The following is a 57,671-nucleotide window of genomic DNA, read 5'->3' on the forward strand; positions in this document are numbered from 1 at the left end:
CGGGGTTGGTCCTAGCGGCCACGTTCGCGGTCCTCGCCTCACTTCCGCTGGTGATGCTGATCGAGGTCGGGTTCCTGGTCGCCTTCGGCGTGCTGCTCGACGCCTTACTGGTGCGGTCGGTCCTGGTGCCCGCCCTCACGCTGCTGATCGGCCGGCGGATGTGGTGGCCGAGCCGGTTGTCCCGACCGGTGGAGCTGCCGGACGATCAACGGCCGCTCGTGGAGGGAACCGCGCCGCAACGGTGAGCGCGGCGGCACAGTCGAGATCCGGGGCGGGCTTCTGCCCGTCCCGGATCTTTGTCATGGACCGGCGGCCGTCACCGTGTCCGCCCCTGCGGTGAGCTGCGTGAGCCGAGCGGGCGGGGCTGCGGCCGGAAGGATGATCCGCAGGAGCGCGCCACCGCGTGCGGACCGGGTGACGGTGACCTGGCCGGCGTGGGCGTCGACGACCCGCTGCACGATCGACAGCCCCAGACCCGATCCCGGCAGCGCCCGGGCGCTCTCGGCACGGTAGAACCGGTCGAACACCCGCGGTACGTCGGCGGCGTCGATGCCCGGCCCGGCGTCGTCGACCTCGAGGACCGCCGACGCGCCCTCGGCACGGAGCCGGACCTGGACCGGCTGTTCAGCGGGAGACCACTTGCTGGCGTTGTCGATGAGGTTGAGCACCGCCCGCTGGAGCGCAGCGGGACGCCCGCTCACCCACACGGTGGTCACGTCGAGCGCGACCTCGATGTCGGGTACGCGGGAACGAGCCCGGGTCGCGGCGGCCACCACCACGTCGGCGACATCGAGCAGCTCGGTGCTCTCGTCGCTGACGTCGCCGCGCGCCAGGTCGGTCAGCTCGGCGGCAAGGGTGCTCAACTCGGCCACCTGGGCACCGAGATCGTTGAGCAGTCGGGTCCGGCTGTCCGCCGGCAGTGCGCTGTCCAGCGTGCCGCGTCGATCGAGCCGGATCAGCAGCTCAACGTTGAGGCGCAGGCTGGTGAGCGGGGTCTTGAGTTCGTGGGCGGCGTCCTCGGCGAGTAGCCGCTGGGCCCGCCGGGAGTCCCGGAGCGCGGCGAGCATGTCGTTGATCGACTGGATCAGCCGCCGGATCTCCCCGCCGCCCTCGTCCGGGATATCGGCGTCGATGTCCCGGGTCTGCGCGACACGAACCGCGGCGGCAGTCAGCCGGTCGATCGGTGCCAGCCCGGTCCGCGCCACGGTCCGCCCGACAAGGGCGCCCCCGGCCACGCAGAGCAGACCGATCAGCAGCATGCCCAACCCGAACTGGTTGACCGGGCTGTCGTCGCTGTTGCGGGCCACCTGGACCGCGCCGTCGCCCACCCGCAGCGTGTAGATGAGGTAGCCGTCGTCGTCGCTGTCGTTCGACTCCATCAGGTCGGCCGACGCGCCCTGCGCCACGCGCCACGCGTGCCCGCTGACGGGCGGCAGCGCCGGTTGGCCGGCCGGCGTCCGGGTCGAACCATCGGGCAGGATGACCCGCACCAGCCGACCGGATCCGGGATACGGCGGTAGCTGGACCTGCGCCAGACCGGTGCGCTCCACTGTCGTCGCCAGGACGCGGGAGTCCGCGCGTAGCTGATTCTCGGCGTTGTCCCGCAGCTCCGAGTCCAGCAGTTCGCTGGCCACCTGAAAAGCCAGGAACACGCTGACCGCGATGGCCGTGGCCGCGATCACCGTCAGCCTGGTTCGCAGGGACCGCTGGCGCCACCATCGGGTCAGCCGACGCGGTACCCAACCGGCGGACCTGCTCACGGAGGAGTCTCCCGCAGCGTGTACCCCAAGCCGCGCAGCGTGTAAATCAATCGCGGCTCACCCGCGGCCTCCATCTTGCGGCGCAGGTAGCTCACGTACACCTGAAGGTTGTTGGCGGTGGTGCTCATGTCGAAGCCCCAGATCGCCTCGAACAGCGCGTCGCGGGTCAACACCCGGGTCGCGTTGCGCACGAGGACCTGTAGCAGGGAGAACTCGGTTCGGGTCAGATACAGCGGTCGCCCACCTCGCCACGCCTCGAACCTGTCGGGATCGAGCCGGACGTCGGCGAACGACAGGATCTGCGACTCGTCGTCGCCCGGCGCGTGGCGGCGCAGCAGAGCCCTCACCCGGGCCAGCAACTCCTCGGTGGCGAACGGCTTGGGTAGGTAGTCGTCGGCGCCCGCGTCCAGCCCCGCGACCCGGTCGGAGACCTGATCCCGAGCGGTCAGCATCAGAACCGGCAGATCCCTACCCGCCGCCCGCAACCGCCGGCAGGTCTCCAACCCGCCGAGGCGGGGCATCATCACGTCGAGGATCAGCAGATCCGGCGCGTCTGCGCCGACCCCGTCGAGCACGGCGAGACCGTTGGCGGCGGTGCTGGTGCCGTAACCCTCGACCTGGAGCACCCGCTCCAGCGACTCACGGATGGCCGCCTCGTCATCGGCGATCATGATCTGCACGCCAGCCCGCCCCCTCCAGTTGATGCTTTTGCGCTCATCCTCCCCGATCAACCTGAGGGCAGGATTAATGCTCCAACGGCAGTAGGCGAACCCAGTTCTGTTCGCGTTCGTTGGTCCGCCTGCGACGGACCGTTGAGCGGCAGTCCGGTACGGAACTCGCCGACATGCTGTTCAAGCTGCAACTGGGCGCCGCCGGCAAACCCCAGCTCCATCCGGGTGGGCACCTCGCCGTTCACCGTCGACTTTCCCGGCCGGCGGGGCTGAGCCGGGACGGGCACCGGCGCCGCCCGCGCACCCCGGTCCGGGCCGGGTCAGCGTTCATTGCCGACTTCCGCCAAGCGAGTGCGCAGGTCGGCAGGCTGGGAGAACGTGTAGCCGCAGGCAGGGGCGGATGCAGCTGAGTGGGCCGGGGCCTGGGAGTCCAGCCGCAGCTGCTACCGGGCTTCTGTGGACATGCTTCTTCTTTGCACGGGGCCGGGAGGTCAACCAGTCCGGCGCGGGATTGCCGGTCGGTCGAAGTGCCTGGCATGATCCGGGCATGATCGAAAGAATCGAGTCCTCCGTCCGCCGGTGAGCGTGACACCCGAGCCAGGCCTGCTCGGACCCCACTTGTCGTTATTTGATCACGCGATGCGGATCCATCGCGAGGATCCAGACGCGCCTCTTTTCCGTGGCGGTGAGCCGTATCCAGATGACAGGCAGCACCGAGGTCGGAAGTCCCGTCCTCGAGAGCCGGAGGATCGGCGCCGCAGCGGTGCTGATGTCGCCGCCGTTCTGGACGCGCACTTCGCCGATCGGTCCGCCGTTCCGGGCGACCTTGCCGGGGCGTTCCATGACATCGATGTTCCGATCCATCCCAATGAACACATCATGGCTGCGGCCTGTCGGGTGGACGCCGAACGTGTTCGAGCGACCGGTCGATGGCTTGTCCAGCACGCGACCGATCGCTGCGCTGCGACTGTTGGTCTGGCGTTGCTGACCACCCTCTGGGATGACGACGACATCGAGTTGATCAAAACGATCGGATTGCTGTCGGGCCGCTTCGGCCCACTGGCTGCCCGTGCGCTCGAACGGCGGTCGTGGTGCGGTGGCTCGGACGCATTGCTGTGGCTGGCCGAGCGGGTCACGGGCTGGGGACGGGTCTATGTCGTGGAGTCCCTGTGCACGATCGGCAGCACCGCAGCGCGGCCGTGGATGCTTCGACGCGCCTGTGATGGCGACTACCTCAACCGTTACTTCGCCGGATTGGTCGCCACTACGGCGCATCTGCAAGAGGCGATCACCGCGGCGAATCCTGACAGTGAGTTGGTCGATCACACTGGCCTGCTGCTGACCATCATGGCTGACAGCGGCGGCACGGGCATCACGCTCGAGCACTACCCGCCCGCCTCCGCAGTTCTAGAGGCCCACTGCGAACACGCCGGCCGCCTAGAGCCGTCGGTAGAGCGTTTCGTCATCGCCGCGCAACTGGCTGAGCATTTACATCACCCAGCGGCGGACCGAATAGCTTGGCCCGAGGGCGGACGCGAGCGCGTACTGAGCGGCTACCTTTCCCTGCTCGATCGCGACGACTGGTGCACGGTCGCTCGCGCCGGCCTGGCCGCTGGTGATCACCGTGTTACCTGGCTTGCCGAAGCGCTGGCACCAGACCTCGGGCTTCGAGCGTTCACCGTGAACGACGAGTAGCGTCCGGAGGGAAGGTCGGCGGGGAGCATGTCTGCGGTTTCCTGCCGACCTGCGGCCGGTCGTCTTCTTGATGGTCTTGTGGTAGTCCGCCTTCGAAAAGACCTAAGCCCGGCGAATCAGCTACACCCTTCGCGGTGGTCTCTTAGGCTGCCTGGGCGGGCCACCGGTTCGACGCAGGCGTCGCGTTGGCGCTGTACGACGGTCGAGACGTTCCCCTCGGCGACCTGGCTCTACCAGCATGTCGATCGGCACCGGAGCTGTCGCGACGGCGCGTGACGCCCCCGGTTTTCGCCGTCGCCGGCTGTGCCCGGCTACCGGTGAGGAGCAGCGGTGACCCACAGCGAACGGCATCGCCCGGAAATAGTCGTGGGACTGGTGGCAACCCCACCGGACCAGCCGGCCCGGGTGGCTGGGTGGCTCACTGCGGAGTTGGTCAGCGGGCTCACCGAGCGGGTGAGCGCGGACGTGCGGTGGACCGTCCGGCAAGGCTGGGGGGAGGTGGCGCCGCGTCGCGATGGCGGCGCGGAGGCGCTGCTTGACGATCTTGCGAGGCGGCGTACGGACGATCGGTGGGACGTCGCCATCTGCCTGACCGACCTGCCACTGCATGTCGGGCGGGCGCCCCTGGTCGCGCAGACCTCCGGCCGACGCCAAGTCGGGATGATTTCCCTGCCCGCGCTGGGACTGCGGCAAATGCGCTCGGTCCGCACAGCCGTCCCGGATCTGGTGAACCAGCTGCTGGCCGACGCCTCCGACCACCGGGTGCCGCCGGCCGACAGGGCACCAGCCGAGACGACACGGCACCTTCCCGCCGTCCGTCGGGTGGTCGACGGGGCCGACGCTGGTGAGCGGCGCTACCTCGCCTCGGGGCTGATCGGCCGGGCGCGCCTGTTGACCGGCATGGTTCGCGCCAACCGTCCGGGACGGGCACTGCTGGGCCTGTCCAAGCTGTTGGTCGGCGCGTTCGGCACGGCCGCGTTCGCGCTCACCACGGACACCATCTGGCAGATGGGCGATGCCCTCGGCGGACTCCGGCTCGCTGTGATCATGGTGCTCGGGTTGAGCGCGTTGGTGGCCTGGTTGATCGTTGCGCACGACCTGTGGGAGAAGCCGAGCCGCGAGACGCCGGCTGAGCTGGCACGGCTGTTCAACCTGGGTACGATCCTCACTCTCAGTCTGGCCACGGCGGTGTCCTACGTGGTGCTGTTCGTGGGAACGGTGCTCGTCGGGGCGCTGCTGATCGACACATCCGTGTTCGAGCAGATTCTGCAGCGGCAGGTGAATGCCAGCGATTATCTGAGGCTCGCCTGGATCACCAGCTCACTGGCCACTGTTGGCGGTGCGATTGGCTCAGGGCTGGAGAACGAGGAAACAGTCCGGGCTGCCGCCTACGGCTACCATCCCCAACCCGGCGGCTGGCGGGACGAGAAGGGCAGGGAGCGGTCCAGCGGCGCGAGCTGAGCGGTCAGGCGCAGGTCACTGCATCCGTTCTCGCGGGTGTGTTCCGGGCTGGACGATCGGGGAGTGGCCCAACCATGTCCTGCCTCAGCACGCAGGCCAGCGCGACGTGAGCGGGCGTCGCTCCGTGGTAGCCGGACGCGAGTCCTCAAGCAATGTTCAGGGCTGATACTGACTACGGGTGCGGGGCAGCCACTGCGGATGGTGGTTGCGCAGGTAGCAGATCAGCCCCTCGCGCAGGTCGCAGCGCAGGTCCCAGGCGCTCGCGCCGTCGGCGGCCGAAGCCTGCACCTGGATGACCACCGTCTGCGGCGTGGAATCGACCATTTGGAGCACCCACTGGTCGCGATCCCACAGCGATGAGGACTCGACCAGCCGACGCGTCTCCCGGCGCAGGTCGTCCAGGTCGGCGGTGTGGTCGACATGAATCTGGATCTTGCCGATTACCCGGGACTCGTTTCGGGTCCAGTTCTGGAACGGCCGCTCAGTGAAGTACGTCGTTGGCAGGATGAGCATCCGCTCGTCCCAGAGCCGGATCACCACGTTGGTCAGCTTCACCTCCTCGACTCGGCCCCACTCACCGTCCACCACCAGCACGTCGCCGACATGCAGCCCGTCGGCGAAGGCGACCTGGACACCGGCGAAAGCGTTGCCAAGCGCGGTACGGGCAGACAGGCCGATCAATGCCCCGACGACCCCCGCTGACGTCAACACGGAGACACCGAAGAGGCGTACCGGCCGAAAGGTGATCAGTATCAGGCCGATGGCGACGATCGTGACGACGGCGACGGTGAGCCGCCGCACGGGACGGATCTGCGTCCGAGCCCGCCGGACCCGCCGGCTGGCGACCGCGTCACCCGGCAGCCGGTTGAACGCGACGGCCTCGGCGACGTGCAGCGCCCTGATCACCAACCAAGCCCCGGACAGAACCAGGGCCACCAGGACGGCGTGCCGCAGATGACGCTGCCACCCGACCGGTTCCAACGGCAACGCGTAGTACAGCGCCCCCACCAGCAGTACCGCCGCCGCCGGACGCCGGCAGGTATGCCGCAACGGCTCCAACAACCACCGGTAACGGCCACGGTCTACCCGGCGAACCAGCACGCCGGAGATCAGGTCCACGACCACCGCCGCCACCAGCGCCGCTACTACGATCAAAGCGGTACGCATCAGAGGCCGTTCACCGTGATCCCGATGCCACCCTCCCCCGGCTCGCTGCCCAATCCACGTGCCAGCGTCCCATCTTGAGCAGCAGTAGGCGGCCAACATCGGCGAACAACGACCACCTACGTCAGCCGTCCGACGGTCCGGGTTGGTGTCCTTCCCGCTATCTACCCGCTCACCTCTGCGGAGGGCATCCTCGCCACAACAGCAAATCCCCGCCCAATGGGACGGGGATCGCTCGAAACGCGAGGAGACATCACGCTTCGTGGGGAAACAATGTGTCCGAGACTCATTGCCCTACCGTTGATGACGCTAGGGCGTCCCAGATAACGGCCACGCCTTGTCAGCCGCGGATCCGGATGTCCTCGTCAGGTGCACCCGTCGCCCACCCGGAGCTGGAGCGGAGCACCGCCACCGCCGCCCGGGCTGCCTCCGGGCTGGGGGCGGCAAGGGCCGCCTCGGCGATCTGGCGGCACTCGTCCAGGGTGTGCGCGGCCAGGGACTCGCGCACCGCCGGGATGCTGCGGGGAGCCATGGACAGGCTGGTGATGCCCAGGCCTGCCAGCACCAGAGCGAAATCGGGGTCCGCTGCGGACTCTCCACACACGCCAACTGGCTTGCCCGCCTCGACGCCGGCCGCCGCGCAGGTGGCGAGGAGGGCGATCAGCGCGGGCTGCCACGGGTCGAGCAGGTCGGCGAGGTCGCCGCACATGCGGTCAGCGGCGAACGTGTACTGGCTGAGGTCGTTGGTGCCGACGCTGAGGAAATCCACGTGGCGCAGCACCTGGCCGGCGCGCAGGGCAGCGGCCGGCACCTCGATCATCACGCCGGCGGTCGGCAGGCCGTACTCGCGGCAGGACTCGGTGAACGCGGCCGCCTCCGCCGCGGTGGCGACCATCGGCGCCATCACCCACACGTCGGCGTCCGTCGCCGCGGCCGCCACCGAGATCGCGGCCAGCTGCGTGGTGAGCACGGTAGGTGTCTGCCGTGCGACCCGCAGACCGCGGACACCCAGCGCGGGGTTGGGTTCGTCGGCCAGACGCAGGAACGGCAGCGGCTTGTCGGCCCCGGCGTCGAGGGTACGCACGACGACCTTGCGGCCCGGCAACGCGGCGAAGACGTCGCGGTACGCGGCGACCTGCTCTTCGTGCGACGGCGGGTCGCTGCGGTCGAGGTAGAGCAGCTCGGTGCGGAACAGGCCGACGCCTTCCACCTCGCCGGTGAGGTCGCGGGCCGAGCCGATGTTGGCCAGTAGCGCGACGGGGTGGCTGTCCCTGGTCCGCCCGGGGCCCTGGGAGCGGGCGCGGCGTTCGATCTCCGCGAGCCGGTCCGCGTTGACGGTGCGTACCGTCTCGGCGGAGACGCCGGCCACCACGACGCCGCTCGCGCCGTCGAGACTGGCCAACGCGCCGTCGGCCACGTCCAGGATGCCCGCGCAGCGGACCACGGCCGGGATGCCGAGGGTCCGGGCCAGGATCGCGGTGTGGCTGGTCGGCCCGCCCTCGGCCGTGACCAGGCCCAGCACCAGGTCCGGTTCGAGACCGGCGGTGTCGGCGGGCGCCAGGTCGCTGGCGATGAGCAGGTACGGGTGGCCGGGGTCCGGCACGCCCGGCATCGGCTGCCCGAGACACGCCGCGACGAGGCGGTCCCGCAGGTCGTCGAGGTCGCTGACCCGCTCGGCGAGGTACCCGCCCGCGGCTTCGAAGGCGGCCCGGTGCCCGGCGAGCACGTCGGTGAGCGCGTGCGGCGCGTCCGCGCCGCCGTCGATCGCGATGTCGGCCGCGTCGATCAGTGTCTCGTCCTGCGCCATCATGACCTGGGCGCGCAGGACCTCGGCGGCGGTCGCGTCCAGTGCGGTGTCAGCGCGACGGGTCAGGTCGGCGGCGACGACGAGGACGGCTTCCCGCACGGCCGCCTTCTCGGCAGCGGGATCAACGGTCTCCGCCGACGGCGGCAGGGCCGGCGGCGGGGCCAGCCGGTAGACCGGCCCCGCCGCACCACCGGGGCTGGCCCCGATTCCCCGAAGTTCACGCATCGACGGCGTCCAGATCACGTTCGAGGAGGTCGGCCAGGGTGTCGACGGCGGCCTGCGCGCCGTCGCCGTCGGCCTCCAGCGTGACCTCGGTGCCCTTCTTGGCGCCGAGCGACAGCACGCCGAGCATGCTGCGGGCCGGCACGGGCTTCTTGTCGCCGGTGCGGATGGTGACCAGCACCGGCTGCTTCGCCGCCTCGGCGACGAACAGCGCCGCCGGGCGGGCGTGCAGCCCGCTGGCGGAGCCGACGAGGACTGTTCTGGTGGGCAACGGATCCTCCTACGGTTCGATCGTCACCTTGATCGCTTCGCCCCGCGCCACGATGCCGAAGGCGTCGAGGGCGCGGTCGAGCGGCAGGCGGTGGGTGATGAGATCGGCGACCGGCACGGAGCCGTCGGCGATGAGTCGCAGCGCCTCCTTGTTGTGTTCCGGGCTGGAGCCGTTGGCACCGACGATGGTCAGTTCGCGGTAGTGCACGAGGTTGGAGTCCAGGGAGATGACCGGCTTGTCCTTCGGCAGGCCGCCGAAGAAGCTGATCCGGCCCTGCCGTGCGGTCATCTGCACCGCCTGCTCCTGGGCGGCGCCGGCGGCCGTGGCGGTGATGACGACGTCGGCACCCCGGCCCTCGGTGAGCTTGAGCACCGCGTCGACGACGTCGGTCTCGGCGCCGCAGATCGCCGCGTCCGGCTGCACCAGGTTGGCGGCCAGGTCGAGGCGTTCGCGGTTGAGGTCGACGAGGAACACCCGGGCCGCGCCGCGTGCCCGGGCCAGGCGGACGTGCAGGCAGCCGATCGGCCCGGAGCCCACGACGACCACGTCGTCGCCCTTCCCCACACCGGCGAGGTTCTGGCCGTTGAGGACGCAGGCGAGGGGTTCGGCGACGGACGCCTCGGCGAAGCTGAGTCCCTCGGGGATGCGGTTGAGCCCGTCGACGGCGAGGACGTTGTGCGGCACGACCATGTGTTCGGCGAACCCGCCGTCGAAGTGGTATCCCATCGACACCTGGTTGGGGCACACGGTCATCCGGCCGCGCCGGCACTCCGCGCACGTACCGCAGGGGATGGCGGCGATGACCTGGACCCGGTCCCCCGGCCGCCAGCCGGTGACGTCGGCACCGACCTCGGTGATCTCACCGGCGATCTCGTGGCCCATGACGCGCGGCGGGGCGATGTGGTGGTGGCCGAAGCGGGAGATCTTCACGTCGGTGCCGCAGGTGGAGCATGCCCGGACGCGGATCTTCACGTCGGTGGGGCCCGGCGTGGGCTCGGGCGCGTCCTCGATGCGGACGTCACCGGGTGCGTGGAATCGGACGACCTTCACGATGGGTTCCCCTCAAGGATGGTGATCACGTCATCGACACTCGTCGACTCTCGTAGCCGCTGCGCCTGCGCCGGGTCCATCAGCACAGTGGCGAGCTGGGCGAGGATGTCCACGTGCCCGTCGCCGGCGGCCGCGATTGCGACGCAGACCCGCACGTCGAAGCCGTCCCAGTCGACGCCGTCGGGGAAGCGCAGCACCGCGAGGGCGTCGCGCTGGACCGACTCCTTGCTGTTCAGCGTGCCGTGCGGGATGGCGACGCCCTCCCCGATGTACGTGGAGACGCTCTGCTCGCGGGCGAGCATCGCGTCCACGTACGCCGGGGCCACCGCGCCGACCTCGACCAGTACCGCGCCGCAGCGGCTGATCGCCTCGTCCCGCGATCCGGCCCGCTCGTCGAGCCGGATCGCGTCACGGGCCAGCAGCTCAGCCACTGAGCTCACCACCGCGCTGCACCGCGTTCACGACCCTGGTGACGGCCGGGTCGCCGATGAACACCTGGATCGGCACGATCACCGTATCGGGTGCGCTGACCCGGGCCCGCGCGGCGAGCCCCTGGTGGCAGATGATGACGTCCGCGTCGGCGGGGATCGAGTTGACCGGCGTGTGCTCGACGGTCACCGCGTTCTTCGCCAGTTGCCGCCGAAGTTGGCTGGCCAGCATCACGCTGCTGCCCATGCCGGCGTCGCAGGCCACGACGACCTTCTTGATCTCGGTGCCGTTGATGGTGGACATGTGTTCAGACCTCCTGCTTCGCCGACTTGTCGAGGGTCCCGTCGGGGTCGACGGCCCTCTCCTGCTCCGGGCGTACTGCCGTCTCCTCGTCAGGGCCGACAGCGTCCGCGACGGGCTCGCCGCGCCCGAAGCCGAGCAGGGCCGAGGCGACAGCGAAGGTGACGGCGGCGGCGACCACGACGCCGAGAATGACCCCGAAGTGGCCGCCCTTGGGGGTCACCGCGAGGTACGCGAAGATGCTGCCCGGCGAGGGGGTGGCGACCAGCCCCGCACCGGTGATGACGAAGGTGCCGACGCCGGCCGCACCCCCGGCGATCATGGCGAGGATCAGCTTCGGCTTCATCAGCACGTACGGGAAGTAGATCTCGTGGATGCCGCCGAGGAACTGCACGATGATCGCGGCCGGGGCGCTGGGGCGCAGTGCGCGGGGGCCGAAGACCATGAAGGCGAGCAGCAGACCGAGGCCGGGGCCGGGGTTCGACTCGATCATGAACAGGACCGACTTGCCCTTGTCGGCCGCCTCGGCGATGCCCAGCGGGCCGAACACGCCGTGGTTGATGGCGTTGTTGAGGAAGAGCACCTTGGCGGGTTCGACGAGCACCGAGGTCAGCGGCAGCAGGTCCCTGCCGACGAGCCAGTCGACGCCCGAACCGGCCTGCTTGGTGAGCCATTCGACCACCGGGCCGATGCCGTAGACGCCGCCGATGGCCATCGCGGCGCCGATGATGCCGGCGCTGAAGTTGTCGACGAGCATCTCGAAGCCGGGACGAATCCGGTTCTCGACCAGGCCGTCGAACAGTTTGAGGACGTACGCCGTGAGTGGCCCGATGATCATCGCGCCGAGGATCATCGGCACGTCCGCGCCGACGACGAGGCCCATTGTCGCCACCGCACCCACGACGGCACCGCGCTGGCCGTGGACCAGCCGTCCGCCGGTGTAGCCGATGAGCACCGGTAGCAGGATGCTGATCATCGGGCCGACCAGTTCGGCCAGGGTCTTGTTGGGGATCCAGCCGGTCGGGATGAACATCGCGGTGATCAGGCCCCAGGCGATGAACGCGCCGATGTTGGGCATGACCATCGCGGCCAGGTAGCCGCCGAGGCGTTGCACAGTGGCCCTGAGGCCCTGGCCCTTCACCTCTGGTGTGTAGGAGGAGGAGGTCACGGGGGGTATCTCCTTCATCGAGGGGCGGACCAGACGGCCGCGGGGGAAGAAGCTCGTCCGGCTAGGGGTGGATGGTGACGTGGTGGCGGAACAGGTCTGCGGGGCCGGGCATCCGGCTGCCGGGCAGGCTCACCGCGGCGGCACCCCAGGCGAGGCCCTCAGCGAGAGCGGTGGCACCCTGGGCGCCCGCAGCGAGGAACCCGGCGAGCAGCGCGTCGCCGGCACCGACTGTGCTGCGGGGCCGGGCGACCGGACAGGTGCCGGTGCGGACGCCGTCGGCGTCGACCAGGACAGCGCCGTCAGCGCCGAGGCTGGCCACGACGGTGCCGGCTCCCCATTTCCGCAGGCACTGAGCGGCATCGACCACGTCGTCGAGGTCAGTCAGCGGGGTGCCGACCACGTCGGCCAGTTCGTCACGGTTGGGCTTGAGCACTGTCGCCCCGGCGAGGGCGGCCTCGCGCAGGGCAGGACCGCTGGTGTCGACGGCGACCCGGACACCGGCAGCGCGCAGCTTGCGGCACAACTGAGCGTAGGCGTCAGCGGGCAGGCCGGGCGGGACGCTGCCGCACAGCACGACCCAGTCGGCGCTGCTGGCGCGGGCGAGCACACGGTCGATCACCTCGTCGAACTCAGCGCGGGACATGGCCGGGCCAGGCTCGTTGATTTTGGTGACCGTGCCGTCGGGCTCGGCCAGGGTGATGTTGGAACGGGTCCTTCCGGAGATCGACACGGCGAGGACCTCGACACCCTCCGTCTGAAGTAGGCGGATGAGCTGGTTGCCCTCGTCGCCGCCGGACGGCAACACCGCTACCGACGGCACCCCGTTGGCCAGCAGGGCACGGGACACGTTGACGCCCTTGCCGCCGGGGTCGAGGTGAGCTGTGGCAGCCCGGATGACCTCGCCCCGGGTGAGTGAGTCGACCTCCACGGCCCGGTCGAGGCTGGGGTTGAGGGTGACGGTGACGATCATGCCCGGCCCGCTCTCATCCGCGTACCACCCGGACGTTTGCGGACTCCAGGTCACCGACCAGATCGCGGTCGGCACGGCTGTCGGTGATGAGCAGGTCGACGTCGGCCAGCTCAGCGAACCGGGCCAGATAGTCGTTGCCGAGTTTGGTGTGATCGGCGAGCACCACAGTGCGGCGGGCCGCACGAACCATCGCCCGCTTCACCGCCGCCTCGGACGGGTCCGGGGTGGTCAACCCGCGCTCGACCGAAATGCCGTTGGTACCGACGAACGCAACGTCGACGTAGAGGTCCGCCAACGGCGACAGCGCCCAGTCGTCGACGGTCGCCAGGGTCTTCCCGCGGACCCGCCCACCCAACAGCAGGACGTTGAGGTTGGCGTAGGTACCGAGGGTCGCGGCGATGACCGGCGAGTTGACCACGACGGTCAGCTCCCGGTCGACCGGCAGCAGCTGGGCCAACCGGGCGGTGGTGGTGCCGGCGTCGAGGATGATCGCGCCCTCCTCGGGCACCTCGCTCAGGGCGAGCTTGGCGATGCGCTCCTTCTCCTCGATGAGCACCGCGTCACGCGCCGCCAGCGCGGGCTCGAACCCGAGTCGCTCAACCGGGATCGCTCCACCATGGACGCGGCGCAGCACCCCGGCCCGCTCCAGGATGGTGAGGTCGCGGCGGATGGTCTCCGACGTCACGTTGAGTCCGTCGGCCAAGCCGGCCACCTCAACCCGGCCCACGTCCCGGGCGATGCGAAGGATCTCCTGCTGTCGTTCTTCGGCGTACATCGTGTTGTTTCACCGCCGTTTCGTTTTGCTTGTGCTTTGTTTACGCCCGCTTTCCGGTTAAGTCAAGGGATGAGCCACATGAAGCCACATTGGACGGGCGAGGGTCTGCCGTCACCTGGGCGAATGTCGAATGGTCGCCGCCCTTCGCCAGCTCTGGCGATGGGCGGCGACCACGTCGCGTCGCGCTCTTGGCGCCACGCAGCGGCGCCGGTGATGCCCGATCGTTTCGGCGGGCGTGTCCTACGCCCGGCCGAACCGCAGCAGTTATCCGAGGACGAACCGGAAGAAGCGGGGGCGGTAGATGCCCGGATCGCGGTAGTGATCCGCGTCCGGCGAGACGCGGGTGTCCATGCTGTTGACGTTGTAGGAGGCGATGAAGGTGTCACCGGAGCTGAGCGCCGGGTGCACGTGGGCGTTGTAGGAGATGACGTTGGGGTTCCAGTAGCTGCCGTAGGGGCCGGGTTCCGGCATCCGGTAGACCGGGGTCTTCTGGGTGAACGGACCGTACGGTGAGCAGGACGTCCAGGCGTTGATCTGCCCGCTGAACGCCTCGGTGCTGTCCTGGCTGAGGAGGAGGAACTGTCCGCCCCAGGGGGTGACGCTGTACTCGTTGGCGATGCCGGTCAGCAGGTTGCGGGAGTTCTGCTCCCGAAGCGTCCAACCCCACGGCGTGTGGTACTGCCAGGTGCCGTTGGCGAGGTCGCTGCCGTACACCCGGGCGATGCGCATCTGCTTGTTGATCGGGGAGTCGTCGACGCCGTACACGTAGGTGTAGCCGTCGCCGCTGCGGCTGGCCGGCAGCAGCCCCGAGCCCCAGGCGACCCCGCTGGCCGAGGGCAACTCCCGGACGCTGACCGGGGTCCGCAGGTTGGACAGGGCGAAGTTCGCCACCACGTTGCGGTTGAACCGCCAGTCCCAGGCGCCGGAGCCGAAACGCTCGTACTCCTGGTACACCACTTGAAGTTGTCCGCCCGAGAGGTGGCCGTCACCGACCCAGTACCACTTGCCGGGCCCCGACGGCGGCATCAACGCCCGAGGGGCCCCGGCGGTGCCACCCTGGTAGGTGGTGAGGCTGCCGCCGTTCTGCACGACGAAGGTGTTGTTGACCAGCGGCGCGCTCACCGGGCGGGTGCCGTCGCCGTTGAGCGGGCCCATCCAGGTGTCGGAGAACAGCCACACGATCCGGCCGTCCGGCAACTTCACCGAGTACGTGGAGTCGCCACCGGTCCAGCCGTCCGGCGTGCTGGCGGCGTACCTGTTGAACGTGCCCTCCGGCTCGACGGTGGTCTCCACGCTGCGCACCGAGAGCGGGCGCAGCGCGCACGAGCGGGCCGTGAGTGGCAGCACGCTCTCCACATTCGTGGTGAACGTCTTCGGGCTGCCGTCCGCGTCGGCGGAGTGGATGTCCAGTTCGGTCCAGGTGGTCACCAGGGTGGCCACCATGGGGTACGCGAAGTTCGGCACCGTGATCAGTCCACCCGCGTCGGGATGGCGCACGGTGTGGATGCTCGGGTACTTCGCCAGCGTGCCGGTGCTTCCCGTCGGCGACCAGACGACGACGGCAGATCTGCGGTTGGTGTCCCTGGTGGTGTCCACCAGCAGGGTCGAGCAGTATCCGCAGCTCGCGTCGCCGGAGTTCTTGACCGCGCGGAAGTCGTGGTAGACAGCACCGCCCTTACGCAGGATGTCCTGGTACTCCACCTGGGTGCCGGCGGGCGTCGAGTGACTCTTGCGGGCCGGTCTGGCACCCCCGAGGGCGTCGCCGCTCGTCCCGCTCGCGCCGGTGAGGTTGCCGCGCCACAGGCTCGCGTCGGAGTCGGAGTAGCCGTAGATGCGCCAGGCGTCCACCGTCGGTGCGGGCGCGGCGTTCGCCTTGGCCAGCCGATAGTTGGCGATGTGGTAGTTGAGGAGCATGTCCGCGAAGTTCAGGCCGTAGCCCGCAGCGGTGTGCCGGATCGCCTCGATCGGCAGATGGTCGTGGTCCCGGACGCTTTCCCACGTGCGTCGCACGAAGGAGGCATCGATCTGCTCGGTGAGGTAGGTCGGCAGCAGGAACGCGCCATACTGTGGACCGCCGCCCAGCCCGCCCCAGGAGTTGAGTGCCGCCCCGGGCTTGCTGAGCACGTCGTAGACGTTGCGGGCGTACAGCTTCTCCTCGCCGGGGATGGGCACGTACGGCGCACGGGCGTAGGTCTGGCGGGTCGCCCACTCCGCGGTGGCCTCCATCCACCAGTTCATCGAGCCGAACTCCTTGCCGCCCACGAAGAGGGCCAGGTAGTCCAGGCCGACGTCGGACCGATCCCAGTACTGGTACTGCATGACGTGGAACAGCTCATGCCGCGGCAGGTAGTCCCAGTCGTCCTGCCCGTTGGGCACCAGCATGGTCGCCTGCTGGTTTAAGCCGAACGGCAGGACGAACGGCGCGTCGATGGGCAGGCCAGCCCCGCCGACGATCGGAATCTCGTCGACGCCGTAGACCAGCACCCAGGGCTTGCCGTCCCGCACGGGCAGCGGGTAGCCCATCTCGCGATACTCGTCGACGGCGATCGAGAGCGCGTTCAGCAGATGCTGCACCGCCTTCGCCCGGCCGTTCGGGTTGGCGTCCGCCGGGATGCCCGGCCTGCCTCCACCGGCGATGTTGTAGAGGACGAGGAATTCGCCGGCCGACGCCCGGCAGCGATAGGTCACCCCGAGGTAGTCGTACGGTTCGGCGGCGCAGTCGTCGTAGTCGGCGGCCGTGGCGGCGCCGGCAGGCACCGCGACATCTGGCGCGATGGCCCGCGCCGCCTCCGCATCGGCGCTCGCCGCCAACATCGACAGGTAGGTCAGATATCGCTGCGGGTCGTGGATGGCACCGGTCGGCCGAAGGTGCACCGGCAACGACCGGGGCGAACGCACCGCGGCCAGGCCATACCGCACGGCGTCGTCGCGGGAGAGCTTCCCCCGGTGGTACGCCGAGAGCACGCGTTCCCCGGGGCCGAAGTCGGGCGGGGCGGCCGTCCTGCCGGTGGCGGTGCCGAGCGGCGCCTCCTTGAACGGCGTCGGTCGCGGGACCGGCGGGGCGGCGACCGGCGGTTCGGTGTGCGGCGGCGCGACGGCTCCGACGGCGGCTGGCGCCGTGGCCGAATCGGGCGCCGCCTGCGCGACGCCACTGGTCAACACTGCCGCTGCCAGCACAACTGTCGCGCTGATCAGGGCCAGGGGGTTTCTCATCGCACTCCCTCTATTGGCTGACCGGCCGGTGCCGGTGCCGTCCGGTGGACGGCGCGTCCGGCCGGTGGATCGTTGTGCTCGGCCAGCAGCCATCACACCGGCGATGCGGAGAACATCGCCGTGGCAAGCGAGGTGGCAGGGTCGTCCGACACGGTGTTCACCGGTCTTCGAAGCCCGCCACGTCATCGGCGACTGCCTCTCCCCCAAGGCCGTCGCCCAGTCGATGCGTCGCTCGTCGCCCCCGGATAAGCGCACCGGACCGTGCGCACCCCTCGTCGTTCGCGGCCACCCCCGTGCTGGCCGCGGCGCGAAGCGCACGCTCGTACCGCCCGCTCACTGTCAGCGGGCTCGACCATAATCAGGGCCGGCGCATGCAGCGATCTTGCAAAATGCTTGCAGAGGAGTCGCGCCGGCCCGCACAGGCAGCGACGGCAGGGATGTGCACATGGAGTTTCGGGTCCTCGGGCCGGTGGAGATCTGGTCCGAGGGTGTCCGTCTCGCCATCGGAGGACGACAGCCCCGGCTGCTCCTGGCGGCGCTCGTTCTGGAGGCCAATCGACCGGTACCGGCGGACCGGCTTATCGACCTGATCTGGGCGCAGGCGCCCCCGCCCAGCGCACGAGCGACGGTGCAGGCCATGGTCTCGCGCCTACGGGCCACCTTCCGGCAGACCGGTGCATCCGCGCAGTTGCTGAGCGAGCGCGGCGCCTACCAGCTGCACACCGATCCCGCGACCGTCGACGCACACCGCTTCTCCGCCCTCGTGCAGCAGGCCGCAGGCTCCTCCGACGATCCCACCACCGTGGAGTTGCTGGACCAGGCGTTGGACCTGTGGCGAGGTGAACCACTGCTCGACGTCGTCGACGATTCCGGACGCCGACTGCTCTGTTCCGGTCTCATGGAGGCCCGTTGGACGGCTGCGGAGGACCGGGCGGACGCGCTGCTGCGCCTGGGTCGCACGAGGAGAGTGGTGCGCGAGGTGTCCGACCAGGTGGCCGGACAGCCCTATCGGCATCGCCTCGTCGGTCAGCTCATGACAGCCCTGTATCTCGAGGGCCAGGCCGATCGAGCATCGGAGGTCTACCGCAATCTCCGCACCCGGCTACACGACGATCTCGGCCTGGAACCGTCACGCGAGCTCAGCCGCCTGCACCGGCTCATCCTCAGAGGTGATCCGGTGCTGCCGGCGGAACGCGGCGACGCACTGTCGAGCGTCCCGCACCGTCCGGAGGAGCTGCCACAGGACGTACCAGGTTTCATCGGTAGAACTGACGAGATGACCCATCTCGACCAGCTATCGGGCGGGTCCAGCGCCACGACGGTCTGGGTTGTCAGCGGAATCCCGGGAGTCGGAAAGACGGCGCTGGCGGTGCGCTGGGCGCATCGGGTGCGTGGCGCCTTCCCCGATGGTCAGATGTTCATCGACCTGCGCGGCTTCGACGTCGAGCGTCCACCCGTCACACCGTCCGCCGCGCTCGGACAGCTACTTGGTGGGCTTGGTGTCGACCCCCGCGTTGTTCCGGACGATCAGGACGGCCGGGTCTCGCTGTTCCGCTCGACGATGACCGGCCGCAGGATTTTGCTGGTGCTGGACAATGCTCGTGACGCCGACCAGGTGATGCCGCTGATCCCGCCCAGCGGCACTGTCCTGATCACCAGCCGTCGTCGGCTCGGTGAGCTGGTCGTCCGGGCCGGCGCCCGATCTCTGCTGCTGGGTGTGCTCAGCCCGACGGACTCCGTACGGCTGCTGGCGGCGATGCTCGGGGACGAGGCCGTTCGGGTCGAGGCCGGCGCCGCGGCCCGCCTCGCCCACCTCTGCGGGCACCTGCCACTGGCACTGCGGATAGCGGCAGCGAACCTGCAGACGAGCGGCCATCCCCACATCGCCGGACTGGCCGAGGAACTCGATGAGGGCGGTCCTCTCACCAGCCTGACCGTCGACGGTGCCGACGAGGGCGCGGTCACGAAGGCCTTCGCGATGTCGTATCGGGCCCTGCCCACCGCTCAGCAACGAATGTTCCGTCACATCGGGCTGGTCCCCGGTGGCAGCTTCACCGCCCACGTCGCCGCCGCGCTCGAGGGGGTCGCGCCCCCCATCGCGACGAGAACACTCCGCGCCCTCGCGTCCGCACACCTGATCGAGCATCAGGGAGGCGACAGATACCGGTTCCACGACCTGCTCCGCCAGTACGCCGTGGACCGGCTTGTCACGGAGGACGACGACACCACCCGTCACGACGCCCGGCAGCGTCTGCTTGAGCACTATCGCAGCAGGGCCGACGCCGCCGGACGTCAACTCATCCCCCACTTCCTCAGGCTCCCCGGGCCGGTCCCGCAACAATCGTTCCCCGATGCCGACGAGGCGCTGGCGTGGCTGGACGCAGAGGCAGCCAATGTCATCGCAGCGATCAACGCCGCCGACCACGGGCATGCACGCTTTGTCTGGCAGCTCACCGACGCCCTACGCGCCTGGTTCCACCAGCGTGGACGCCGCGCCGAGTGGCTGTCCGCAGCCACCAGAGGGTTGGCTGCCGCGGAGGCCGCGAACGACCTGACAGCCCAGGCCAGCATGCACTTGAGCATCGCCCTCGCCCACGTCACCGCCGGCCGATACGAGGAAGCCCGCCAACACCTCCTCGACGGCCTCCGCATCAACGCCCATGACCGGTGGCCGGAGGGACGCACGGCCCTGTTGAACAATCTCAGCGCGGTGCACCAGCGCCTCGGCAATCCCCGAGCCGCAATCGACTGCGCCCAGCGATCCCTGGAGCTCAACCGGCAATACCGCAACGACGGCGGCGAGGCCATGTCCCTCGCCAACCTCGGCTTCGCGCACTGGCAGCTCGGTGCGCTGTCGCAGGCGGACCAGCACATCCGGGACGCCCTAGCCTGCGCGGAACGAAGCGGCTCACGGTACAACGAAGCGGTCCTTCTGGTTGACCTCGCGGGCATCCGCCGCGACCGTGGAGACCGGGAAGCCGCCGAGGAGCTGTACGACCGGGCGCTGGTCGCCAACCGCGATCTTGGCTACCAGTACGGCGAGGCGACGGCGCTCAGCGGACGTGCGTTGTTGTGGTCGATGACCGACCGCGCACCACGCGCCTGCGCCGACGCGCGACATGCAGTGGCGTTGACGCAGGAGATCGGCGACGCCGGCACCGAGGCGTGGGCACGAGAGGCTTACGGTCGCGTGCTACTGGCCGCTGAACGGCCAGCAGAGGCAGCCGAGGAACACCGTCTGGCGCTCGACCTGGCCCGGCAGACCCGGTTCGTGTGGTGCGAGGCGAGTGCGCTGGTGGGGCTGGCGGCGGTGTGCCTGGCCACCGGGCAGCCCGACGTCGCTCGCGAGCACGCCAAGGCCGCGCTGCGCGTGGCGAACGAAGCCGGTTACCGGCTGATCGAGTCGCGCACGCTTGGGCTGTTGAAGACGCTCGACGACTGAATCGGCGGTGAGTCGGGAACGCACGCACCCGCGGCTGCTGTTCCCTGCTCGGACGGGGCGACGCGACGTGGTTCACCTGCGGCCACGTGCCGGCAGTGCCGTTCCACCCAGGTCAATGTGGTGTGGCGCATCCAGTGGTCCTGATGCCGTACACGGCTACCAGGGCAAGCTTTCGCGCTTGTGTCGGTCGATCAAATCGTCGGGTCGCGGACGGGTCTGCATGATCTGCTGGCGCGGTTCGCGCACCGGTGAGCGCGATGATCGCAGTCGGTCTCGACCATGAGATCACCACGATTCGACCCTTCGGCCACATCCATCGATGGTCACGATGGCGACGACGACATCGATACCGCGCCAACACGGCCCACTACCAGCGAAGACTCCGACTCCACCGGGTGCGGCTGGAGCGCCAGAGGGCTTCAGCACCAGAACGCCTGACCCCCGTGGTCGAGTTGCGATGATGTCGCGGTCAACCGCGCGGCGCTTGGTCCGCAGGGGCGTCGCGGCGCCGAGCTGCACGGCTCGGCGGCGCGGGGATGGTGCCGTCAGTACGAGTCGTGGCCGCCGCAGTCGCAGCCGCAGCCTTGGATGTGCGGCGGTGCAGCGTGAGAGTCATGACCAGCACGACCAGCGCTCCGACGATCAGCCCGAGGACCGCGCTGGCCACCGTGTTGACGAGCCAGCCGACGAGCCCGCCGAGAACACCCGTGGCGTCGTGGGCGGCGACCTCCACGTGGTGCACGGCCTCGTACAGGAAGTGCAGGTTCAGCTCGTTCGTGCCTAGCAGCAGGATGTGCCCACCCACCCACAGCATCGCCGCGGTGCCGACTACCGTCAGCACGCTGAGGACCACCGGCATCGCCCTCACCAGACCGCGGCCGAACGTGGCGACGGCGCCGGAACCTTGCGACAGGCGCAGCCCGGCGTCGTCCATCTTGACGATCAGGGCCACCACGCCGTACACCAGGACGGTTATGAGGACGGCGACGACAGCCAGGATCGTCAGGCGGGACCAGAACGCCTCATCGATCACCTCGTTAAGGCTGATGACCATGATCTCCGCCGAGAGGATCAGGTCGGTTCGCACCGCCCCAGACACCAGTGTCGTCTCGTCCTGCACCTTCTCTTCGCCCGCGCCGGAGGCACCGTGATGGGCGATCTTGGCCCACACCTTCTCCGCGCCTTCATAACAGAGGTAGGCGCCGCCGAGCATGAGGATCGGAGTGAGCAGCCAAGGCACGAACTGACTGAGCAGCAGCACCGCCGGCAGGATGATGAAGAACTTGTTGCGCAGCGACCCCACGGCAATGCGCTTGATAATCGGCACCTCGCGCTCGGCCGCCAGGCTCCGCACGTACTGCGGCGTGACGGCAGCATCGTCGACGACGACACCCGCAGCCTTGGCGCCGGCCTTCGCGGCGGCCGCCCCGATGTCATCGATCGACGCGGCAGCGGCCCGGGCCAGCACCGCCACGTCATCCAGCAGGGCTACGAGTCCACCGGCCAAGGGAGGGTCCTTCCAGGGTTGCGATTCGAACTGGCCCATTCTCGCTCAGGTCTCTGCGCGCGGCACGCCACCGCCCGGCCGTATCTTCTCGGCGATGAACTTCATCGCCTTCTGATCGCGGATCACGGCCGGCGGCAGGCCGGACATCCGCAGAACAGTGGACTGCTTACGAGGCGCACTCAAGAGCCGCTCACGCTCGTCAGCGTCGATTCCATCTCCCATCACCCGGTTGACGGGCGGTCTCCAGCGGTGGCGGTCTGCACCGTTACCCCTACGCCTGCCGAGACAACCGCTACCCATGACGACCGGCTCGCGTCCGTGAGCGCATGCTCAGGGTCAGGAAGGCTTGAGCGGCTGCTCGCGACTGGTGCCTGGGTTGCAGGGCATGAGTTGTGTCGGTTGGCCGTGGAAGACTCTCGCGCTGTGGATGTTGACGAGTTTTGGGCGGTCGTGGAGTCGGCCGGAGCGGGTCTGGACGGGCGGACCGGCGACGACGGTGAGGCCGTTGCTGCGGCACTGGTGACGCGCTTGGCCGCAACATCACCGAAGCGCATCCTCGAGTTCCAGGAGCTGTTCGATCAGCTCCATGACGCGCTCTACCGCTGGGACGTGTGGGCGGCCGCGTACCTGATCGGCGGTGGATGCTCGGACGACAGCTTCATAGATTTCCGGGCCGGAGTTATCGCGCTGGGACGCGAGTGGTACGAACGTGTCCTGGCCTCCCCCGACGGACTGGCTGGCCATCCCGTGGTACGACAAGCCGCGGCCGAGGAAGAGGACGGCACGCTGTTCGCCGAGTCGGTGAACTACGCAGCCAGCGAGGCGTACGAACAGGTCACGGGTGGTGACGACGACGCCTTCTACGAAGCGATGAAGACCCGCCAACACGTTGCGGTCAGCATCGACGAGGCCCGCGAACCCGACATGGGTGTGGACTTCGACTTCGACGATGATGACGAGATGCGGAGGCGGCTGCCCCGGCTGGCCGAGCTATTCCTCGACCCCAGCGAGGATTGATCTCGGCAGCTGAGCCCGGACGCTTGGAGACGGTGCGGCCAAGGCAGGACGGGATCCCTTCCCGGCGGTGTTCGTCCGCCCGACGGCTGGACTTCTCGGATGGCTCCTGGCACCCACATCAAGCCCATCAGGGATGGGTTACCACCGTTTACCGCGCCCATCTCGGACTCGTCGTGCCGCAGGACTGCGCGCCGCGAGTGGGCGACGAGACCCGACAGTGGCGCGAGGGCGAAACCTTCGCCGCCGACTGCCGGGCGTGCGCAGCACCCCTGGGCATCACGCTCGATGCAGCGCGGTACGCGGTTGAGGCGTGCATCTGATCATGGCCGAGGTGCGACCAGGGCGAGGCCGAAGCCGGGCACGGTCAGCAGGGGATTCTTTGCAGTCGCTAGGGTCGCCATCGTGAGCGATCATCACGACGGCACTTGGACGCTGCATCGGCGCGACGACGGCCGGGTACTCGCTGGTCTCGTGGTGACCGGTGGTGACTTTCCGTGGCTGAATGCTCGTGTCGATCCGAGGGAAGGGCTTGCGGAGGTCCGGACGCTCTTCGCCAAGGAGCTGCGGCTGCTCGATGGCGTTGATGAGGACGCGGAGTCCTGGGAGCGCGCATACGAGGCAGTTCGGAACACCGTGACGCTTCGGTACCCGGACGGCCAGGAGGTTCCTGAATTCCTACTTCACATCGATGGCAACGAGGCGTGGTGGCGGTGGAGCGACGAGCCGTTTCGCGAGGAGCAGTGATCTGCCACGATGGCTGGCTTCCCAGCGGCCGTCTCGAACAACGGCGTCACAAGCGGGCGCGGTGGCGGAGGTTTGCCGTGGGTGATCCGCCGGATGGCGGCGGGCGCGGCGCCGCGACTTCCGCGACCACTGCCAGAAATCAGACAGCCCACGGTACGCGCGCCGGCTATGGACTGTCCGGGGCGGAGCGTCGGCCGTAGACTGACCCGGTTGTCCGGCATCCACTGGTACCTTGGGCTAGTTTAGGAAATTTGCTCCGCCTCCAGCTGCCGCGTTCGGAGCCGGTCAGGATCACTAGCATGCGATTGTCCTATAGAGGAATCGATGGAACCCACGGTCGATGATTATCTGTCTCACCAATTGGATGTGAGCAAGATCAGCCTCGCCGAACTCCGGGAGGCGAGGCAGGGCGCGTTCGTGCACTGCCTGGAGCGGATTCTCGACGAGCTGGACCGACCGCAGGACCCCGTCGCTGGTTTCACCTCCGCGATCTGAACCCCGTCGTGGTCACCAGCGCGCCACCGTCACTTCCTCTGCCGTCTGAATGGCCTCTCGGCGAGTCACCGCTGGACATCACACCGGCCGGTTGGCGGCCCACCCCGTTCCACGACTTCGTCGTCAAGCTGCACAGTCGGTGCGACCTCGCCTGCGACTACTGCTACATGTACGAGCTGGCCGACCGTTCCTGGCGAGGCCGGACGGCCTTCATGCCCGACGAGGTCGTCGACCTGGCGACCCGGCGCATCGCCGAACACGCCCGCGACCACCGCCTGTCGACGATCCGGGTCATCCTGCACGGCGGCGAGCCGCTGCTCGCCCCGCCCGCCACGTTGCAGCGGGTGGTCAGCACGCTGCGTGCGGCGCTGTCGTCCGGGACGGCGGCACAGTTCACCGTGCAGACCAACGGCACCCGCCTGACCGAGCAACGCCTGCGCCTGCTGAGCGCCGCCGGCCTGCGGGTCGGGGTCAGCGTGGACGGTGGCCGGGTGGCCAACGACCGGCACCGCCGGCACCTCGGCGGCCGGAGCAGCTTCCCCGCCGTCGACCGCGCGCTGCGGCTGTTACGCGAGCAGCCCGACCTGTTCGCCGGCATACTCAGCGTCATCGACCTGCGCAACGATCCGGTTGAGACGTACGAGACGCTGCTGGCGTACCAGCCCCCGGCCCTGGACTTCCTGCTGCCGCACGGCAACTGGAGCGAGCCACCGCCGGGTCGTCCGCCCGACGCCAGCACCCGGTACGGAGAGTGGCTCGTCGCCGTCTTCGACCGGTGGTACGACGCGCCCCGGCGGGAGACCCGCCTCCGCCTCTTCGAAGAGATCGTCGTGGGCGTACTGGGCGGCCACAGCAGGTCGGAGCAGATCGGACTGAGCCCCGTCGGGGTGATCGTCATCGACGTCGACGGGTCGCTCGAACAGGTCGACACGCTGCGCTCCGCCTACGAGGGCGCCCCGGCCACCGGCCTCACCGTGGCCGATCACCCGTTGGACGCCGCCCTGCGGCACCCGGCCGTCATCGCCCGACAGATCGGCGCGAAAGCACTCGCTCCGGCGTGTCTTGATTGTTCGGTTCATCCGGTCTGTGGTGGAGGGTACTATCCGCACCGATACCGTAAGGGCTCAGGATTCCGCAATCCCTCGGTCTACTGCGCCGACCTGCGATATCTGATCGACCACATCGCCGGCCGCGTACAGGCCGATGTCGCCCGAGTGATGAGGCAACGCGCGTGACCGACGTGATCCGACTTCCCGCCCGGTCCTTCAGCCAGCTCGCCGCGGGCCACGGCGACGCCGAGACGATCGCCCGGCTCCGCCGCGGCCAGCTCAGCCGACGGCTGTTCCTGCTGCGGGCACTGCTGGACGCCGACTCGTCCCCGGCCACCGAGGCCTCGCTGGAGCTGCTCGTCCGCGCCCAGGCCCACCGGCCGGAGGCCGTCGACGAGGTACTGCTCGCTCCGCACGTCGGCTCCTGGCTGACGGTCACACTCCGGCGGCTGCGGGCCGGCCCCGCCACGGTGCCGCCCCGCAGTCGCCGCTCCGGCGCCACCGTCGCGGCCTCCCGCGACGTCAGTCGGCTGGGCGAGATCGCCGCGGCCGCGGCGGCCCGGGCCGGGCTGGACTTCACGATCGAGCTGTCCAGCACCGACGGCCAGGTCATGCTACCGACGTACGGACGCGCCGAGTCGGGAACCGGCAGCGTCACCGTCACCGCCGAGGACGGCCGGCTGCGGATCGGCCCGGTCCTGGTACCCAGCGACCCGTCGGCGGACGCGCCCGGCTGGTCCGGTCTGCGCACGATCACGGCCCAGGCCGCCGGCCGCACGCTGCGGCTGATCGTCGACGACCTCGACCCCTGCCGCGACATCCACCAACTCCGGGCGGCGGGCCGGCTCTCCGACCCCGAGCTGGCCGGGTGGCAGGCGGCCCTCGACGAGGCGTGGCCGGTGCTCGTGCGGTCACATCCCGGCTACGCCGAGGGGATCGCCGCGGGACTCACCACGATCGTCCCGCTGGTCGCCCCCGAGGAGAGTTACGGCGTCAACGCGACCGCCATGGAGTCGTTCGGCGCCGTGTCCCTGACCCCACCCACCGATCCACTCGCCCTGGCGGCGGCGCTGGTACACGAGTGGCAGCACGCCAAACTCGGGGCGCTGCTCGACCTGATCCCGCTGCACCACGCCGATTCGGAACCCCGGCACTACGCGCCGTGGCGCGACGATCCCCGGCCGCTCGGCGGGCTGTTGCACGGTGTCTACGCCTTCTTCGGGGTCACCGACTTCTGGCGGGTGCAACGGAGGGTCCAGCGAGACGCCGCCGCCCGGTTCGCCGACTTCGAATTCGCCCGCTGGCGCTCCATGGTCTGGCAGACCACCGAGCTGCTGCACGGGGTCCCGAACCTGACCGAGGAGGGCCGGCGGTTCCTCGCCACGCTGACCGAACGGCAGCGCCGCTGGCTCGCGGAACCCGTCTCCCCGGCTGCGGCCTCGCTGGCCCGGCAGGTCACCGCCGAACACCGGCTCGGCTGGCGCCTGCGCAACCGGGTGCCCGATCCGCACCGGGTGCGCCGGCTGGCGGACGACTGGCTGGCCGGGGCGGCGCCCTCACCCGGGCCGATCTCCGCCGTGCTGACCCACGACGTCGGCTGGACCTCGACCCACAACGTCCGATTCGACCTGGCCGGACTCCAGATGGCAGATCCGGAGGGCTTCGACCAGCTCTGCACCGACCCGGCGCAGGTGACCACGCAGATACCACAGGCGTCCGCCGGCGACATCGCGCAGATCCTCGGCGACGACGCGACCGCCCGCGCCGCCTACCTCCGCCAGATCCTCGACCAGCCGGACGAGCCACGATCCTGGATCGGTCTGGCGATCCTCACCGAGCTGAGCGGCGACGGCGCGGACGGGGAGACCGCCGCGCTGCACCAGATGCCGGAACTCGTCGCCGCGTTGCACCGCGAGATCCGGCGTCGCGGCGCCGACGCACCGGACCCGCTCCGGCTGACCCGCTGGCTGCGCCCCCTCGTGGCCGAGGCGCCCGAGGCGGTCAGCCCGGCGGCGGGCGCCCCGCTCGCCGCCCGGGCCTAGCCGCCGTCCTCCCGGACCCGCCAGCGCTCACGTCGGAGGCGGGTCGATCGGGATCGACACCCGATGGCTGGCCAGCAGTTCGGCCGCGTCCGGGTGGTCCAGGCCAACGGTCCGCTCGTACCCGGCGATGGCCGCGTCGCGCAGCTCCCGGGCGGCCGGCCGGTCGCCGAGCGCCGCCAGCTCGATCGAGAGGTTCGCGGCGCAGATCAACGTCTCCGGGTGATTTTGGCCGTTCACCTGCCGGGCCGCAGCCAGGGTCTCCCGCAGTAGCGAAGCCGCTCCGGCATGGTCCCGGCTGGCAGCGAGATCGTTGGCGAGGTTGACCGTCGCACAGAGGGTGTACGGGTGCTCCATCCCGAGCCCGGCACGGAGTCCGGCGACCGCCCGCTCGTCGAGCCGGCGCCCTTCGGTGTAGTCCCCGAGTAGGCGGAACACGATCGCCAGGTTCGTCATGCAGACGTACGTGAAGGGGTGTTCGTCGCCCAGGACCCGCTGGTAGCCGGTCAGCGTCTCCTCGCCCAGCACCCGGGCCTCGGCCAGGGCCCGGGCCCGCGCCACCCGCTCCTGCTCGGTGCGGGGCAGGATGTTGAACAGCGTCATCGCCGCCGAGATCGTGTCGGCGTGGTTCTCCCGGAACCGGCGCAGGCACAGCGAGTACACCTCACGAGCCACCGTCAGCGCCTCGCTGTAGAGGCCGGTCTTGCGGAGCGTGACCGCGTGCAGCCGGGTCGCCCGCAGCACGTTCGAATGGTCCGGCCGCAGGCTCCCCCGGTGCAGCGGCAGCCACTGCCGCTGCAACCGCAGCGCCTCGTGGTAGCGGCCCAGCCCGTCCAGATCCCGGGAGAGCAGGGTGGCCGTGAACAGGGTGTACGGGTTCGTGTCGCCCAGCACCCGCCGATAGCGCGCCCAGTTGTCCTCGTCCGTGCGCCGCGCCCGCTCGAAGTCGCCGAGCAACCGGTAATCGACGGCGAGGTTGTTCGCACAGCGCAGGGTGTCCGGGGCGTCCTCACCGAACACCCTGCGGTGCGCCTCGAGCAGCCCCTCGTCCAGTTCGCGGGCCCGCTGCCACTCGCCGAACAGCCTCAGGTCCGCCCCGAAGCTGTTGGCCAGCGCCAACGTGTGTTCGTGGTCGGGCCCGAGCGTGTCGCGGGCGATCTCGTACGTCCGTTCGTTCAACCGCCTCGCCTCCTGCGGATTGCCGGTGGAGCGCAGCGCGTTGGCGAGGAACCGGGCGGTGATGATGGTCTGCTCGTTGGCCGCCCCCAGCTTCTCCAGCCACCGGCGGTACGCGATCGAGCCGAGCTCGCGGCTGCTCTCGTAGTCGCCGCTGACGTAGAGGTAGCGGATCTGGTCGAGCACCACCTTGCGGATGTCGTCGGACTCGCCGTCGATCGCCCCGGAGGCCAGCACGTGCGGGTTGAGTTCCGCGTGCCGGGGCCAGATCTCCTGGTCCTCCGTCGGATCACCGGGGTTCGCGGCGGCGAGGAGCTTCTGCACGGCGGTGCGGTAGGTCTCCCGGTCGGCCGGGGTGAGCCGGTCCCGCAGGGTCGCCTGCACCAGGCGGTGGATCTGGATGCTGTTGCGGGTCGCGTCCACCTTCGCCAGGCCGTACTTGCCGATGTCCCGCACCGCCCGGCGCAACTGGATGTCGTCCCGGACGGTGGCGTCGAGCAGGCTGGGCAGCCCGGCGTAGCGCCCCATCGGCAGCAGTCTGATCGAGATGGGCTCCGAACCGAGGAAGGCGCACAGCTCCAGCAACTGCAACGCGGCAGGGGTCTGCTCGGCCAGCTGGTCGAATGCCAGCCCCCAGGTGATCACCACCGGCGTCGAGTACGACGCGGGTGAACTCTCCCGCAGCAACAGGCCGACCCGTTTCTCCAACTGGCCGAGGTACTCGTCGATCGGGGTGCCGGTCGCCAGCATCCAGGCCGCCGCCTGCTCCAGGGCCAGCGGCAGGTCCCCCAGCTGCTCCGCCAGCCGGTCGGTGTCCTCGTCGTCCAGCTCCGGCAGCCGCCGCCGGATCAGCTCGATGCTCTCCTCCCGGGTGAAGACATCCACCTCGATGCTGTCCGCCACCCCGGCCCAGTTGTGGTTGCGGGAGGTGATGAGCACATGCCCGCCGGGGTTGCTGAGAAACGGCATCAGGTCCTCGGCCCGGGTCGCGTTGTCGAAGACCAGCAGCCACCGGCCGTACGGCCGTCCGGTGCGCAATGCGTCGTACACGGTCTCCAGGGCCTGCGACACGTCGACGTCGTCGCTGACCAGATCGAGCTTGCGGGCCAGGGCGACGAGCGACTCCCGGATCCGGGTCGGTTGTTCGGCCGGAACCCACCAGATCAGGTCGTAGTCGCTGGCGTACTTGTAGACGTACTCCACGGCGAGCTGGCTCTTGCCGACTCCGCCGAGGCCGTGCACGGTGTGCGGCAGCACCGCGGTGACGTTGTCGGTCAACCGCTGGCGCAGCACGTTGAGCAGTTCTTCCCGCCCGGTGAAGTCGGGGTTGCGGGGCGGCACGTTCCCGAACACCGCTGGCTGCTCCCCGACGCTGGAACGGCCCCGATCTCCTGGAGCGGTCTGTGCGGTCATGTCGTCCCCCTCTTCGGGTGTCGCCGCGATCGGTAGCCGCCGGTCGGTCCGCTGCGTTGGCGTGGCTGGCGGGCCGAGGGCGGCCGGAGCCAGCCGCCGCGCGAGTTCCGAGTACCGGCCTCCCAGGCTGCGCAGCACCGTGTAGGCCACCTCGGCGAACGGGCGGCCCAGTCGGGTCGCCAGCCGGTCCGAGACCTGTCCGGCGAGCAGCGCCGGAAAGTCCAGAGCCGCGCCCATGTGCTCGTTGACGTAGCGGGAAACGACGTCGAGGATCCGCAGCGCCTCACCGACCCGCAGTCCGGAGAGTAGTTCCTGCCGTACGCCGGGAAGGAACTCGTAGCGGGCCTGTTCGACCGGCGTGTCCTCGGCCCAGCTCGCCGCGTGGCGCAGCAGCCCGCTCAGGTAGACCTCGGCGAGGTCCTGCGGCTGTGAGCGTGGCAGCATGAGGCGCTGCACCAGGCGCATCACCGGCAGTGTCAGCGGTGCGGCGGCAAGGAACTCGGCGAGTTGACGGGCCTCGTCCGAGGCCATCGCCCGGAACCGGGCGACCCGCTGGGCCGGCGTCAGGTCCAGCGGCTCCGGCGACGGTGGCTCCCGCAGCGGGTCGACGAGCAGCGGACGAGGGTCGGTGGTCAGCAGCGCGACCGCCGCGACCGGGCCGAGGGTGCGGCCACTGACCAGGGCGGCCCCGGCGGCGAACCATCGCGGTGCCAGTTCCAGCACCGGTATCGCGACCGCACCGCGCGGAAGGTGGTCCGGCACCTCGTCACGCAGGCGAGGGTGCAGCTGCGCCGCCGGTGCCGCAGGCCGGGTCGGCCGGACCAGCACGGGGTGCAGCGTCGGGCGGCAGCGGTGCCACAGCCGCTGGGGCAGCGGCTGGACCACGGCGACCGGACCGGAGCGGCCCCAGATCGCGAGCCACCGTCGCAGCTCGGGAGCGTCCCAGATGGCGCCGGTGCAGTCGCTCAACACCATCGTCAACTGCCGGCCCTCCGGGTCGACCAGCTCGCGCGGGTCCCGCGCGGTGCTGCCGCCGTCGGAGGTCAGGATCGGCCGGTGGCCCTTGGCATCCGGCCGCAGGTACCACACCTGGATGCGGCGGAACGTGTGCACCCGCATCCGGTCGGCGAGGGTCCGGATCTCGGTCGCCGTCGCCTCCCAGACCACCATCGACGGGCTGCCGTCGACCAGCAGTACGAGATCCAGCCACGGCTCGGTGACCGGGGTGAGGCACGGTTGGAGCATCCGGGCCTCCGCCGACCGGCGGGCCGTCTCCGCCTCGTCGAGCCGCACGGCGTGCCGGGCGGGTACGGACCGGCGCAGCGGGGCCAGCGCCCGGGCGATCTCCCGGGCGTGCGGCAGGGCGGGCACCCCGGGAGTGCGTAGCGGCAGCGAGGACGGGTCGCGGGGCCCGTTGGCGGGCGGCGGCAGGTAGAGCTTGGCGGACGGCTCCGCCTCGGTCACCGCGGGCGCCTCCGGCCGGGTGGGCTGCCGGGCCGGGGAGGTGGACGGCGGCGACGCCGGTGGCTCGGGTGGCGCCCCCGGCGGCGCGTCGCTCGCCGTCGCGGCTGGCCCGGCTCGGGGCGGCCCCGGCTGGCGGGGCAGGAAGCGGGCCAGCCAGATCGCCTCGGCGCACTCCTCGGCCGTCAGGGCTGAGGGAGCGCCGCCGAGGGCGGTGACCAGCCGATCGATCATAGGGTGCCGGCCGCTTCGAGGTCGCGGATCAGGTTCGCCCGCAGCCGGGCGCGGGTCGACTCGGGCGGTCGCACCCCGGAGGTGACCAGGAAGATCGCGTTCAGCAGCTGGTCCGTGGCCACCGCACCCCGGTCGCGCAGGTCGAGGAAGTGCGTGATCAGGTCGGCGCTGGCGGCCACCGCCTCCTCGCCGAGCATCGAGGTGATGATCTGGGTCAGGGCCTGCTCGTCCGGGGGCTGGATGTCCAGTCGCAGGCAGCGGCGCAGGAAGGCGGGTGGGAACTCCCGCTCGGCGTTGCTGGTGATGACGACGACCGGGAAGGCGGCGCAGCGGACCTGGCCGCGCCGTACCGGTGCCCGCAGGGTGCCGTCGCTGGTCATCACCTCCGCCAGGCTCTGGTCCTCCGGCAGCCGGGCCAGTTCCGGGATCTCGAACCGGCCCTCCTCGAAGACGTTGAGCAGGTCGTTGGGGAGCCCCAGGTCGCTCTTGTCCAGCTCGTCGATCAACACCACCCGGGGACGTGCCCAGGGCAGGAGTGCCGTGCCCAGCGGGCCGAGCGTCAGGTAGCGGCCGATGTCCGGTATCTCCTCGGTCCGCCCGGTGGACTGGAAGAGGTTCGTCTCCTGGAGCCGGCCGATCGCGTCATAGCGGTAGAGGCCGTCGTCCACGGTGGAGCGGCTGGTCACCGGCCAGTAGAGCACCGGCCCGAGGCCCAGCTCGTACGCGACGCTGTAGGCGAGGGTGGACTTTCCGGTGCCCGGCTTGCCCGTCACCAGGAGCGGGCGGCGCAGGTAGAGCGCGGCGTTCACCATCTCGATCGCCTCGTCGGTGATCTGGTAGCCGCGTGCCCGCTCGGCGCCCTGCCGGTCCTCCGGCAGCGCCGAGGTGATCAGTGGCCCGCCGCCGAACCGCCGCCACTGGGGCGGTTCGGGGAGCCGCTCGACGCCGTTGTGCGGCCGTCCGGTGCCGAGGTAGATCCGCCAGTCCTCGCCGTCGCCCGTGGCGGAGTCCTCCGGCTGCGGTGGTGATTCCAACACGCTGTCGTCCCTTCCTAGACCGGCGCGCTGAGGGCGTCGGCCGGTGGCACCCGGTCGATCTCGTCCCACAGCAGGGTGAGGTGGAGACCGAGGTGTTCGGGGGAGCCGCCCTCGCTGCCCGCGTCGCGACGCAGCTCCCAGACCAGCTCGCGCAGGTTTGCGACGCTGCGCGCCATGAGCACCTCGGGGATGTACGAATCGAACCGTGACGCCGCCGCGCGATCGCGACACCAGAGGACGACCGGCAGTCCGGCGGTGACCGCGGCGCCGATCGCCGCCTGGATGTGCCGTTCGGCGCCGCTGACGAACAGCACGAGACAGACCGGGTAGTCGTCGTTGCCGAGCAGTCGGGCGTGCAGGTGCTGCGCGACGTACGGCTCGGTGAGCCGCTCGAAGGCGACCGCCCGGGCCTGCACGGCGGAACCCTGCTCGCGCAGCCGCCGGTGCCGCGTCCGCCAGCGGGGACGCATCAGGGAGTTGCGCATCCGGGTGAGGTCGCGGACGACCACCGGGTAGTGCACGCCGAGGGCCGTGTAGAGCCCCGGAGCCGCCACCTGCCACCTGTCGAACTCGTAGTCGAGCAGGCGTCGGGGCACGATGAACTCGACAGTCAGTTGACCGATCTCGGCGGTACTGCGATTGGCCAGTTCGGTGAGCGCCTCATCGATCTTGAGCTGGATCTGCTCCAGTCGGAACCGATCCCCCGGCCCGTCCGGGACGCGTTCCCAGTGCCACGGCAGCCGGCCGGGATCGCCCGGGGTCACCAACCAGGCCTCGAACAGGTACCGGGAGGCGTCGATGCCGTCCGCGTCCAGCAGCACCACGAAGTAGGAGCGGTACTGGTCGCCGTCCGAGGGTCTGGGACCGCCCGCCGACCCGGCCGGCGGCGGGGTCGCCGCCGGACCCGGCGGGACCCCCATCCGCCGCGCGACCGCGTCGGCGAGGCGGCCGGCGATCCGGCGGGCCGGTAGGGCGACCCGGCCCGCCAGGTCGTCCAGGAAGGCGACCAGCGGCGGGCGTACGTCGGGGTCGGAGATCGCGTCCTCCAGCTCCCGGAGGACGGCCGCCAGGTCGGTGACCGGTGGGCGCACCCGCGGACCGAGCCGCGCCACCGCGCCGCGGCACAGGTCCAGCAGCACCGGCGGATCGAGGCCGTCGGCCAGCTCGACGATCTGGCCGCGTTCGTCGGCGGTGAGGATCTCCGGCGGCAGGTGGATGGCGACGAGTGCGCGGAAGCGGTCCAGCTCCGGGCTCTCACCGTCCACCGCCGCCACCGCCTCGGGCAACAGCCGAAGCGCCCCCGGCACCTCCTCGCAGGCCGCGACGAGTCCCCAGAGGTCGGTGAAGGGCACGTCGGAGCGGCGGAAGACCGGCTCGCCGTCGATCAGGTGGCCGAGTTGCCGTACGTACCGGTCGCGGTGGGTGCGTACCTCGGCACCGGTGAGCGCGAGCATCGCGTCGACCAGCCGGCGGTGGTCGTGGGATTCGAGGGTCACCGGCGCCGCCATCCGAGCGCACTTCGGCAGCGCCGGAGGACACCGCTATCGACCATGTCTCCTCCGATGCGATGCCGAGAACCACCCATTGCGGCGGGTATACAGATAGTACGGAGGCAACCGCGTGCGGTAGAACCCTTCGCACGGAGGAAATCTATTAGCTTAAATTGAACGCATCGGACGGATCGGTGGAATACCGACCGCAGCCAGCGGTGCGGGCCGGTCCGTCGCCCGCAGCGCCTCGTGACCGGTGTGAATGGCGTTGCGGATGTCCGCCACCACCGCTCCGCCCCCGTCCGGCACCGGTGCGCGCAACGCGTCCCGTACGCCGAGCTGGCGGGCGTGCAGCAGGGAGATCAGCTCGTCTCGGCGTACCTCCACGGCCCGCCGGACCTCCGGCAGCCGCGCCAGCGGCGGCCGCCATACTCCCTCGGGCCCGCCGTCGCCGGCCGGACCGCCGGACCAGGCCGGGTCGGTGGCGCGCAGCCGGGTGCGGGCTACGTCGAGCCGGCGGACCTGCGCCTCGCCGCAGGCGATGGCCTCCCGGACGGCCGGTCCGATCTCCATGCCCGCGGCCTCGCACTCCACCGCCATCTCCGGGTCGAGCAGGAACGCGCGGGTCAGCGCCGCACCGTCACCGGCCCACGCCGCGGAGAGCACCAGCAGCGGCGGGCACAGCGGCAACGCGTCGACGGAGTCGGTCAGCACCTGGGCCGCGCGCTGGTCGCCGCCCGCCCGCAGCGTGACGACCGCGAGCAGCAGCGCCCCGGCGGTCAGCGCGGCCGTCGGCGCCGGGTGGTCGGGCGGGGCCTCCCGCAGCCCTCCGGCGGCCGCCGCGAACGCGTGGCCTGCGGCCCGCCAGCGTCCGCCGATCGCGTGGCTGATCCCGAGTCCCCACCAGGCACCGGCCGTCCCGTCGACGCGCACCGCCGCCTCGAACCCAGTGGTCGCCTCGTCCCAGCTGCCCGCCCGCAGGGCCAGCCAACCCGTACGGTCGGCCGAACCCCTCAGCATCCGCTCCACCGGTTCGGGCAACCCCGCCTCCCAGTGCAGGCGCTCCGCCGCCCAGGGGACGGGCCGCTGGCGGGGCGGAACCGGACCGTCCGACCGGTCGGCACCGCGCCCGTCCCGAACCTCCACCCCGGCCGGCGGCAGGGGCGCGGTCCGGCCGGCCGCCGTGGCCAGGGCCGGGCCCCGTGAGCTCCGGGCGACGTAGAGGTCGCCCTCGCCGTACATCCAGCGGCGGGGCGTCTGCCCGCCGGCCACCGCGACCGAGTCCCTGACGTACCGGTAGAGCTCGTCGGCGGATACCAGTCCGTCACCGTCCAGGTCGGCGTCACCGGTGCGCAGCCCCTCGATCACCGCACCGGCGAAGACGGAGTGCCGAGGGTTGTCGGTCAGCGGCAGCGGCTCGCCGGCCGGCTCCCAGGCGTACTCGTGGGCCGTGGTGGCGGTCAGGACGGCGCGGCCGGTGCCCTCGCCCGGGAACAGGTCCCCGCCGCGGACGCCCGCGTCGCCCTGGTGGGTCAACACCCGCGACACCGCTCCGCTGAAGCAGCAGTCCAGCAGCAGGACCATCCGCTGGCAGGCCGAGCGGTTGAGCAGGCGGTTGATCAGTTCAGTGGGAAGCGCGGTGGCCGGCAGGTCGTCGACGTCCGTGTCGGCGAGAGCGAGGTAGAGCAGCCCGTCGATGTCGCGTCGGCCGTGGCAGGCGAAGAAGAGCAGCAGGTGGTCCGACCGGCCGGCCGACCGCAGCAGTCGGGCGATCTCCAGCCGGGCCTCGTGCTCGGTCGGGTTGACCAGCAGCCGTACGTCGTAGGCGCCGACCGTCGGGTCACCGAGCAGCCGGGCCAGCACCTGGACGTCGTGTGCCGGAGACCGGAGGCGGGACAGCTTGGGATCGTCGTACTCGTCACAGGCGATCAACAAGGCGCGTCTGCGCGTCACCGGGGAAGTTTCCGGTCGAGCCAGGTCTGGGCGATGCGGCGCTGGTCGGCGGCGGAGACTCCGGTGAGGTCGAGTTCGCTGCCGTCCGGCTCGACGATCCGCACGCCGCGCCCCTGGCGCTGGCCGGCCCAGGCGAGGAGGAGTTCCAGCACCGCGATGATCGACGGGAGAGCGGGTTCGATGGCCAGCGCGACGGCACCGATCATCTCGATCTCGCCGGCACGGGTGCCGTCCGGCGCGACCTCGGTCGGTGCGGGCAACCGTTCCCCGTACGGCGCCAGTTCCAGGGCCAACTGCCGGGCACCGAGTTCCAGCTCGCCAGGTCCGTCCTCCGCGCCCCCGCGCAGGAGCGCGGCGATCGGCAGCCCGCTGTGGTCAGCCATCAGGTTCCTCCCCGGGTAAGGATCCATCCGACTCAATTGCACCATCGGTGGTCAACGCGCGCCCGGCCGGCGCCGGCCGGGCGGCGCCGGCGAGGTGCCCGAGCCGGCCCGCCCTCGTCCGAGCTCGTCGCCACCCGCTGGGGCGGCCCAGGCGTGAAGGAAGCCCTCTTCGGAGACGATCCGCCGGCCTGACCCAGCCGCGGTGGAAGCGTTGGCTGCCATACGGTCACCAGGTGCCTATGGTGGTGCGTCACAACGAATGCGCAGCTTCCGACAGCACGGCCGCCGAACCCAAGAGCAGACCCGCCATTCGCGCGGTCGCTGAACCCGACCACATGATCAGAGTGGCGGTTGACCTGCGGTGGTGCTGACCTGGTCCGGCAGTTCCGGGCCGGGTGCCCGGTCGCCGCCGTCTCGCAGCCGGATGGAATGCCATGCCGCGCGTACGTGGCTGCGCATGACCGACTCCGCCCAGTCGGGGTCGGGCGCGGCCAGCGCCGCCACCAGTTCGTGATGGTGAGCCAGGCTACGGCGCAGCGCGTCCGGGCTGTAGCGGGAGAAGGTACGCCAGACGAGCGGCATCTGGATCACCGATGAGACGACGCCGGCCAGTCGGCTGTTGTCGGACGCCTCAAGGATCATCCGGTGGAACCGGTTGTTCAGCTCGGTGAGCTCGTCCACATCGGTCGGTCGTCCGTCCGGTGCCACCTCGTCCATCCGGTGGGCCAGCGCGTCGAGCGCGTCCACGTCGATGGTGCCCGTGGTCGCCGCCAGTCGGCAGCCCCAGGGCTCGAGCACGGCCCGCAGGCTGAAGATCTCGTCGAGGTCGTGGATGCTCCACGCCTGGACCTGCACGCCACGGTTGCGTTCGTGGCGGACCAGTCCCTCCGCCGTCAGCCGTCTGAGCGCCTCCCGGACCGGGGTCCGACTCACCCCGATCGACTCGGCCAACTCGCCCTCGCGGAGCCACGCGCCGGCCGACCGTTGCCCGGACAGGATCTGTTCCCGGATCAGCCGATAGGCATCGTCGGCGGCGTGGCCGTTGTCGGCCTCCCGCAGTGGCGTGTGGTCACTCATGATGCCCGGACCGTAGCAACACGGCAGGTTGTATGCAATCTCCCTCCAGGGCATTGACACCCGAGGAACACAGGCCTACTTTCCCAGCACAACTTGCTGTAACGGCAGTCACATACCTGTGAATTGCATGCAAAGAGACACTGATGAGGGGCTCATGAGCACTCCACTGCCGCTTGACGACATCCGGGTGATCGAGCTCGGACAGCTGCTGGCGGGGCCGTTCTGCGGTCAACTCCTGGGTGACTTCGGCGCCGAGGTGATCAAGGTCGAGGACCCGGGTCAGGGCGACCCCATGCGGCAGTGGGGACGCGAGAAGCCCTACGGCAAGTCGCTCTGGTGGCCGGTGGTGGCGCGGAACAAGAAGTCCGTGACCGCGAACCTGCGGACCGAGCAGGGTCAGGATCTGGTACGCCAGCTCGTCGCGCGAGCGGACGTGTTGATCGAGAACTTCCGGCCCGGCACGTTGGAGCGCTGGGGGTTGGCCCCGGAGCGGCTGTGGGAGATCAACCCCGGTCTGATCGTCACCCGCGTGACCGGTTTCGGGCAGACGGGCCCGTACTCGTCGCGTGCCGGATACGGATCGATCGGCGAGGCGATGGGCGGCATCCGCTACGTGACCGGCGACCCCGACCGCCCTCCAGCCCGGGCCGGCGTCTCTCTCGGCGATTCGCTGGCGGCGACGTTCGCCTGCCTGGGCACCCTGGTGGCGCTGCACCAGCGCGGACGTACCGGTCGAGGCCAGGTGGTGGACTCGGCCATCTACGAGGCCGTGCTGGCGATGATGGAATCGCTCATCCCCGAGTACCAGATCGCTGGCTACCAGCGGGAACGGACCGGAACGACCCTTCCGAACGTGTCCCCGAGCAACGTCTACCCGACGGCCGACGGCGAGATGGTGCTGATCGCGGCGAACCAGGACACGGTCTTCCGCCGGCTCGCCGAGGCGATGGGGCGGGTGGAGCTGGCCACCGACGAGAAGTACGCCACCCACGGCGCCCGAGGCCGCTGGATGGAGCAGCTGGACGGCCTGGTCGCCGAATGGAGCTCGACGCTCGCGGCCGACGATCTGCTCGAACGGCTGCACGCCCAGGGCGTTCCGGCAGGCCGCATCTTCAGGGCCCGGGACATGCTCGAGGACCCGCACTTCGCCTCGCGGGAGGCCATAGTCCGACTGACCCACCCCGGTCTCGGGGAGTTCGCCATGCACAACGTCGTACCCAAGCTCTCTGACAGCCCGGGCCGGGTCCGGCACGTCGGCCCCGAGCTCGGCGAACACAACGAGGACATCTATCGCGACCTGCTGGGGCTCGGCGACGACGCGATGGCGTCGCTGCGTTCCGCCGGCGTCATCTGAGGAGGAACCATGACCTACCGACTCGGCGTGGACGTGGGGGGAACGTTCACCGACATCCTGCTGATCGACGAGGCGACCGGAGAGACCTACCGGGCCAAGACCTCCTCCACCCCCGAGGATCAGTCCATCGGAGTGCTGCGCGGCATCGAGCGGGCCTGCGAGGCCGCCGGCGTGCCCATGTCGGAGATCACTGAGGTGTTCCACGGCACCACTGTCGCCACGAACGCGATCCTCGAGGGCAAGGGCGCCCGGGTTGGGCTGGTCACCACCGACGGCTTCCGGCAGGTGCTCCAGATCGCCCGTTCCTTCGTGCCAGGTGGCCTTGCCGGCTGGATCATCTGGCCCAAGCCGGAGCCGCTGGCGGCGCTGGAGGACACCGTGGAGGTCGTCGGCAGGATCGGCGCCGACGGCGCGGTGGTGACCGAACTCGACGAGGCTGACGTCCGTGCGAAGCTGCGCAAGCTCCGCGCGCAGGGCATCGAGGCGTTGAGCGTCAGCCTGATCAACTCCTACGCCAACCCGCAGCACGAGCGCCGGGTGGCCGAGTTGTCCGCGGAGGAGCTTCCGGGCGTACCGGTGTCGGTGTCGTCCTCGGTGTTGCCGGAGCTTCGGGAGTACGAGCGAACCATCACCACCGTCGCGAACGCGGCCGTTCAGCCGCAGGTGGCGCGCTACGTGGCCAACCTCGAGGCGCAGCTGCGCGAGTCCGGGGTGGACGGCCGGCTGTGCATTCTGCGCAGCGACGGTGGCCTGGTCTCCGCTGCCGTCGCCGCGGACAACCCGGTGAACCTGCTGCTGTCCGGCCCTGCCGGCGGGGTGACCGGCGCGGCCTGGGTGGCGGAGCAGGCCGGCTACCCGGACTTCCTGACCTTCGACATGGGCGGCACCTCCACCGACGTCGCCCTGGTGCAGGGGCTCACGCCGCGGGTGGGTCGGGAGACCACGGTCGGGGACCTCAAGGTCCGCGCCACCTCCGTCGACGTACGAACCGTGGGTGCCGGCGGCGGATCCATCGCCCACGTACCGCCGCTGACCCAGGCGCTGCGGGTAGGACCGCAGTCGGCCGGTGCCGCACCCGGTCCCGCCGCGTACGCGGCGGGCGGTGAGCAACCGACGGTGACCGACGCGAACGTGGTGCTCGGCTACCTGCCCACCGATCTGGCCGGTGGCGAGATCACCCTGGACCGTGCGGCGGCACGAGCCGCGGTGAAGTCGATCGCCGACGCCACCGGGCTGGAGTCGGTCGAGGCCGCCGCCGCGGGCATCATCGACATCGTCAACGAGAACATGTTCGGGGCGTTGCGGCTGGTGTCGGTGCAGCAGGGCTTCGACCCGCGCGACTACGCGCTGGTGGCCTTCGGTGGCGCCGGCCCGTTGCACGCCAACGCTCTCGGCAGACTGACCGGTGCCTGGCCGGTGATCATTCCGCCGTCGCCGGGAGTGCTGTGCGCCTACGGCGACGCGACGACCAATCTGCGCGACGAGTCGGTGCGGACGTTGGTGCGCCGCTTCACCGAGATGACCGACGAGAGCCTGCGCGCGGTGCTCACCGAACTCGCGGGCAAGGCGTGCGCCACGCTCAGCGAACAGGGTGTTCCCGAGGATGAGCAACACGTCGTCTACTCCGCCGACCTGCGCTACCACGGCCAGGGTTTCGAAATCCCGGTGGCAGTCGACATCGACGCCTTCGACGGGGCCGGCGGTGGGCTCGCGGCCCTGCGGTCGGCGTTCGACGCCGATCACCAACGACTGTTCTCCTTCGTTCTCGACGCCGAACACGAGCTGGTGACCGTCCGGGCCACCGCCCACGGCCCCCGGCCCCAGGTCGCCGCGCCGACGCTGGAGCACGGCGACGCGGACCCGGGCCCCGCACTGCGGGCGCAGCACCGCATCTGGGTCGAGGGCGCCGACGTCGAAGCCGGAATCTACGACCGGGCCCTGCTGCGAGCGGGCAACGTCGTGCCCGGTCCGGCGATCATCACCGAGATGGACTCCACCACCCTCGTGCTGCCCGGGCACACGGCTGCGGTGCACCCGAGCGGCAGCCTCCTCATCCGCCCCGCCGACACCCACCGGGAGAACTGACCATGGCACGCCTCATCGAGACCGCTACCGGACCGCTTCGCTCCGTGGATGTCGACCTGGTCACCATCGACCTGATCGAGAACGGGCTGCGCAACGCCCGCTATGAGATGGACGAGGTGCTCTTCCGGACCGCGCTGTCGCCGGGGATCCGTGAACAGCACGACGAGTTTCCGCTGATCGCCAACCCTGACGGAAAAATGATGGTGGGACAGTTCGGGCTGTCCATCCCCGACTTCCTGGACAACTTCGACGGCGACATCGAGGAGGGCGACGTCCTGCTGACGTCGGACCCCTACTCCTGCGGTGCGGCGATCAGCCACGCGAACGACTGGCTCGTGGTGCTGCCCATCTTCTTCGAGGGCCGCATCGTGGGCTGGGCGGCGATGTTCGGGCACATGTCCGATGTCGGCGGCAAGACACCGGCGTCGATGCCGACCGATGCCCGCACCATCTTCGAGGAGGGCGTGGTGATACCGCCCTTCAAGCTGTACCGCAAGGGCGTGCTCGCCGAGGACGCCCTGCGGATCATCCTCAACCAGGTGCGCAAGCCCGACTGGAACCGCGCCGACCTCAACGGCATCGTCGCGGCGTGCCGGACCGCTGCCCGTCGGGTCCAGGAGATGTGCGCCCGGTTCGGGGTGGACACCTACAACTCCGCGCTCGACCAACTCCTGGACCGCAACTACCGGGCGATGAAGGTCCTGCTCGCAGCGGTCTTCAAGGAGGGCGAAACCCTCTCGTTCACCGACTACATCTGCGACGACGGCCTCGGCTACGGCCCCTACGAGCTCAAGCTCAGCCTGACCCGTACCGGTGACAAGGTGCTGCTGGACTTCACCGGCAGCAGCCCGCAGGCGCAGGGTCCGATCAACTACTACATCAACGAGAACCTCGTCCGGATGTTCTTCGGCATCTACATGATCACCGTCGCCGACCCGCAGATCCTCTGGAACGACGGTTTCTACCCGCTGGTCGACGTCACGATCCCCGACGATTCGTTCTGGAAGCCCCAGTACCCTGCCGCCCTCAACGCGCGTAACCACGGCATCGGTCGCGTCTTCGACCTGTTCGGCGGCCTGCTCGGTCAGACGAACCCCGGGCTGCTCAACGCCGCCGGCTTCTCGTCATCACCGCACTTCATGTATTCGGGCACCTACGGGCCGGGTGAGCGCAAGGGCGAGTGGTTCCAGCTGTACTCGATCGGATTCGGCGGGATTCCCGGCCGGCCGGTGGGCGACGGCCCGGACGGCCACTCGCTGTGGCCGTCGTTCGTCAACATCCCGTGCGAGTACCTGGAGTCCTATTACCCGCTGCGGATCGAGCGATGGGAGACCATCGCGGACACCGGCGGCGCCGGGCTCCACCGCGGCGGGAACGGCGTCGACGTGGCCTACCGGTTCCTGGAGGCCGGCACGATCGCGATCCACGACGACCGCTGGCTCACCTATCCGTGGGGGGTCAACGGTGGCGAGCCCGGTGCCCGGGGCCGCAAGTGGCTCGAACGCGCCGACGGCGGCACCGAGATCCTGGGCAGCAAGGTGCACGACGTGCCCGTAGCTCCCGGGGACGTGCTGCACTTCGTCACCTGGGGTGGCGGCGGGTGGGGCGACCCGCTCGCCCGCGACCCGGAACTCGTCGGCCTCGAGGTCCGCCGGGGCCTGGTCAGCCCCACGGGGGCCCGCCGCTTCGGCGTGGTCTGCGACGAGGCCGGCACCGTCGACGTCGCGGCCACCGAGGAGGTACGGGCCGAGCTGCGCCACGGACGTCCGGACCCACTGCCCACGTTCGACATGGGACCGCCGATGGAAACCATCCTGGACCGGTGCCTGGAGGAGACCGGTCTTCCCGCTCCTCGCCCCCCGGTCGCCCGATGATGAACCCAGTGCCGGACAGCAGCGACGACGGATTCGAGGGTGTGCTTTCGCCCGGCGCCCGTCCCGCGGTGCTCGTCATCGACCTGATGCGGGCCTACTTCGACCCGGACAGCCCTCTGTGCCTGCCGTCCGCGGACTGCCTGCAATCGGCTGGCCGGGTCATCGCCGCAGCCCGCGACCACCGGATCCCCGTGCTGCACACCCGCGTCGCGTACGGGCCCGGTGGTGTCGACGGAGGCCTGTTCGTCCGGAAGGTCACCGCCCTTCGGCAGCTCTTCTCCGGTGGTGGCGCGATGGGTGAGCTGATGCCGCAGGTCTCCCCCGCCGAGGATGAACTGGTGCTGGTCAAGCAGTACGCCAGCGCCTTCTTCGGCACGTCGTTGGCGTCCACCCTGCGCGCGGAGCGCATCGACACCGTCGTGCTGGTCGGCGTGAGCACGAGCGGTTGTGTCCGCGCCACGGCGGTGGACGCGATCCAGCACGGTCTCGTCCCGCTGGTGGTCCGCGACGCGGTGGCCGACCGCGCACCCGGCCCGCACGAGGCGAGCCTGTTCGACCTGCAAGCCAAGTACGCCGAGGTGGTCAGCGAGGCCAGGGCCGTCGCGTACCTGTCGGAGGAGCGATGACGGTCATGGTCGACATCGTCGAAGTCTCGCCCCGCGACGGCCTGCAGAACGAGGCGACTCTGCTCAGCACCGCCGACAAGATCGAGCTGATCGAGCGGGCGGTACGGGCGGGAGCCCGGCGAGTGGAGGTGACCAGCTTCGTCAACCCCTCCCGCGTACCCCAGATGGCCGACGCGGACGAGCTGATGGCCGCGCTCCCCCGCCACGACGGCGTCCGGTACGCGGGCCTGGTGATGAACCGCCGCGGCCTGGACCGGGCCCTGACCGCAGGCGTCGACGAGATCAACGTCGTCGTCGTGGCCACTGACACCTTCTGTGGCCGCAACCAGGGCATGACCACGGCCCAGGCCTGTGCCACGGCGGAGGCGTTGGTGCGGGCGGCGCGCGAGGCGGGGGTGTTCGCGACGGTGACCATCGGCGCCTCATTCGGATGCCCGTTCGAGGGCGAGGTCCCGCCGAACCGGCTGCGGGAGGTGCTCACCCGGGTGCGGGACGCGGGTCCGGACGAGCTGGCCCTCGCCGACACCATCGGAGTGGCCGTACCCTCCGACGTCACCGAACGGCTGACGCTCGCCCGGGAGATCACGCAGTCCCGCACACCGCTGCGGCTGCACCTGCACGACACCCGGCACACCGGCGTGGCCAACGCGGTCGCGGCAGTCCAGGCGGGCGTCACCACCCTCGACGCCAGCATCGGCGGAACAGGCGGTTGCCCGTTCGCACCGGCGGCGACCGGAAACGTCGCCACCGAGGATCTCGTCTACCTCTTCGACCGGATGGGGCTGCCCACCGGCCTGAATGTGGAAGAACTGACCTCGGCAGTCTCCTGGCTGGAACGGAGACTCGGCAAGCAACTCCCCGGCGCTCTGCTTCGGGCGGGCGGTTTTCCCGCCTGAGCCCGGCCCGGACGCCGGACCAGCTGTTGCACGCCCGGCAGTGCGCCCCACCAGGTGGTGGGACGCACTGCCGGCGGCGGTCCGCTCGCGGCTGCGCGAAGCGCGCTGAACTCCCGCGTCACAAGCCTCAGACGATGGAGATCGACCGAACCTGGGTGTTGCCCTTCGTGTCGACGTACACCTTGTAATCGCCGACGGTGTAGGTGCCCGCAGCGTTGTTGTTGATGGTGTACGTGGCCGTCACAGACGACTCGCTGCCGTCGATACGCGTCTGCTTCACCGTGATGGTCAACTCGTTCGTGTTGCCCTTCACCTTCTTCACCACCGCCGACGGCTTCGCATCGACGGCCGCGTTGGCGACCGTCACGTAGACCGCGTCGGGTGACGAGAACTCCGCGTTCTTCTGCCCATCACCGAACACGAAGAAGCCCCGTTGTTCGGTGGCCCCGCGCCCGGGGAAGGGATCCGGGTTCGAGGCCAGATACGTCGGATTGACCGTGTACAGGTCCGTCTTGGAATCCGCGAGGATGGGCTTCACCCCGGTGTACGGCGCATCGGTGATCGCGAGGTTGACCGACAGGTAGATGGCGTCGGGGTTGTTGGCCGAGATGCGCGAGGAGAAGTACTTGTCCGCACTCTGCCCCGCAGGAACGGCCAGCGGCACAACCGCGCCGCTGACGAGAATGTTGAACTGGAAGCTGCCGTAGCCTCCGGCGACGAACTTCGCCCACGCCGCGTCCGACATGTGGTCGGGGCGCTGCACCTTGAACTCCAGACGCATCGGCGCCACGTACGAGTTGCTCAGGTACTCGGTGTCGGTCAGGGGCAGGTAGACCCCTCCCGGTTCGTGGCCCAGTGCGAAAGCCGCCGCTGTGGGGGCCGAGTTGCCGCGCGCGTTCCACATCGGGATGTTGAACGAGGTGGCGCCGAGCAGGGCCTGATTGCCCAACTGGCCCGCGCCGACAGCCTGCGACGCGTCCTTGTAGGTTCCGACAGTGACGTCGAGCAGGTCGAGGTCCGCGCGGTCGGAGTTCAGCCCCGGCATATCCGCCCACATGAACTTGGCGCCGGCAGGCCCGGAGTACCGGGCCATCTCCAACATGCCATCGGCCATGATCTTGGTCATCTGCACCGCCGAGTCGACCTTCATCCGCTCGTTGGCCGTGTGCCACCAGCGCTCGTTACCCGGGATGACGGCACCGAAGGCAGTCATCTTGTTGCGGAAGCTGCTGGCCAGGGTGCCACCGGTCGTGCCTTGCGGATACACCACGTCCTTGAGTGAATATGGATCCGCGAACTCCTGCGGGTTGCGGTCGATCGAGGCTTGGTAGCTCTGGAACTGGAGAGCCGTCAGCGGGTTGTCGTGCGTGACGTACAAGCCGGCGCCGATGGGCGAGCCCAGGTCGCCGATGGTGAACCCCTTCGCCTGGAAGGCAGCCGTGACCGCCGCCGTCGCCTGGCCGGAGTCAGCCGCGGTGACGTGCATGCTGCGCACATACATCGGCATGCTGAGGCTGCCGGAGGCGTCCGTGTAGAAGCTCGTCGGGGTCTCTGAATTGATGTTTCCCATGAGGGCGAAGGTCAGGTTCGGCGTGCCGTTGCTCGTGTTGCGCAACAGGCTCGCCGGGATGCCCATGTACTTCCCGATATAGGCCTCACCTTCGACACCGTCGCGGAAGAACAGGTCGGCGATGCCGTCGGCGGCCTTCTTCAACTGCAGGTCGGCGGCCGGGCTTCCCAATGCGCCCAGCCCCTGGGAAAGGAGGAACATTCCCCACACGACGGCATTCTTGCCGTACTGCGGGGTCGGCATCTCCATCGCCACATCGGTGTTGACCTCCAACGTCAGCGAGTCGCCGCTGATCGTGGTCTGCACCTTCGGCGTGGTGCGGGGAGCAGCCGGGAGCCAACCCTTCGTGGTCGCGGCAGCGACGATCGCCGACACGAATCGGTCGCGCTCGGCGGAGCCGGCCCCCGCCACGTCGAGGGTGAAGATGGCCCGCGAGGCGATCTGCGTGGTGCTGCCGTAGGCGATGTCCTTGAGCGTCGGGTCGCCTTCGCGCAGGGTGACGCCGGCCGTGGCACCCGTCAACCGGAACGCCCTGGCGCTGTCTGCGGACAAGCTCATCGACACCGACGGGGTCACCGCCCCGGAGTTGCCAACGATGACCGGGAACCGTGAGTCGGAGGTGTAGCCCGCGACCGGCATCTCCTCCCGATTGAGATTCTTGTACGCCCAGTTGTCGTAGAAGCTCGGGTTCGAGTTGTACGGGATGGACTGGAAGTTGGCGGTGTTCGTCGTCGAGGGCGTGCCGGGACCGCCGTCCTCGTAGATTCCCATGACGATGCGAATGCGTCGGTCAAGGGGCAGCCCCGCCTCGAGCAGCGCCTTGGCCGCGAGCAACGTCGCCAGCGTCGGGCCGCTGTCGTCCTGAATGCCCGCCCCGTAGACCCAGCCGTCCTGGACATAGGGCGAGTGGTACGCCCCGGGAGTGCCGAGGTTGCCATCGGCGTCCCGCCAGCGCGCCAGCTGCGCCGGCGAAACGGACGCCGTCGGCGAGTCGAGGTGACTCAACGCCATGACCATTTCCGGCGCGTCCGGGTCACCGATCTCCGCGTAGACGTACTTGTCGGCTTGGCGTTGGACGACCACCGGGAAACCCAGGTCGGTGGCCAGCTTGACCACCCAGGCGAGCTTGGCGACCTTGCGGTCGTACTCGTTCTGGTTGGCTTGGGTGTTACTGACCGGGAAGGGGTACGCCGTCGCGGCCGTGCCGCCCCGGGAAATGGAGTCGTAGCTCGACCCGTCCAGCATCGCCCCGACCAGACTGAGCGGGTTGTAGGTGCCGTCCCCCGCCCGCGCGCTGCTGACACGTCCAGCCAACGCCTCGACCTCCGCGTGGATCGCGTCGCGCTCGGCGTCGGTCACCGACAGGTCGTAGGTGACACCCGGCCGGAAGCGCTCCTCGCCGGAGCTGATCGCGGACGCGTTGGCCGGGGGCGCGACGGTCGCCACGAGGGTCGCGGCGAGCAGGACGGACAAGGTCAGCTTCGGTCTATCTCTCATGGAATCTCCAGCACAGGGGGGATGATCAGTAGCGACAGCACACACCAGCCGTGCCGCCAGTGGCCGTCGAGGCGGGATATCTTGAGGATCATCTGAGAATCGGCCGGTGCCGTCAGCACAGCCGCAGCCGGACGACGCCCAGGCGGAGCTACCCCTACGCCTACCGGGACAACCGATACCCGCAACGACCTGCTCGGCGACGATATGGGTGCTCAGGGTCAGTTGCCCAGCACCCGTTCGCGAACCGGTAGCAGGGCGGCGAATTGGGCCCGGGAGCCTTCGGCGTCGCCCGCTTTCCCCGTCCAATTGGCGAGTTCGTGTTTGCCGCCTAGGGTGTCCGGGTGTTCCGGGCCTTGGACGCGTTCGCGGACGGGGACGAGTGCGGCGAACAGATCTCGTGCGGCGGCGGCGTCACCCGCGGCGCCGATCCAGAAGGCAAGGCCGTGGCGGGTGGCCGGGGTTTCGGGATGCTCCGGGCCGAGGACGTGCTCACGGCGCCAACGCCGCCGCGCTCGAACGCAGGTGCAGAAGCCGTGACAACAGCACTTTCAGCCGTTGTCCACGAGGCTAGTGTCGCGCACGAACCCGAGGATCCAGCAGCACACCCTTAGGCAAGGACGGCAAGCAGCTCCGTCGGCTCGACCGCGAGAAGTTCTTCGATCGCGGTACGGGCCGGTGGGCCGCACCGATCGGCTGCGGCGCGCACCTCGGCGGCGTGCCCGGCCGCGACGATCGTCCGCAGCGCCTGCTCGGCTCCCTGCCGGGGCCGCTCCATCAGCTTCCGCACCCGCTCCGCCGCGTCCTCAGCCAGCCGGACCGGTCGCGTCGCGGGTACGCCGCGCTCAGCCAGGACTTCGGCAACGGCAGCTGGTCCTCGGTCCACGTCGGCCCCGAACACCACAACTCCCCCAACCGCTCCGTCCACCGCGAATCCCACGCTTCGAGCGTGCCAAGAAGCCGGCGCGCGGCGCGTACCTGCGAACCGTCGACGACGCCCCGCGCCTCGTCCTCATACCGATCCGCGATCTCGCCCACCATCTGCGCTGGTCAGACCGGCGACGCCGCCATCAAGCCCGCGCCCGACGACCCCACTACACCCGACGCCTCAACCTCGAACTCCAACCATGATCACGAACGGCGGCTGCCGTACCAAGAGGTCATGCCGGTCCAAAAGATCCGCAGCTGTAGTACCTGGCCGACAAATTCGATCTTGAATGCCATGTCGAGATGCCGCAATAGCCATTGAGACCCATAGTTGTCAATGAGGTCGCTCAAAATAGTGCGGTGTCCACAGTGGGCCGAATTCAGATGACGAAAACGTGACGGTGTTAGGCCGACGATCGAGCGGGTAGCAGACGCTTCAGCAAGAGTTCACCGAGTTGACGAGACGGGGGCTGCAGAAATTGAACTGCTGACGTGTCCGCCAATCGCCCGCGACGCGCAGACAGCGCACGATTTCCGCAGCTGGGCGCATCTCCCAATAGGCGGACGGTGGCCCGGGACAGCGCCGAGACTGCCGCAGTCGCGTTGCCGTCGCACGCATCTCAACCACTAGACGGGATTTCCGCCGGACGTCCGGAAGCAAAGGAGCATCATGGCATCACATCATCCTGCCCTGACCTCTGCGGTGAGTCACTCCCCGTCTGCCGGGCATGCGATGCAGCGCGGCACGCCGACCGCTCTTTTTGGCTCCAAGGCCGAGACGCTGGAACAGCTGGCCCCGCTCGTTCGCAGGGCACGCGTGCTGCCCCTCCGGTACTTTTCCGTCACGGAATGGCGGACTGTCCCGGAGAAAGTTCTCGACGACGTGCTGAGCAGGCCGTGGGGCAACGAGCCGCTGATCGTGCGGAGCAGCACCCGGCAGGAGGACGACCCGGGCACGCTGATGCCGGGCAGCTATCTGTCCGTGGCGGGTGTCGCCGGCCGGCAGGAGTTGCGCGAGGCGGTCGACGCGGTCATCGACTCGTACCAGCGTCGGATCGAGGAGCCCGTGCTCGACGATCTCGGTGAACAGCTCGTGCTGGTGCAACCGATGGTGCGTGACGCCACCATGACCGGCGTCGTCTTCACCTGTGATCCCAACACCGGCGCGCCGTACCTCGTCATCAACTACGAGGAGAACGGGGACTCGGCGGCGGTGACCAGTGGAGCGCGTGCCCGACTGCGCACTCTTTACGCCTGGAAGACCAGCGGCACCGGCCGGGGCGACGCCCGGATCCAGCAGCTCATGGAGCTCTCACGTGAGCTGGAGGAATTGCTCGAACGCAACAACCTCGACATCGAGTTCGCGTTCGACGTCACCGGTGAGCTGTACCTGCTCCAGGTCCGCCCGATGGTGGTGGAGACGCTTCTCGACAACGACGAGCACGAACAGGCGCTGAGCGCCATCGCGTCCAAGCTCCGGACGGCGGGTCAGCCGCATCCGCACCTGTGCGGTCGGCGCACGGTCTTCGGCGTCATGCCGGACTGGAACCCCGCGGAGATCGTGGGCACCCGGCCCCGGCCACTCGCCCTGTCGCTGTACCGCCGCCTCATCACCGACGGCCTCTGGGCCGATCAGCGAGCCCGGTACGGCTATCGAGACGTACGAGGCTTCCCCCTGATGGTGGACTTCTTCGGTTTGCCGTACGTCGGGGTCCGGGAGAGCTGCAACTCACTCGTTCCCGCATCCATCGACGACGACCTCGCCGAGCGACTGGTCGACCACTACATCGACCGGCTCGTCGCGAACCCGGAGCTGCACGACAAGGTCGAGTTCGACGTGGTGTTCTCGTGCTACTCCTTCACCCTGCAGGAGCGGCTCGCCAATCAGGTCGAGCACCTGTTCAGCGTTCAGGAACGCGACGACATCGTCAGTTCGCTGCGCACCCTGACCAACCGGCTCATGGACCCCGAGCATCCGGCCCGCCGCGAGGACCTCGCGAGCATCACCTCGCTGCGCGCCAAACTGGGCGAGGTGCGCCAATCCGATCTGGACCTGCCCACTCAGATCTACTGGCTGCTCGAGGACTGTCGTCGCTTCGGCACCCTGGCGTTCGCCGGCTTCGCCCGACTGGGCTTCATCGCCACCGAGATCCTGGGCTCGCTGGTCGAGATCGACGTGCTGACCGAGGAGGACGTGGCCCGGTTGATGGCCTCCCTCGACACGGTGACCAACCGGATGCTGCGCGACCGCACCACGCTGACACGCGCCGAATTCCTGCGCCGGTACGGCTTCCTGCGTCCTGGGACCTACGACATCCGCTCCCCCCGCTACGACGAGGAGCCGGACGGATATTTCGACTGGCCGAACGCCCGGGTCAACGTGCAGGCGCCGGAGCCGTTCCGGTTGCCGCCGAAGACCATGCGCCAGATCGACGACCTGCTCCGGCAACACCGCCTGGAGCAGGACGCGTACGGCCTGCTCAACTTCTTCATTACCAGCATCGAACTGAGGGAGAACTCGAAGTTCGAGTTCACCCGCCACCTGAGTGAGGCGCTGGCGCTCTTCACCCAGCTCGGCAAGAGCGTGGGGATGGACACCGAGGAGATGTCGTACGTCGACGTGGAGTGCATCGACGGGCTGTATCGCGGTGCCGAGAACCCCGCGCGGGTGCTGCGCCGGTGCGCCGTCGAGGGACGGCAGCGCTACGAGCTCACCCGCCGGCTCGTGCTGCCGCCGCTGATCACTGACCCGGCGGACGTGAAATCGTTCCACCTGCCCGCCACTGAGCCGAACTACGTGACCCAGGAGTCCGCCACCGGGCGCGTGGAACTGGTCACGGCGCACCCGGCCGACCTGCAGGGCAAGATTCTCATGCTGCCCAGCGGCGACCCCGGCTACGACTGGATCTTTTCCGAGGGCGTGGCCGGTTTCGTCACCCGCTACGGGGGCGCCAACTCCCACATGGCGATCCGCGCGCACCAGTTCGGCATTCCAGCCGTCATCGGGGCGGGTGAGGTTCTGTACAACCGCTGGGCCGCCGCCGACTACCTGAAGATCGATTGCCTCAACCACCGGGTGGAGGTGCTGCGATGACGTGTGTCGCGGTCACACAGCGTGTGGTCGTCGACCCGGCGCACGGGGTGCGCAGCGACGCGCTCGATCAGCGGTGGTGGCCGTTCCTCCGTTCCTGCGGGCTGACCGGTCTGCCTGTTCCCAACGATGTCGACAGCGCCGTGCGGCTGGTGCGTGTCGCGTCGGTCGACGGCCTGTTGCTCACCGGCGGCAACGACTTGGCGGAGCTCGGTGGTGAGGCCCCTGACCGGGATCGCACCGAGAGCGCCCTGCTCGACGTGGCGCACGAAAGCGGCCTGCCGGTCGTGGGCGTCTGCCGGGGGATGCAGATGCTGCTGCGCCGCTTCGGCGCCTCGCTGCACCGGGTCACCGGCCACGTCACCGAGCGGCAGCCGGTCTGGATCGACGGGGGCAGCCGGGTCGTCAACAGCTACCACAACTGGGGCGCCACCGAGATCCGGTCACCGCTACGGGCATGGGCGACCGGGCCGGGTGGCGTCATCAAGGCCATCCGCCATGAGACCGAGCCGGTACTCGGCCTCATGTGGCATCCCGAGCGGCTTCCGATCGAGCTGGCCGGCGAGGACCGCCGCATCTTGCGGGCCCACTTCGGAGCAGAGCCATGAGGGGAGTCATTCTGGCCGCCGGGCGCGGCAGCCGCCTGGGAGGTCTCACCGGGGAGCGTCCGAAGTGCCTGGTTCCGCTGGCCGGCCGGCCACTGCTCGCCTGGCAGCGGGCCGCGCTCACCGCCGGCGGCATCGCGGAGTTGGCTGTCGTCGCCGGATACCGGTCCGAGATGCTGAACGACCGGGGCCTGACGGTCATCCCCGCGCCGCGGTGGGCGCAGACCAACATGGTCCGCTCGCTGCTCGCTGCCGAGCACTGGGTGGCCACCACGCCGTGTGTCGTCTCGTACGCCGACATCGTCTACACCGCCGAGACGGTCCGGCGCCTCATCAGCGCCCCCGGCGGACTGGCCATCGCCTACGACCCCGCCTGGGCGCAGCTGTGGCACCGGCGCTTCGCCGATCCGCGGGTGGACGCCGAGACGTTCCGGCTCGCACCGGACGGCGCGCTGGAACAGATCGGTGCGCGCCCCGCGACCGTGGCGGAGGTTCAGGGCCAGTACATGGGACTGCTGCGGTTCACTCCGTCCGCCTGGACCGGCGTACGAGCCGTGTTGGACACGATGCCGCCGGCAGAGGTCGACGCGCTGGACATGACAAGTCTGCTGCAACGGCTCCTGAAGGCCGGACACCGGATCGAGACGGTGCCTTGCCAGGGCGCCTGGGGCGAGGTCGACAGCACGACGGACCTGGCGGTCTGCGAGGACCTGGTCGCGCAGGGCCGGCTCGTTTTCCACCAAGAACGGGAGACACATACATGGTCATCTGGCTGATAGGTCTCTCCGGGGCGGGCAAGACCACCATCGGCACCCGCCTCGCCGCCCGGTTGCGGGCAGAGCTGCCGAACCTCGTCTACCTCGACGGCGACCTGCTGCGCGAGGTCTGGGGCGGCGTGAGCCACGACGTCGCCGGCCGGGAGGTCAACGCCGAGCGGCTGAGCAAGCTGTGCCTGATGCTCGACCGGCAGAACATCCACGTGGTCGCCGCGGTCCTGTCCATCTTCCCGCACTGGCAGCAGTGGAACCGGCGGCATCTCTCCCACTACTTCGAGGTGTTCCTGGACGTGCCGATGGAGGTCGTCGTCGCCCGCGACACCAAAGGTCTGTACCGCTCCGCAATCGACGGCGAGACCAGCGACGTGGTCGGCGTCGACATCCCCTTCCCCGAACCTGCCGCCCCCGACCTGGTGCTGGACAGTTCGGGACGCGACGGGACACCGGACGACCTGGTCGAGCGGATCGTCGCAGCCCTGCCCGTCCCGGTGGCGCGATGAGGGCCCGGCATCTGATCGCCGTGCTCGGCGGCTACGCGGCAGTGGAGTACGGCGCCGCCCGGCTCGTGCGGCGGCTCAAGCCCGGCTTCCCCTGGCTGCTCATGCCCGGGGACGAAACGCCGGCGATACCGGCCGCGCTGGTGCAACGGCACGTCGCCCGCTCGTTCGACCCGGAGCTCGGCTGGTGCCGGCGCCCTGGAGAGCAGGGTACGGAGACCACCGACAGCGGCCGTGTCGGCTATGCCATGGACGAGCGTGCCCGCCGGCGCAATCCCGGTTTCGAGTCGGAGCCGGCAACGGTCGCCTGCTTCGGTGACTCATTCACCTTCTGCCGGCTGGTCGGGGACGACGAGACCTGGCCCCATCAGCTGTCCCGGCTGCTGGGTGTCAACGCGGTCAACTACGGCGTGGGTAACTACGGTTTGGACCAGGCTCTGCTGCGCCTGGAGCGGGAGCTGCCGGATCTCGAGGCCCAGGTGATCGTCATGGGGGTGGTCCCGGAGACCGTCGCGCGGGTGCACTCCTACTGGAAGCACTACTTCGAGTACGGCAATGTGCTGGCTTTCAAGCCGCGGTTCACGCTCGGCCCGGAGGGGCTGCGGCTGCATCCGAGCGCGGTCCGGCGCCCGGAGGAGTACCTGACCTACCAGGAGCGGCTGACGGAGATCACCCGTCTGGACCCCTTCCACGCCGGCAAGTTCCGCCCCGACATCTTGCGATTCCCGTACCTGCCCAAGCTCGTGCGCCGGGCGCGCCGCCACCTTCCCGTGCTGGCCCACCTCGCCGGTGGGCTGATCCGCGGCGACGGCGGCCGTGAGCCCGCGATCCGCGCGGCGTTCCGCGTGGTCCTGCGCGACAACGCCCGCTGGACGGCACGGCTGTACGCCGACCCGGACGCGCGAGGACTGATGCGGGCCCTGGTGGAGCGTTTCGCGGCCGTGTGCCGTGCCGCGGGCAAGCACCCGGTCTTGCTCGTCATACCGCAACTGGCCGACCTGGAGAGGCGCGACGGCGGCAGCGCGCACCATGGGTTCCTTGCCGAGGTGTCGCCGACGTTGCGGGTGGTGGACCTCACCGAGCGATTCCGCCGGGATCCGGATCGAGACGGCCTGTTCGTACACGGCCGGCTCGGACCTCACTGCAGCCGGCGCGGCAATGCGCTGGTCGCCGAAGCGCTGAGCCCTGTCATCGGCGGGCTTCTGACCGAGGCCGGCGCCGGGCCGGCCCTACCGCAGACCATCCGCTGAATCATCCGACTGACCGGCGCTGGTGACGCGCCGGCCGACAGAGAGGACGACAACCATGACCGACACACAGACGATGCGGCTCGGTGACTTCACCGGCCTGGCTGAGAACTACTCGGCCTACCGATCCGGGTATTCTCCCGCCGTCCGCGCGGCGATCCTCGGCCTTCTCGGCCGTGACCCGGGGGAACTGGACGCCGTGGACGTCGGCGCGGGTACCGGCATCTGGAGCAGGATGCTCGCCGAGGCCGCATTCCGCTCGGTCATCGCGGTGGAGCCCAACGACGACATGCGCGGGGTGGGCCAGCGAGACTCGGAGGGCACCGGCATCACCTGGCGGGTCGGCAGCGGCGAGGCGACCGGCCTGGACAGCGGGTCAGCGGACCTGGTGACGATGGCCTCCTCCTTCCACTGGGTCGACTTCGACAAGGGCACCGAGGAGTTCCGCCGGGTGCTGCGCCCGGGCGGATGGTTCGTGGCGCTGTGGAACACCCGGAAGCTGGACGCCAACCCGCTGCTCGCCGACATCGAGGAGGAGCTGACGCGCCTGGAGCCGGGGATGCGCAAGACCGCCTTCGGCAAGGGCAGCTTCACCGAGACGCTGACCGAGCGCCTGGCCGGGCATCCCGGCTTCGACGACATCCTCTACCTCGAAGGCCGGCATGTCGATGTGCAGCCGGTGGAGCAGCACCTCGGGGCGTGGCGAGCCGTCAACGACGTGCGCGCACAGCTCGGTGAGGAGAAGTTCGCCGCGTTCCTGCGCTACGCCGAGCAGCGGCTGGCCGACCGCGACACGGTCGACGTCACCTACCTGACGAAGGCCTGGGCCGTCCGCCGCCGGGACTGAGCCTCCGCGCGAGGGGAGGAGGATCTCATGGACGTTACCGTTCGCGGGGACGAGCGGATTCCCCGTCTCGGCCTGGGTACCGGCGAACTACGCGGTGACGCCTGCTTCGCCACCGTCTCGGCGGCCCTGTCCCTGGGTTACCGCCATCTGGACACGGCGGCGTTCTACGGCAACGAGGGCGAGGTGGGCCGCGCCGTGCGGGCCAGTGGCGTCCCTCGCGACGAGCTGTTCATCACCACCAAGGTGTGGTGGACGGATGCGGCGGCCGACCGGGTGTACGCCTCCGCCGACGCCAGCCTGCGGCGGCTGGGCACCGAATACGTCGACCTCCTCCTGCTGCACTGGCCCGCGCCGCACGTGCCGCTGGCCGAGACGATGACCGCCCTGCGCCGGGTGCGGGAGGCCGGCAAGGCCCGTCAGGTGGGCGTCAGCAACTTCCCCTCCGGGCTGCTGCTGGAGGCTGCCCGGCACGCCCCGGTCTTCTGCGATCAGGTCGAGTATCACCCGTTGCTCGCCCAGGAGGAACTACTCGACAGGGCGAACGAGCTGGACCTTTGCCTGACGGCGTACTCGCCGCTCGCGCAGGGCGCCGTTGCTCGTGCGCCGCTGATGCGGTCGCTGGCCGATCGGTACGGCCGCAGCCCGGCGCAGATCGCCCTCCGCTGGCTGGTACAGCAGCCGCGTGTCGCAGCGATTCCCCGTTCGACCGCAGTACCCCATCTGGTCGCGAACCTCAAGGTATTCGACTTCGTGCTCGCTGACGACGACATGAAGGCGATCGGTGAGTTGGCCCAGCGGCGCTCAGTGCGGTTGAGCGATCCCGAGTTCGCCCCCGACTGGACCCGATGATGCCTCAGCCGGGGTCGTCCGCCCGGCTGAGCCGGTGCGTACGACGTCCGTCCGCAAAGATCCATCACCAAGAGAAAGGAACACCTTCATGGCACACCGGCCGGATTCGACCCTGGCCCGCGCACGGCTCAGCGAGCTGTACGCAGACAACCTCAAGCAGCTCGGTCCACGGGACATCGTCGTGGCCAGCTGCGGTGGGGCTGGCCAGTCGCTGATCGGCAACATCCTCTTCGAAGCGGGACTCAACTACGTCGACGCCTACACCGAGCGGTTGCAGGCGGACGGCACGGCCGTCGGCGTGCGAACGCATGCGGCCTACCGGGACCGGCTCGCCTCGCTGCACGACAAGGACAGCGAGGCCGGAGGTCCTGGGGCGATCCGCCCGTGGCCGCGTTTCGTCAAGTCGCACCACCCCCCGGAGATCTTCGACGGGCTCCCGGTGGGCGGAGTCTGGATCATCGTGCGGGATCCGCGCGACGCCCTCTACTCGCTGCACCAGTGGCGCCGCTCCTTCGGCGAGGAGGAGTGGGACAAGGTGCCCGACGAGTTCGAGGACTGGCTGCGCGGTCCCGGTGACTTCTCGTCCAACCCGGTCGAGGACTGGTCGGCCTTCTACCAGGCCTGGGAAGAACAGGCCCAGGGGTACGAGCATGCCACGGTACTGCGTTTCGAGGACCTCAAGCAGCGCCCGGTGGAGGTACTCGAGCCGGCGCTGCGCGAGCTTGCGGTGGACGTCACCGCGGACACCCTCCGCGCCGCCGCGGAGGCCAGCAGTTTCGAGCGGATGCGGGCGCACGAGGACGCCGTGGTGGCGCAGGACGCCGCAGGGGAGCGGCAACCGCGGATGATCCGCAAGGGCGCGGTGTCGGGCTGGACATCCTGGATGACACCGGGCCTGGCCGGGTACTTCTCCGATCCCGAGCTCGGTGCGGTGGCCCGGCAGTACGGATACGACCTGCCGGCGCCCGCTGGACAGGCGCAATCAGCCGGATAGCCGAGCCGGGGACGAGGGCGAGGACGGTCATACGGCGAGCACGGAGGACTGATGGAATCGCAGACGACGGCGCCCGCGGCGCGGCCGGTGAGGCATGGCTGGCCTACCGCTCTGGTGCTGGCCGGCGCTATGTTCCTGGTGCTGTTCGACAGTCTCGCCGTCGCCACGGCGCTGCCGGACATCGGCGCGGAGTTCGGAGTACCGCCCGCGCAGCTGCAGTGGGTGGTGACCCTCTACTCGCTGACCATCGGTGGCTTCCTCGTCCTCGGCGGCCGCGTCTGCGACGTCTGGGGCCGGCGCCGGGTGATCGTCGCCAGTCTCGCGCTGACCGGGACCGGGCTGCTGCTCTCCGGGGTGGCGGGCACGCTGGCGCTCCTGCTGGTGGGCCGGGTGATGCAGGGCCTCGGGGCGGCGTTCGCCATTCCCGCGGCGCTGGCGTCGGCTGCCACCCTCTTTCCTGATGAGC

The 57,671-nt window shown here is 69.8% G+C and carries 45 protein-coding genes and 2 pseudogenes (2 of these 47 only partly in view); 24 read left to right on the top strand and 23 right to left on the bottom strand.

What is annotated here, in order from left to right; translation table 11 throughout:
* Positions 1-245, top strand: partial view of an MMPL family transporter gene (locus IF22_RS0104015; RefSeq protein ID WP_245233516.1) — the 3' portion only. It extends 1,837 nt beyond the left edge of the window; 245 of the gene's 2,082 nt are visible here — the last part of the coding sequence; its start codon lies off the left edge, out of view; the stop codon is at positions 243-245.
* Between the two features lie 54 nt (positions 246-299).
* On the opposite strand, the gene IF22_RS0104020 is transcribed toward IF22_RS0104015, so the two are convergent.
* From IF22_RS0104020 to IF22_RS35580, 3 genes are all read right to left on the bottom strand, one after another.
* Positions 300-1,682: a HAMP domain-containing sensor histidine kinase gene (locus IF22_RS0104020; RefSeq protein WP_245233517.1), complete on the bottom strand. Its 1,383-nt coding sequence runs from the start codon at positions 1,680-1,682 to the stop codon at positions 300-302.
* Between the two features lie 74 nt (positions 1,683-1,756).
* A complete protein-coding gene (locus IF22_RS0104025) occupies positions 1,757-2,431 on the bottom strand; it encodes a response regulator transcription factor (protein ID WP_209444479.1) in 675 nt (224 codons plus the stop codon).
* Between the two features lie 624 nt (positions 2,432-3,055).
* The gene (locus tag IF22_RS35580) at positions 3,056-3,376 is read right to left on the bottom strand and encodes a hypothetical protein (protein ID WP_209444480.1); all 321 of its coding nucleotides are present in this window, start codon (positions 3,374-3,376) and stop codon (positions 3,056-3,058) included.
* Positions 3,377-3,412: 36 nt separating this feature from the next.
* Between IF22_RS35580 and IF22_RS0104030 the strand changes: the two genes are divergently transcribed.
* Both IF22_RS0104030 and IF22_RS0104035 read left to right on the top strand, forming a co-directional pair.
* Positions 3,413-4,126, top strand: coding sequence for a hypothetical protein (locus IF22_RS0104030; protein ID WP_209444481.1), 714 nt, complete (start codon positions 3,413-3,415; stop codon positions 4,124-4,126).
* A gap of 330 nt (positions 4,127-4,456) precedes the next feature.
* A complete protein-coding gene (locus tag IF22_RS0104035) occupies positions 4,457-5,587 on the top strand; it encodes a hypothetical protein (protein WP_030328508.1) in 1,131 nt (376 codons plus the stop codon).
* Between the two features lie 156 nt (positions 5,588-5,743).
* On the opposite strand, the gene IF22_RS0104040 is transcribed toward IF22_RS0104035, so the two are convergent.
* From IF22_RS0104040 to IF22_RS0104085, 10 genes and pseudogenes are all read right to left on the bottom strand, one after another.
* On the bottom strand, positions 5,744-6,754 hold the full coding sequence (locus IF22_RS0104040; RefSeq protein ID WP_030328510.1) for a mechanosensitive ion channel family protein: 1,011 nt from the start codon (positions 6,752-6,754) through the stop codon (positions 5,744-5,746).
* A gap of 409 nt (positions 6,755-7,163) precedes the next feature.
* Positions 7,164-8,783 (bottom strand): annotated as a pseudogene (gene ptsP / locus IF22_RS0104045) (phosphoenolpyruvate--protein phosphotransferase); the annotation flags it as partial.
* A complete protein-coding gene (locus IF22_RS0104050) occupies positions 8,776-9,051 on the bottom strand; it encodes an HPr family phosphocarrier protein (protein WP_030328513.1) in 276 nt (91 codons plus the stop codon). The gene IF22_RS0104050 and the pseudogene ptsP, both read right to left, overlap by 8 nt.
* A gap of 9 nt (positions 9,052-9,060) precedes the next feature.
* Positions 9,061-10,101, bottom strand: coding sequence for a zinc-dependent dehydrogenase (locus IF22_RS0104055; protein WP_030328516.1), 1,041 nt, complete (start codon positions 10,099-10,101; stop codon positions 9,061-9,063).
* Positions 10,098-10,532 (bottom strand): PTS mannitol transporter subunit IIA, encoded by a 435-nt coding sequence (locus IF22_RS0104060; protein ID WP_030328519.1) that lies wholly within the window; start codon positions 10,530-10,532, stop codon positions 10,098-10,100. The genes IF22_RS0104055 and IF22_RS0104060 overlap by 4 nt, the downstream gene beginning before the upstream one ends.
* Positions 10,525-10,833, bottom strand: a complete 309-nt coding sequence (locus tag IF22_RS0104065) for a PTS sugar transporter subunit IIBC family protein (RefSeq protein ID WP_030328522.1) — start codon at positions 10,831-10,833, stop codon at positions 10,525-10,527. The genes IF22_RS0104060 and IF22_RS0104065 overlap by 8 nt, the downstream gene beginning before the upstream one ends.
* Positions 10,834-10,837: 4 nt before the next feature.
* The gene (gene mtlA / locus IF22_RS0104070) at positions 10,838-11,998 is read right to left on the bottom strand and encodes a mannitol-specific PTS transporter subunit IIC (protein ID WP_081883686.1); all 1,161 of its coding nucleotides are present in this window, start codon (positions 11,996-11,998) and stop codon (positions 10,838-10,840) included.
* Between the two features lie 61 nt (positions 11,999-12,059).
* The gene (pfkB, locus tag IF22_RS0104075; RefSeq protein ID WP_030328526.1) at positions 12,060-12,968 is read right to left on the bottom strand and encodes a 1-phosphofructokinase; all 909 of its coding nucleotides are present in this window, start codon (positions 12,966-12,968) and stop codon (positions 12,060-12,062) included.
* Positions 12,969-12,981: 13 nt separating this feature from the next.
* Positions 12,982-13,743, bottom strand: coding sequence for a DeoR/GlpR family DNA-binding transcription regulator (locus IF22_RS0104080; protein ID WP_030328528.1), 762 nt, complete (start codon positions 13,741-13,743; stop codon positions 12,982-12,984).
* A gap of 264 nt (positions 13,744-14,007) precedes the next feature.
* Positions 14,008-16,956, bottom strand: coding sequence for a glycoside hydrolase family 183 protein (locus tag IF22_RS0104085; protein ID WP_030328531.1), 2,949 nt, complete (start codon positions 16,954-16,956; stop codon positions 14,008-14,010).
* A 469-nt stretch (positions 16,957-17,425) separates the two neighbouring features.
* On the opposite strand from IF22_RS0104085, the gene IF22_RS0104090 reads away from it, so the two are divergent.
* The gene (locus IF22_RS0104090; RefSeq protein ID WP_245233518.1) at positions 17,426-20,398 is read left to right on the top strand and encodes an AfsR/SARP family transcriptional regulator; all 2,973 of its coding nucleotides are present in this window, start codon (positions 17,426-17,428) and stop codon (positions 20,396-20,398) included.
* A gap of 469 nt (positions 20,399-20,867) precedes the next feature.
* Here the strand turns inward: IF22_RS0104090 and IF22_RS0104095 are convergent, their stop codons facing one another.
* Positions 20,868-21,905: a DUF808 domain-containing protein gene (locus IF22_RS0104095; RefSeq protein ID WP_030328535.1), complete on the bottom strand. Its 1,038-nt coding sequence runs from the start codon at positions 21,903-21,905 to the stop codon at positions 20,868-20,870.
* A gap of 423 nt (positions 21,906-22,328) precedes the next feature.
* On the opposite strand from IF22_RS0104095, the gene IF22_RS0104105 reads away from it, so the two are divergent.
* From IF22_RS0104105 to IF22_RS0104125, 6 genes are all read left to right on the top strand, one after another.
* Positions 22,329-22,922: a DUF4240 domain-containing protein gene (locus IF22_RS0104105; protein ID WP_030328537.1), complete on the top strand. Its 594-nt coding sequence runs from the start codon at positions 22,329-22,331 to the stop codon at positions 22,920-22,922.
* Positions 22,923-23,095: 173 nt separating this feature from the next.
* Positions 23,096-23,242, top strand: coding sequence for an aspartyl/asparaginyl beta-hydroxylase domain-containing protein (locus IF22_RS35745; protein ID WP_245233519.1), 147 nt, complete (start codon positions 23,096-23,098; stop codon positions 23,240-23,242).
* 82 nt (positions 23,243-23,324) lie between these two features.
* Positions 23,325-23,666: a hypothetical protein gene (locus IF22_RS0104110; protein WP_030328539.1), complete on the top strand. Its 342-nt coding sequence runs from the start codon at positions 23,325-23,327 to the stop codon at positions 23,664-23,666.
* Positions 23,667-24,032: 366 nt separating this feature from the next.
* The gene (gene fxsA, locus IF22_RS34150) at positions 24,033-24,161 is read left to right on the top strand and encodes an FxSxx-COOH cyclophane-containing RiPP peptide (protein ID WP_231639982.1); all 129 of its coding nucleotides are present in this window, start codon (positions 24,033-24,035) and stop codon (positions 24,159-24,161) included.
* A gap of 8 nt (positions 24,162-24,169) precedes the next feature.
* Positions 24,170-25,396 (top strand): FxsB family cyclophane-forming radical SAM/SPASM peptide maturase, encoded by a 1,227-nt coding sequence (locus tag IF22_RS0104120; RefSeq protein ID WP_030328542.1) that lies wholly within the window; start codon positions 24,170-24,172, stop codon positions 25,394-25,396.
* On the top strand, positions 25,393-27,252 hold the full coding sequence (locus tag IF22_RS0104125; protein WP_030328544.1) for an HEXXH motif domain-containing protein: 1,860 nt from the start codon (positions 25,393-25,395) through the stop codon (positions 27,250-27,252). The genes IF22_RS0104120 and IF22_RS0104125 overlap by 4 nt, the downstream gene beginning before the upstream one ends.
* A gap of 27 nt (positions 27,253-27,279) precedes the next feature.
* Here the strand turns inward: IF22_RS0104125 and fxsT are convergent, their stop codons facing one another.
* The 6 genes from fxsT to IF22_RS0104160 all read right to left on the bottom strand — a co-directional run bounded on the left by fxsT (position 27,280) and on the right by IF22_RS0104160 (position 37,473).
* A complete protein-coding gene (gene fxsT / locus IF22_RS0104130; protein WP_030328546.1) occupies positions 27,280-31,533 on the bottom strand; it encodes an FxSxx-COOH system tetratricopeptide repeat protein in 4,254 nt (1,417 codons plus the stop codon).
* Positions 31,530-32,570 (bottom strand): AAA family ATPase, encoded by a 1,041-nt coding sequence (locus tag IF22_RS0104135; protein WP_245233520.1) that lies wholly within the window; start codon positions 32,568-32,570, stop codon positions 31,530-31,532. Before IF22_RS0104135 ends, fxsT begins: the two co-directional genes overlap by 4 nt.
* A gap of 14 nt (positions 32,571-32,584) precedes the next feature.
* Positions 32,585-34,078 (bottom strand): VMAP-C domain-containing protein, encoded by a 1,494-nt coding sequence (locus IF22_RS0104140; RefSeq protein ID WP_030328550.1) that lies wholly within the window; start codon positions 34,076-34,078, stop codon positions 32,585-32,587.
* Between the two features lie 150 nt (positions 34,079-34,228).
* Positions 34,229-36,013, bottom strand: coding sequence for a caspase family protein (locus IF22_RS33595; protein WP_081883689.1), 1,785 nt, complete (start codon positions 36,011-36,013; stop codon positions 34,229-34,231).
* The gene (locus tag IF22_RS0104155) at positions 36,010-36,396 is read right to left on the bottom strand and encodes a hypothetical protein (protein WP_030328554.1); all 387 of its coding nucleotides are present in this window, start codon (positions 36,394-36,396) and stop codon (positions 36,010-36,012) included. Before IF22_RS0104155 ends, IF22_RS33595 begins: the two co-directional genes overlap by 4 nt.
* A 339-nt stretch (positions 36,397-36,735) precedes the next feature.
* Positions 36,736-37,473: a GntR family transcriptional regulator gene (locus IF22_RS0104160; RefSeq protein ID WP_051708166.1), complete on the bottom strand. Its 738-nt coding sequence runs from the start codon at positions 37,471-37,473 to the stop codon at positions 36,736-36,738.
* 154 nt (positions 37,474-37,627) lie between these two features.
* On the opposite strand from IF22_RS0104160, the gene IF22_RS0104165 reads away from it, so the two are divergent.
* From IF22_RS0104165 to IF22_RS0104185, 5 genes are read left to right on the top strand one after another with little or no spacing between them, the layout of a single operon-like run.
* Positions 37,628-38,827, top strand: a complete 1,200-nt coding sequence (locus IF22_RS0104165; RefSeq protein WP_030328559.1) for a CaiB/BaiF CoA transferase family protein — start codon at positions 37,628-37,630, stop codon at positions 38,825-38,827.
* Between the two features lie 9 nt (positions 38,828-38,836).
* A complete protein-coding gene (locus IF22_RS0104170; RefSeq protein WP_030328562.1) occupies positions 38,837-40,912 on the top strand; it encodes a hydantoinase/oxoprolinase family protein in 2,076 nt (691 codons plus the stop codon).
* Between the two features lie 2 nt (positions 40,913-40,914).
* Complete coding sequence (locus tag IF22_RS0104175) at positions 40,915-42,786, top strand: hydantoinase B/oxoprolinase family protein (RefSeq protein WP_030328564.1); 1,872 nt, start codon at positions 40,915-40,917, stop codon at positions 42,784-42,786.
* An 8-nt stretch (positions 42,787-42,794) separates the two neighbouring features.
* On the top strand, positions 42,795-43,412 hold the full coding sequence (locus tag IF22_RS0104180) for an isochorismatase family protein (RefSeq protein ID WP_209444482.1): 618 nt from the start codon (positions 42,795-42,797) through the stop codon (positions 43,410-43,412).
* On the top strand, positions 43,409-44,308 hold the full coding sequence (locus IF22_RS0104185) for a hydroxymethylglutaryl-CoA lyase (RefSeq protein WP_030328568.1): 900 nt from the start codon (positions 43,409-43,411) through the stop codon (positions 44,306-44,308). The genes IF22_RS0104180 and IF22_RS0104185 overlap by 4 nt, the downstream gene beginning before the upstream one ends.
* A gap of 127 nt (positions 44,309-44,435) precedes the next feature.
* Here the strand turns inward: IF22_RS0104185 and IF22_RS0104190 are convergent, their stop codons facing one another.
* The 3 genes and pseudogenes from IF22_RS0104190 to IF22_RS34875 form a co-directional block, all read right to left on the bottom strand.
* A complete protein-coding gene (locus IF22_RS0104190; RefSeq protein ID WP_081883691.1) occupies positions 44,436-47,375 on the bottom strand; it encodes a M20/M25/M40 family metallo-hydrolase in 2,940 nt (979 codons plus the stop codon).
* A 218-nt stretch (positions 47,376-47,593) separates the two neighbouring features.
* Positions 47,594-47,815 (bottom strand): annotated as a pseudogene (locus IF22_RS36360) (tetratricopeptide repeat protein); the annotation flags it as partial.
* 167 nt (positions 47,816-47,982) lie between these two features.
* Positions 47,983-48,273 (bottom strand): hypothetical protein, encoded by a 291-nt coding sequence (locus tag IF22_RS34875; RefSeq protein WP_156057291.1) that lies wholly within the window; start codon positions 48,271-48,273, stop codon positions 47,983-47,985.
* Between the two features lie 759 nt (positions 48,274-49,032).
* On the opposite strand from IF22_RS34875, the gene IF22_RS0104205 reads away from it, so the two are divergent.
* The 9 genes from IF22_RS0104205 to IF22_RS0104245 all read left to right on the top strand — a co-directional run.
* On the top strand, positions 49,033-51,393 hold the full coding sequence (locus tag IF22_RS0104205) for a PEP/pyruvate-binding domain-containing protein (protein ID WP_030328576.1): 2,361 nt from the start codon (positions 49,033-49,035) through the stop codon (positions 51,391-51,393).
* Positions 51,390-51,998: a gamma-glutamyl-gamma-aminobutyrate hydrolase family protein gene (locus IF22_RS0104210; protein WP_036410752.1), complete on the top strand. Its 609-nt coding sequence runs from the start codon at positions 51,390-51,392 to the stop codon at positions 51,996-51,998. Before IF22_RS0104205 ends, IF22_RS0104210 begins: the two co-directional genes overlap by 4 nt.
* A complete protein-coding gene (locus IF22_RS0104215) occupies positions 51,995-52,771 on the top strand; it encodes a phosphocholine cytidylyltransferase family protein (protein WP_051708167.1) in 777 nt (258 codons plus the stop codon). The genes IF22_RS0104210 and IF22_RS0104215 overlap by 4 nt, the downstream gene beginning before the upstream one ends.
* Positions 52,756-53,271 carry an adenylyl-sulfate kinase gene (locus IF22_RS0104220; protein ID WP_030328582.1) on the top strand — a complete coding sequence of 172 codons (516 nt, stop codon included), beginning with the start codon at positions 52,756-52,758 and terminating at the stop codon, positions 53,269-53,271. Before IF22_RS0104215 ends, IF22_RS0104220 begins: the two co-directional genes overlap by 16 nt.
* Positions 53,272-53,291: 20 nt before the next feature.
* The gene (locus IF22_RS33600; protein ID WP_156057293.1) at positions 53,292-54,518 is read left to right on the top strand and encodes an SGNH/GDSL hydrolase family protein; all 1,227 of its coding nucleotides are present in this window, start codon (positions 53,292-53,294) and stop codon (positions 54,516-54,518) included.
* Positions 54,519-54,573: 55 nt separating this feature from the next.
* Positions 54,574-55,362 carry a class I SAM-dependent methyltransferase gene (locus tag IF22_RS0104230; RefSeq protein WP_051708169.1) on the top strand — a complete coding sequence of 263 codons (789 nt, stop codon included), beginning with the start codon at positions 54,574-54,576 and terminating at the stop codon, positions 55,360-55,362.
* A gap of 27 nt (positions 55,363-55,389) precedes the next feature.
* Complete coding sequence (locus IF22_RS0104235; RefSeq protein ID WP_030328588.1) at positions 55,390-56,211, top strand: aldo/keto reductase; 822 nt, start codon at positions 55,390-55,392, stop codon at positions 56,209-56,211.
* Positions 56,212-56,299: 88 nt separating this feature from the next.
* Complete coding sequence (locus IF22_RS0104240; protein ID WP_030328590.1) at positions 56,300-57,205, top strand: sulfotransferase domain-containing protein; 906 nt, start codon at positions 56,300-56,302, stop codon at positions 57,203-57,205.
* A 51-nt stretch (positions 57,206-57,256) separates the two neighbouring features.
* Positions 57,257-57,671, top strand: the beginning of a protein-coding gene (locus IF22_RS0104245) for an MFS transporter (RefSeq protein ID WP_081883692.1). 977 nt of this gene lie beyond the right edge of the window; 415 of the gene's 1,392 nt are visible here — the first part of the coding sequence; the start codon lies at positions 57,257-57,259; its stop codon lies off the right edge, out of view.

The sequence above is a fragment of the Micromonospora parva genome, from assembly GCF_000718515.1.
Classification (GTDB): Bacteria; Actinomycetota; Actinomycetes; order Mycobacteriales; family Micromonosporaceae; genus Micromonospora; species Micromonospora parva.

Bases quoted from the DNA above. Each gene is read 5' to 3' on its own strand.
- IF22_RS0104220 (WP_030328582.1), top strand. From the start codon at position 52,756: ATGGTCATCTGGCTGATAGGTCTCTCCGGGGCGGGCAAGACCACCATC.
- IF22_RS0104210 (WP_036410752.1), top strand. From the start codon at position 51,390: ATGACGTGTGTCGCGGTCACACAGCGTGTGGTCGTCGACCCGGCGCAC.
- IF22_RS0104080 (WP_030328528.1), bottom strand. From the start codon at position 13,743: ATGTACGCCGAAGAACGACAGCAGGAGATCCTTCGCATCGCCCGGGAC.
- IF22_RS0104065 (WP_030328522.1), bottom strand. From the start codon at position 10,833: ATGTCCACCATCAACGGCACCGAGATCAAGAAGGTCGTCGTGGCCTGC.
- IF22_RS0104230 (WP_051708169.1), top strand. From the start codon at position 54,574: ATGACCGACACACAGACGATGCGGCTCGGTGACTTCACCGGCCTGGCT.
- IF22_RS0104085 (WP_030328531.1), bottom strand. From the start codon at position 16,956: ATGAGAAACCCCCTGGCCCTGATCAGCGCGACAGTTGTGCTGGCAGCG.
- IF22_RS0104170 (WP_030328562.1), top strand. From the start codon at position 38,837: ATGACCTACCGACTCGGCGTGGACGTGGGGGGAACGTTCACCGACATC.
- IF22_RS0104155 (WP_030328554.1), bottom strand. From the start codon at position 36,396: ATGGCTGACCACAGCGGGCTGCCGATCGCCGCGCTCCTGCGCGGGGGC.
- IF22_RS0104025 (WP_209444479.1), bottom strand. From the start codon at position 2,431: ATGATCGCCGATGACGAGGCGGCCATCCGTGAGTCGCTGGAGCGGGTG.
- pfkB (WP_030328526.1), bottom strand. From the start codon at position 12,968: ATGATCGTCACCGTCACCCTCAACCCCAGCCTCGACCGGGCCGTGGAG.
- IF22_RS0104140 (WP_030328550.1), bottom strand. From the start codon at position 34,078: ATGGCGGCGCCGGTGACCCTCGAATCCCACGACCACCGCCGGCTGGTC.
- IF22_RS0104215 (WP_051708167.1), top strand. From the start codon at position 51,995: ATGAGGGGAGTCATTCTGGCCGCCGGGCGCGGCAGCCGCCTGGGAGGT.
- IF22_RS0104160 (WP_051708166.1), bottom strand. From the start codon at position 37,473: ATGAGTGACCACACGCCACTGCGGGAGGCCGACAACGGCCACGCCGCC.
- IF22_RS0104205 (WP_030328576.1), top strand. From the start codon at position 49,033: ATGCAGCGCGGCACGCCGACCGCTCTTTTTGGCTCCAAGGCCGAGACG.
- IF22_RS0104165 (WP_030328559.1), top strand. From the start codon at position 37,628: ATGAGCACTCCACTGCCGCTTGACGACATCCGGGTGATCGAGCTCGGA.
- fxsT (WP_030328546.1), bottom strand. From the start codon at position 31,533: ATGATCGATCGGCTGGTCACCGCCCTCGGCGGCGCTCCCTCAGCCCTG.
- IF22_RS0104240 (WP_030328590.1), top strand. From the start codon at position 56,300: ATGGCACACCGGCCGGATTCGACCCTGGCCCGCGCACGGCTCAGCGAG.
- IF22_RS0104185 (WP_030328568.1), top strand. From the start codon at position 43,409: ATGACGGTCATGGTCGACATCGTCGAAGTCTCGCCCCGCGACGGCCTG.
- IF22_RS0104040 (WP_030328510.1), bottom strand. From the start codon at position 6,754: ATGCGTACCGCTTTGATCGTAGTAGCGGCGCTGGTGGCGGCGGTGGTC.
- IF22_RS0104190 (WP_081883691.1), bottom strand. From the start codon at position 47,375: ATGAGAGATAGACCGAAGCTGACCTTGTCCGTCCTGCTCGCCGCGACC.
- IF22_RS0104175 (WP_030328564.1), top strand. From the start codon at position 40,915: ATGGCACGCCTCATCGAGACCGCTACCGGACCGCTTCGCTCCGTGGAT.
- IF22_RS0104235 (WP_030328588.1), top strand. From the start codon at position 55,390: ATGGACGTTACCGTTCGCGGGGACGAGCGGATTCCCCGTCTCGGCCTG.